Origin of the sequence: Lelliottia sp. RWM.1 (assembly GCF_016859735.1) — a bacterium.
GTDB lineage: Bacteria > Pseudomonadota > Gammaproteobacteria > Enterobacterales > Enterobacteriaceae > Enterobacter.
Genome location: NZ_WLVC01000003.1, coordinates 172433 through 227880, shown reverse-complemented (window position 1 = coordinate 227880; position 55448 = coordinate 172433). Strand labels below are relative to the sequence as shown.

Annotated in this window: 65 protein-coding genes and 1 pseudogene (2 of these 66 running past the window's edge); 45 read left to right on the top strand and 21 right to left on the bottom strand. The window is 53.0% G+C overall.

Annotated elements, in window-relative coordinates:
- The 6 genes in view from GF617_RS04360 to GF617_RS04335 are tightly spaced (at most 13 nt apart) and all read left to right on the top strand, a layout consistent with a single transcriptional unit that may run on beyond the window.
- A protein-coding gene (locus GF617_RS04360) for a DUF1365 domain-containing protein (protein WP_203451170.1) crosses the window boundary here: on the top strand, window positions 1-423 show its 3' portion. Its footprint begins 294 nt before the window's first position; the window shows 423 of its 717 coding nt (coding positions 295-717); the start codon falls outside the window, past its left edge; the stop codon is at window positions 421-423.
- Between the two features lie 2 nt (window positions 424-425).
- Window positions 426-1646, top strand: coding sequence for a cyclopropane-fatty-acyl-phospholipid synthase family protein (locus GF617_RS04355; protein ID WP_203451169.1), 1221 nt, complete (start codon window positions 426-428; stop codon window positions 1644-1646).
- A complete protein-coding gene (locus GF617_RS04350) occupies window positions 1643-2128 on the top strand; it encodes a DUF2878 domain-containing protein (RefSeq protein ID WP_203451168.1) in 486 nt (161 codons plus the stop codon). The genes GF617_RS04355 and GF617_RS04350 overlap by 4 nt, the downstream gene beginning before the upstream one ends.
- Complete coding sequence (locus GF617_RS04345; RefSeq protein WP_181623597.1) at window positions 2125-2649, top strand: hypothetical protein; 525 nt, start codon at window positions 2125-2127, stop codon at window positions 2647-2649. Before GF617_RS04350 ends, GF617_RS04345 begins: the two co-directional genes overlap by 4 nt.
- Window positions 2646-3176 (top strand): DUF3833 domain-containing protein, encoded by a 531-nt coding sequence (locus GF617_RS04340; protein ID WP_203451167.1) that lies wholly within the window; start codon window positions 2646-2648, stop codon window positions 3174-3176. Before GF617_RS04345 ends, GF617_RS04340 begins: the two co-directional genes overlap by 4 nt.
- A 13-nt stretch (window positions 3177-3189) precedes the next feature.
- Window positions 3190-4149: a DUF523 and DUF1722 domain-containing protein gene (locus GF617_RS04335; protein WP_203451166.1), complete on the top strand. Its 960-nt coding sequence runs from the start codon at window positions 3190-3192 to the stop codon at window positions 4147-4149.
- Window positions 4150-4253: 104 nt separating this feature from the next.
- Here GF617_RS04335 and GF617_RS04330 read toward each other — a convergent pair whose 3' ends face one another.
- A complete protein-coding gene (locus GF617_RS04330; RefSeq protein WP_203451165.1) occupies window positions 4254-5078 on the bottom strand; it encodes an arginase family protein in 825 nt (274 codons plus the stop codon).
- A gap of 101 nt (window positions 5079-5179) precedes the next feature.
- On the opposite strand from GF617_RS04330, the gene GF617_RS04325 reads away from it, so the two are divergent.
- A complete protein-coding gene (locus GF617_RS04325; RefSeq protein ID WP_203451164.1) occupies window positions 5180-6061 on the top strand; it encodes an ArgP/LysG family DNA-binding transcriptional regulator in 882 nt (293 codons plus the stop codon).
- Between the two features lie 51 nt (window positions 6062-6112).
- Complete coding sequence (locus tag GF617_RS04320) at window positions 6113-6517, top strand: SgcJ/EcaC family oxidoreductase (RefSeq protein WP_203451163.1); 405 nt, start codon at window positions 6113-6115, stop codon at window positions 6515-6517.
- A 56-nt stretch (window positions 6518-6573) separates the two neighbouring features.
- On the opposite strand, the gene GF617_RS04315 is transcribed toward GF617_RS04320, so the two are convergent.
- Window positions 6574-6873, bottom strand: a complete 300-nt coding sequence (locus GF617_RS04315) for a helix-turn-helix transcriptional regulator (RefSeq protein ID WP_203451162.1) — start codon at window positions 6871-6873, stop codon at window positions 6574-6576.
- Between the two features lie 160 nt (window positions 6874-7033).
- On the opposite strand from GF617_RS04315, the gene fusA reads away from it, so the two are divergent.
- Entirely contained in the window at window positions 7034-9136 is a 2103-nt protein-coding gene (gene fusA / locus GF617_RS04310) for an elongation factor G (protein ID WP_181623590.1), read from the top strand.
- Window positions 9137-9291: 155 nt separating this feature from the next.
- Here fusA and GF617_RS04305 read toward each other — a convergent pair whose 3' ends face one another.
- A complete protein-coding gene (locus GF617_RS04305; protein WP_181623589.1) occupies window positions 9292-9864 on the bottom strand; it encodes a flavin reductase family protein in 573 nt (190 codons plus the stop codon).
- Between the two features lie 137 nt (window positions 9865-10001).
- Between GF617_RS04305 and GF617_RS04300 the strand changes: the two genes are divergently transcribed.
- From GF617_RS04300 to nhoA, 4 genes are all read left to right on the top strand, one after another.
- Window positions 10002-10694 (top strand): ABC transporter ATP-binding protein, encoded by a 693-nt coding sequence (locus tag GF617_RS04300; protein ID WP_203451161.1) that lies wholly within the window; start codon window positions 10002-10004, stop codon window positions 10692-10694.
- Window positions 10691-11659, top strand: coding sequence for an ABC transporter substrate-binding protein (locus GF617_RS04295; RefSeq protein ID WP_203451160.1), 969 nt, complete (start codon window positions 10691-10693; stop codon window positions 11657-11659). The genes GF617_RS04300 and GF617_RS04295 overlap by 4 nt, the downstream gene beginning before the upstream one ends.
- A 41-nt stretch (window positions 11660-11700) precedes the next feature.
- Entirely contained in the window at window positions 11701-13356 is a 1656-nt protein-coding gene (locus tag GF617_RS04290; RefSeq protein ID WP_181623586.1) for an iron ABC transporter permease, read from the top strand.
- 74 nt (window positions 13357-13430) lie between these two features.
- Window positions 13431-14276 carry an N-hydroxyarylamine O-acetyltransferase gene (gene nhoA / locus GF617_RS04285; RefSeq protein ID WP_203451159.1) on the top strand — a complete coding sequence of 282 codons (846 nt, stop codon included), beginning with the start codon at window positions 13431-13433 and terminating at the stop codon, window positions 14274-14276.
- A 43-nt stretch (window positions 14277-14319) separates the two neighbouring features.
- On the opposite strand, the gene GF617_RS04280 is transcribed toward nhoA, so the two are convergent.
- The 7 genes from GF617_RS04280 to GF617_RS04250 form a co-directional block, all read right to left on the bottom strand.
- Entirely contained in the window at window positions 14320-15288 is a 969-nt protein-coding gene (locus tag GF617_RS04280) for an alpha/beta hydrolase (protein ID WP_181623584.1), read from the bottom strand.
- Window positions 15289-15597: 309 nt separating this feature from the next.
- Window positions 15598-16278: a respiratory nitrate reductase subunit gamma gene (gene narI, locus GF617_RS04275; protein ID WP_181623583.1), complete on the bottom strand. Its 681-nt coding sequence runs from the start codon at window positions 16276-16278 to the stop codon at window positions 15598-15600.
- A complete protein-coding gene (gene narW, locus GF617_RS04270; protein WP_181623582.1) occupies window positions 16275-16970 on the bottom strand; it encodes a nitrate reductase molybdenum cofactor assembly chaperone in 696 nt (231 codons plus the stop codon). Before narW ends, narI begins: the two co-directional genes overlap by 4 nt.
- A complete protein-coding gene (gene narH / locus GF617_RS04265) occupies window positions 16970-18514 on the bottom strand; it encodes a nitrate reductase subunit beta (protein ID WP_181623581.1) in 1545 nt (514 codons plus the stop codon). Before narH ends, narW begins: the two co-directional genes overlap by 1 nt.
- On the bottom strand, window positions 18511-22251 hold the full coding sequence (locus GF617_RS04260; RefSeq protein ID WP_203451158.1) for a nitrate reductase subunit alpha: 3741 nt from the start codon (window positions 22249-22251) through the stop codon (window positions 18511-18513). Before GF617_RS04260 ends, narH begins: the two co-directional genes overlap by 4 nt.
- Before the next feature lie 69 nt (window positions 22252-22320).
- On the bottom strand, window positions 22321-23709 hold the full coding sequence (locus tag GF617_RS04255) for a NarK family nitrate/nitrite MFS transporter (RefSeq protein ID WP_181623579.1): 1389 nt from the start codon (window positions 23707-23709) through the stop codon (window positions 22321-22323).
- A gap of 210 nt (window positions 23710-23919) precedes the next feature.
- Window positions 23920-24495 (bottom strand): TetR family transcriptional regulator, encoded by a 576-nt coding sequence (locus tag GF617_RS04250; RefSeq protein ID WP_203451157.1) that lies wholly within the window; start codon window positions 24493-24495, stop codon window positions 23920-23922.
- Window positions 24496-24613: 118 nt separating this feature from the next.
- On the opposite strand from GF617_RS04250, the gene GF617_RS04245 reads away from it, so the two are divergent.
- From GF617_RS04245 to GF617_RS04225, 5 genes are all read left to right on the top strand, one after another.
- Complete coding sequence (locus GF617_RS04245; protein ID WP_181623577.1) at window positions 24614-26104, top strand: MFS transporter; 1491 nt, start codon at window positions 24614-24616, stop codon at window positions 26102-26104.
- Between the two features lie 194 nt (window positions 26105-26298).
- Window positions 26299-28167 carry a beta-glucoside-specific PTS transporter subunit IIABC gene (locus GF617_RS04240; protein WP_203451156.1) on the top strand — a complete coding sequence of 623 codons (1869 nt, stop codon included), beginning with the start codon at window positions 26299-26301 and terminating at the stop codon, window positions 28165-28167.
- Entirely contained in the window at window positions 28164-29591 is a 1428-nt protein-coding gene (locus GF617_RS04235; RefSeq protein ID WP_203451155.1) for a glycoside hydrolase family 1 protein, read from the top strand. The genes GF617_RS04240 and GF617_RS04235 overlap by 4 nt, the downstream gene beginning before the upstream one ends.
- Window positions 29588-30430, top strand: coding sequence for a PRD domain-containing protein (locus tag GF617_RS04230; protein WP_203451154.1), 843 nt, complete (start codon window positions 29588-29590; stop codon window positions 30428-30430). Before GF617_RS04235 ends, GF617_RS04230 begins: the two co-directional genes overlap by 4 nt.
- Window positions 30431-30514: 84 nt before the next feature.
- Window positions 30515-32398: a potassium transporter Kup gene (locus GF617_RS04225; protein ID WP_203451153.1), complete on the top strand. Its 1884-nt coding sequence runs from the start codon at window positions 30515-30517 to the stop codon at window positions 32396-32398.
- A gap of 51 nt (window positions 32399-32449) precedes the next feature.
- Here GF617_RS04225 and GF617_RS04220 read toward each other — a convergent pair whose 3' ends face one another.
- The 7 genes from GF617_RS04220 to GF617_RS04190 are packed head-to-tail and all read right to left on the bottom strand — an operon-like array spanning window position 32450 to window position 38899.
- Window positions 32450-33676, bottom strand: a complete 1227-nt coding sequence (locus GF617_RS04220; RefSeq protein ID WP_203451152.1) for a Zn-dependent hydrolase — start codon at window positions 33674-33676, stop codon at window positions 32450-32452.
- Complete coding sequence (locus GF617_RS04215) at window positions 33673-34155, bottom strand: L-2-amino-thiazoline-4-carboxylic acid hydrolase (protein ID WP_203451151.1); 483 nt, start codon at window positions 34153-34155, stop codon at window positions 33673-33675. Before GF617_RS04215 ends, GF617_RS04220 begins: the two co-directional genes overlap by 4 nt.
- A gap of 17 nt (window positions 34156-34172) precedes the next feature.
- Window positions 34173-35330 (bottom strand): branched-chain amino acid ABC transporter substrate-binding protein, encoded by a 1158-nt coding sequence (locus GF617_RS04210; protein WP_203451150.1) that lies wholly within the window; start codon window positions 35328-35330, stop codon window positions 34173-34175.
- 27 nt (window positions 35331-35357) lie between these two features.
- The gene (locus GF617_RS04205; protein ID WP_203451149.1) at window positions 35358-36077 is read right to left on the bottom strand and encodes an ABC transporter ATP-binding protein; all 720 of its coding nucleotides are present in this window, start codon (window positions 36075-36077) and stop codon (window positions 35358-35360) included.
- Complete coding sequence (locus GF617_RS04200) at window positions 36070-36837, bottom strand: ABC transporter ATP-binding protein (RefSeq protein ID WP_181623568.1); 768 nt, start codon at window positions 36835-36837, stop codon at window positions 36070-36072. Before GF617_RS04200 ends, GF617_RS04205 begins: the two co-directional genes overlap by 8 nt.
- Entirely contained in the window at window positions 36834-37940 is a 1107-nt protein-coding gene (locus tag GF617_RS04195; protein ID WP_203451195.1) for a branched-chain amino acid ABC transporter permease, read from the bottom strand. Before GF617_RS04195 ends, GF617_RS04200 begins: the two co-directional genes overlap by 4 nt.
- An 8-nt stretch (window positions 37941-37948) precedes the next feature.
- The gene (locus GF617_RS04190) at window positions 37949-38899 is read right to left on the bottom strand and encodes a branched-chain amino acid ABC transporter permease (protein ID WP_203451148.1); all 951 of its coding nucleotides are present in this window, start codon (window positions 38897-38899) and stop codon (window positions 37949-37951) included.
- A 171-nt stretch (window positions 38900-39070) separates the two neighbouring features.
- Here GF617_RS04190 and GF617_RS04185 point away from each other — a divergent pair, with 171 nt between their 5' ends.
- Window positions 39071-40015 (top strand): LysR substrate-binding domain-containing protein, encoded by a 945-nt coding sequence (locus GF617_RS04185; RefSeq protein ID WP_203451147.1) that lies wholly within the window; start codon window positions 39071-39073, stop codon window positions 40013-40015.
- Here the strand turns inward: GF617_RS04185 and GF617_RS04180 are convergent.
- The 3 genes and pseudogenes from GF617_RS04180 to GF617_RS04170 all read right to left on the bottom strand — a co-directional run bounded on the left by GF617_RS04180 (window position 40005) and on the right by GF617_RS04170 (window position 41878).
- Window positions 40005-40445, bottom strand: a complete 441-nt coding sequence (locus tag GF617_RS04180) for a GFA family protein (RefSeq protein ID WP_181623565.1) — start codon at window positions 40443-40445, stop codon at window positions 40005-40007. The two genes, GF617_RS04185 and GF617_RS04180, sit on opposite strands and share 11 nt — an antisense overlap.
- Before the next feature lie 80 nt (window positions 40446-40525).
- A pseudogene (locus tag GF617_RS04175) lies at window positions 40526-40981 on the bottom strand (porin); the annotation flags it as partial.
- Between the two features lie 267 nt (window positions 40982-41248).
- Window positions 41249-41878, bottom strand: a complete 630-nt coding sequence (locus GF617_RS04170) for a helix-turn-helix domain-containing protein (RefSeq protein WP_203451146.1) — start codon at window positions 41876-41878, stop codon at window positions 41249-41251.
- A 180-nt stretch (window positions 41879-42058) separates the two neighbouring features.
- Here GF617_RS04170 and GF617_RS04165 point away from each other — a divergent pair, with 180 nt between their 5' ends.
- The 24 genes from GF617_RS04165 to GF617_RS04050 all read left to right on the top strand — a co-directional run bounded on the left by GF617_RS04165 (window position 42059) and on the right by GF617_RS04050 (window position 53746).
- Window positions 42059-42286: a helix-turn-helix transcriptional regulator gene (locus GF617_RS04165; protein WP_001568891.1), complete on the top strand. Its 228-nt coding sequence runs from the start codon at window positions 42059-42061 to the stop codon at window positions 42284-42286.
- A 1-nt stretch (window position 42287) separates the two neighbouring features.
- Window positions 42288-44345 (top strand): Mu transposase C-terminal domain-containing protein, encoded by a 2058-nt coding sequence (locus GF617_RS04160; protein ID WP_203451145.1) that lies wholly within the window; start codon window positions 42288-42290, stop codon window positions 44343-44345.
- 45 nt (window positions 44346-44390) lie between these two features.
- Window positions 44391-45284 (top strand): AAA family ATPase, encoded by an 894-nt coding sequence (locus GF617_RS04155; RefSeq protein WP_203451144.1) that lies wholly within the window; start codon window positions 44391-44393, stop codon window positions 45282-45284.
- Between the two features lie 10 nt (window positions 45285-45294).
- Entirely contained in the window at window positions 45295-45585 is a 291-nt protein-coding gene (locus GF617_RS04150; protein ID WP_239006316.1) for a hypothetical protein, read from the top strand.
- Window positions 45586-45597: 12 nt separating this feature from the next.
- Window positions 45598-45804, top strand: coding sequence for a hypothetical protein (locus tag GF617_RS04145; protein WP_203451143.1), 207 nt, complete (start codon window positions 45598-45600; stop codon window positions 45802-45804).
- Window positions 45794-46438, top strand: a complete 645-nt coding sequence (locus GF617_RS04140) for a DUF3164 family protein (RefSeq protein ID WP_203451142.1) — start codon at window positions 45794-45796, stop codon at window positions 46436-46438. The genes GF617_RS04145 and GF617_RS04140 overlap by 11 nt, the downstream gene beginning before the upstream one ends.
- 1 nt (window position 46439) lies before the next feature.
- Window positions 46440-46673 (top strand): ANR family transcriptional regulator, encoded by a 234-nt coding sequence (locus tag GF617_RS04135; protein WP_203451141.1) that lies wholly within the window; start codon window positions 46440-46442, stop codon window positions 46671-46673.
- Window positions 46663-46854 carry a hypothetical protein gene (locus GF617_RS04130; protein WP_203451140.1) on the top strand — a complete coding sequence of 64 codons (192 nt, stop codon included), beginning with the start codon at window positions 46663-46665 and terminating at the stop codon, window positions 46852-46854. The genes GF617_RS04135 and GF617_RS04130 overlap by 11 nt, the downstream gene beginning before the upstream one ends.
- A 78-nt stretch (window positions 46855-46932) precedes the next feature.
- The gene (locus GF617_RS04125) at window positions 46933-47148 is read left to right on the top strand and encodes a hypothetical protein (RefSeq protein ID WP_203451139.1); all 216 of its coding nucleotides are present in this window, start codon (window positions 46933-46935) and stop codon (window positions 47146-47148) included.
- A 10-nt stretch (window positions 47149-47158) separates the two neighbouring features.
- Window positions 47159-47878, top strand: a complete 720-nt coding sequence (locus GF617_RS04120; protein WP_203451138.1) for a DUF2786 domain-containing protein — start codon at window positions 47159-47161, stop codon at window positions 47876-47878.
- Window positions 47875-48243 carry a hypothetical protein gene (locus GF617_RS04115; RefSeq protein WP_203451137.1) on the top strand — a complete coding sequence of 123 codons (369 nt, stop codon included), beginning with the start codon at window positions 47875-47877 and terminating at the stop codon, window positions 48241-48243. Before GF617_RS04120 ends, GF617_RS04115 begins: the two co-directional genes overlap by 4 nt.
- 151 nt (window positions 48244-48394) lie before the next feature.
- The gene (locus GF617_RS04110; protein WP_203451136.1) at window positions 48395-48751 is read left to right on the top strand and encodes a hypothetical protein; all 357 of its coding nucleotides are present in this window, start codon (window positions 48395-48397) and stop codon (window positions 48749-48751) included.
- Window positions 48748-49125, top strand: coding sequence for a DUF4406 domain-containing protein (locus GF617_RS04105; RefSeq protein WP_203451135.1), 378 nt, complete (start codon window positions 48748-48750; stop codon window positions 49123-49125). The genes GF617_RS04110 and GF617_RS04105 overlap by 4 nt, the downstream gene beginning before the upstream one ends.
- Entirely contained in the window at window positions 49118-49333 is a 216-nt protein-coding gene (locus GF617_RS04100) for a hypothetical protein (RefSeq protein ID WP_203451134.1), read from the top strand. The genes GF617_RS04105 and GF617_RS04100 overlap by 8 nt, the downstream gene beginning before the upstream one ends.
- A 177-nt stretch (window positions 49334-49510) precedes the next feature.
- Window positions 49511-49726 (top strand): hypothetical protein, encoded by a 216-nt coding sequence (locus tag GF617_RS04095; protein WP_203451133.1) that lies wholly within the window; start codon window positions 49511-49513, stop codon window positions 49724-49726.
- Between the two features lie 61 nt (window positions 49727-49787).
- Window positions 49788-50264 (top strand): gp16 family protein, encoded by a 477-nt coding sequence (locus GF617_RS04090; protein ID WP_203451132.1) that lies wholly within the window; start codon window positions 49788-49790, stop codon window positions 50262-50264.
- Window positions 50209-50643 (top strand): Mor transcription activator family protein, encoded by a 435-nt coding sequence (locus GF617_RS04085; RefSeq protein WP_203451131.1) that lies wholly within the window; start codon window positions 50209-50211, stop codon window positions 50641-50643. The genes GF617_RS04090 and GF617_RS04085 overlap by 56 nt, the downstream gene beginning before the upstream one ends.
- An 8-nt stretch (window positions 50644-50651) precedes the next feature.
- Entirely contained in the window at window positions 50652-51131 is a 480-nt protein-coding gene (locus GF617_RS04080; RefSeq protein WP_203451130.1) for a hypothetical protein, read from the top strand.
- A 78-nt stretch (window positions 51132-51209) separates the two neighbouring features.
- A complete protein-coding gene (locus GF617_RS04075) occupies window positions 51210-51854 on the top strand; it encodes a glycoside hydrolase family 19 protein (protein ID WP_203451129.1) in 645 nt (214 codons plus the stop codon).
- Window positions 51851-52114, top strand: coding sequence for a DUF2644 domain-containing protein (locus GF617_RS04070; RefSeq protein ID WP_203451128.1), 264 nt, complete (start codon window positions 51851-51853; stop codon window positions 52112-52114). The genes GF617_RS04075 and GF617_RS04070 overlap by 4 nt, the downstream gene beginning before the upstream one ends.
- The gene (locus GF617_RS04065) at window positions 52080-52712 is read left to right on the top strand and encodes a hypothetical protein (protein WP_203451127.1); all 633 of its coding nucleotides are present in this window, start codon (window positions 52080-52082) and stop codon (window positions 52710-52712) included. The genes GF617_RS04070 and GF617_RS04065 overlap by 35 nt, the downstream gene beginning before the upstream one ends.
- An 8-nt stretch (window positions 52713-52720) precedes the next feature.
- Window positions 52721-52963, top strand: a complete 243-nt coding sequence (locus tag GF617_RS04060) for a hypothetical protein (protein WP_000171281.1) — start codon at window positions 52721-52723, stop codon at window positions 52961-52963.
- A complete protein-coding gene (locus GF617_RS04055) occupies window positions 52960-53244 on the top strand; it encodes a hypothetical protein (RefSeq protein WP_021567611.1) in 285 nt (94 codons plus the stop codon). The genes GF617_RS04060 and GF617_RS04055 overlap by 4 nt, the downstream gene beginning before the upstream one ends.
- Window position 53245: 1 nt before the next feature.
- Window positions 53246-53746, top strand: coding sequence for a DUF1804 family protein (locus GF617_RS04050; RefSeq protein WP_038637812.1), 501 nt, complete (start codon window positions 53246-53248; stop codon window positions 53744-53746).
- 44 nt (window positions 53747-53790) lie between these two features.
- Here the strand turns inward: GF617_RS04050 and GF617_RS04045 are convergent, their stop codons facing one another.
- Window positions 53791-54282, bottom strand: a complete 492-nt coding sequence (locus GF617_RS04045) for a hypothetical protein (RefSeq protein WP_203451126.1) — start codon at window positions 54280-54282, stop codon at window positions 53791-53793.
- 37 nt (window positions 54283-54319) lie between these two features.
- Here GF617_RS04045 and GF617_RS04040 point away from each other — a divergent pair, with 37 nt between their 5' ends.
- A complete protein-coding gene (locus GF617_RS04040) occupies window positions 54320-54526 on the top strand; it encodes a hypothetical protein (protein WP_203451125.1) in 207 nt (68 codons plus the stop codon).
- A gap of 24 nt (window positions 54527-54550) precedes the next feature.
- A protein-coding gene (terL, locus tag GF617_RS04035; protein ID WP_203451124.1) for a phage terminase large subunit crosses the window boundary here: on the top strand, window positions 54551-55448 show its 5' portion. The gene runs 752 nt beyond the window's last position; 898 of the gene's 1650 nt are visible here — the first part of the coding sequence; its start codon is at window positions 54551-54553; its stop codon lies off the right edge, out of view.

The following is a 55448-nucleotide window of genomic DNA, read 5'->3' as shown; positions in this document are numbered from 1 at the left end:
AATCCGGTCAATTTTTACTACTGCTATGACCGTACCCAGACTCTGCGTTGGGTGCTTGCGGAAGTGAGGAATACGCCGTGGAATGAACGTCATTACTATGCCGTAGACGGCCAGGCCGCGCATCCGCTGGAAAAAGCCTTCCATGTATCCCCCTTTAACCCGATGGACATGGTGTACCACTGGCGTTTTAACAACCCGGATAAAACGCTGCATATGCACATTGAAAACCACCGGACCACAAAAGTTTTCGATGCCACTCTGGCGTTGAAGCGAGAGCCGCTGACACGTAAATCACTGACGTCGCTGTTGTGTCGCCTTCCGTTTATGACACTGAAAACCCTGCTTGCCATTTACTGGCAGGCGCTGCGACTGTGGCTCAAGCGTGTTCCTGTTTACAACCACACCGTTAGCAGGAGTGAATGATCATGACCGATCCTGCCTTTGCGCTTGAACCCGATATTCCGCGTAACGTTCGTATTGCACGCTGGTTGCTTTTTCGTCTGCTGAGCGGCCTTCAGGAAGGCTCACTCACCATTCGTGATGGGGCGCAGGTGTTTCATTTTGGCGATACCTCAGCCGAGCTGCGTGCGGAGGTTCGCATTGTCTCGCCGGGGGTTTACTGGCGTCTGCTCACTGGCGGAAGCCTCGCTGCTGCCGAAGCCTGGATGGACGGCGAGTGGGAGACACATCAACTTACGTCGCTGTTGCAGATGGTGGCGTTAAACTCATCGGTACTGGGACGTCTGGAGTGTGGCTTTCGCTTGCTGGGGAATCCCGCTGAACGTTTACGTCACTGGATGCGGCGAAACCACCGAGTACAGGCGCGGGAAAATATCGCCGCACACTATGACCTGGGCAATGCGTTTTACTCGCACTTTCTGGATGAAGAGTTGCTCTATTCCAGCGCGTTGTTTTCCAACGGTGAACAGGATCTTGGTCTGGCTCAGCAGGCCAAAATGTCTCGCCTGTGCGAACAACTGGAACTGAAACCCAGCGATCATCTGCTGGAAATCGGTACGGGCTGGGGGGCGATGGCGGAGTACGCCGCCCGTCACTATGGCTGTCGTGTTACCACCACCACGTTGTCGCAGGAGCAGTACCAGTGGGCAACCGAGCGGATCGCCCGGTCGGGGTTGCAGGACAGGGTGCAGGTTCTGTTATGTGATTACCGTGATCTGACGGGCGAGTATGACAAGCTGGTTTCGGTTGAGATGATTGAAGCCGTTGGGAAACGTTACTTACCCGCTTTCTTCCGTACCTGTCAGGCTCGTCTTCGCTCAGGTGGAAAAATGACGATCCAGGCCATTACCATCCAGGATCAGCGCTACCGGGATTACAGCAAGAGCGTCGATTTTATCCAGCGCTACATTTTCCCCGGCGGTTTTTTGCCGAGTATTACAGCGATGAACAATCTGATGACCCGTCATACAGATTTTGTCGTTCGCAACGTGTTTGACATGGGACCTGATTATGCCCGCACACTGGCGCACTGGCGGCAGCGTTTTGTTCACGCCTGGCAGGATATTGAAAAACTGGGCTTTGATGACCGCTTCCGCAGAATGTGGCTCTACTACTTTGGTTACTGCGAGGCCGGATTTAACGCACGTACCATCAGCGTGGTACAGCTTACGGCGGAACGTGTATGAAGCGCTATGTACAGGTTTTTCTGATGGCGGTTGCGTTCGATCTCTACTGGACGCTGGTGGTGCTGTTTCGTGAACGTGGCCTGTTTTTATGGCTTGGCCTGGCTATCCTCGCCTGCATCATGCTGTCACCTGCACACCGTCTTTACGCAGTATTGCTGGCCGTTGCTGGCTGCACACTGGATGCATTCTGGGTGCTGACCGGGCTTATCGATTTCAACGGCGACGGGCTGTTGCCATTGTGGATGGTGGCCTTGTGGTTAATGTTTGCCACTGTCTGGGCAGGTCTGACCTGCACGGCGACGATCCCTGGGTGGATACTGGCTCTGCTGGCAACGGTTGGTGGACCGGTGGCGTATGTCATTGGTCACCATCTTGGCGCTATCACCTTTCTGGAACCGAGCGTCATTGTCGTCAGCGTGATGTCCCCTGGCTGGCTGGTTCTGATGCTGTTTTTCCATATGTTGATGAGGAAACGGCAATGAGAACCTCATTACTGCTGATGCTGTGGCTCACAGGCATCGCGACGGTACATGCCGACGATTGGCTAACCTGGCAAAAGGTGGGCGATGCAACGCTGACCTGGGGGCCGTTTACCCTCTACACCTCTGAGCTTTGTACGCCAGATGGCCGATATACCGGTCCCTCGCAGGATCAGGCACTGATCATTCGCTATCAACGCAATATCGACCGTGAGGCACTGGTCGATGCCACCCGTGAACAGTGGCAGGCGCAGGGCATTCTGGCGCGTGAGCCGCAGAGCGAGCAGTGGCTTCGCATGCTGCTGTCACTTTGGCCTGATGTGGCATCAGGCACGCAACTGGCCTTCGTGTTCGAAAATAAGCAAGGCCAGTTCTGGTATCGCGCATCTGCGGCGCAAAAAAACTTTATCCGCCTGGGACCTCGTCAGTCAGAAGCGTTCAGCACGCAATTTCTGGCGATCTGGCTTAGCCCACGCACTACATACCCTGATCTGCGTCAGCAGTTAATGGGAGGCAGGAAATGAAACGCACCCTGATACTCGGTCTGACGCTCATGATGTTGCTGGTGGGCTGTAGCGCGGAAATAAATGATTACCGACCCCAACAGCCCACACTCGATATCTTCCATTTTTTCCAGGGGAAAACGGAAGCGTGGGGCATGGTCCAGGGTCGCAGCGGCAAACAACTGCGTCGCTTCCATGTCGAGATTAATGGCGACGTCGTAGGCGATACGCTGACGTTGAACGAACGCTTCCTCTATGACGATGGCGAGAAACAACAGCGGACGTGGTACATCCGCCGTATCAGCGCCGATCGCTACGAAGGTACGGCGAGTGATATTGAGGGGGTAGCGACAGGTCAGGCCGCGGGCAATGCCTTCAACTGGCGCTACAGCATGAACATTAACACCAGCGGCAGCACCTTGCTTTTGCATTTTGATGACTGGATGTATCTGCAAGACGGCACGCATCTTTTTAATAAAACCGAGATGAAGAAATTTGGGGTTACCGTTGGAACGGTCACGCTTTTCTTCACCCGAAAAGAGCAGTAAAGAGGATAGCGCCATGAACACTCAACCTGTTATTGGGATCAGCGGATGTTTAACTGGTTCGGCTGTGCGGTTTGACGGTGGACATAAACGGATGAGCTTTGTGATGGACCGGCTGGCACAGTGGGTGATGTTCAAACCGGTTTGTCCGGAGATGTCCATTGGTCTGCCTGTTCCCCGGCCCGCACTGCGCCTTGTGCAAACCCCCGAAGGGGAGACCCGGATACGTTTTAGTAAAACGCCCAACGACGATATGACCGAAAAGATGGCTACTTTCATCGACACCTGTCTTCCTCAACTGGGCGGTCTGGCCGGTTTTATCGTCTGCGCCAAATCCCCTAGCTGTGGCATGGAGCGCGTGAGACTGTACGACGAGCAGGGCAATCGTGGGCCAAAAGAGGGCGTGGGTATTTTTACCGCGTCATTACTGGAGAAATACCCGTGGCTGCCTGTTGAAGAGGATGGACGCCTGAACGATCCGGCACTGCGGGAGAACTTTGTCGAACGCGTGTTCGCCCTGCATGAACTCAATTCGCTGCGGGCTAACGGCCTGACTCGTCGTGCGTTGCTGGATTTCCACAGCCGTTACAAGCTTCAGCTTCTGGCGCATCACCAGGCTGGCTACCGTGAAATTGGCCCCTTTGTCGCCTCGTTACATGAATGGGACGATCTGGACGCTTTCTTCGTGGCGTACCGCGAGAAGCTGATGACGATCCTGAAAAAAAATGCCTCACGGAAAAACCACACGAACGTGCTGATGCACATTCAGGGCTACTTTCGTGACCAGCTAAATACCCGTCAGCGCGGCGAACTGCGTGAGGTGATCCTCCACTATCGCGCCGGGGTGTTACCGATACTTGCCCCGTTGACACTGCTGAAACATTATCTGGCGGAATATCCTGATCGGTATTTGCAGACGCAGAACTATTTTTCCCCTTACCCGGAGGATTTAGCCCTGCGCCTGATGGCTTATTAAGTTTTTATAACGAGAAGTCCTGACTAACCCTCAAGGACCTGTGATGTTCAACTTTTAGACGACACCCTCACTGTCGTCTTTTTTTTGCGTTCATTGCAGCGTATTTAATTCGGTTTCACGATTTTATTGATAACAGGCAGCAGTGCGTTAATTAATTCCGAGGGTGAAACAGGGTCTGAATCGGGCGTCCATGCATTCTGGAACTCTGCGATTTCCAGACCAATGATGGTTGATTCCGCCAGCAGGGAACAAGCCTGTTCCAGATCATGAAGCGTCATTCCCTGCGGATGAACGTAGTCTGTGGGGACAATTCCCGGCTCCATGACATCGCAATCAAGATGAATATAGACAGGGCGTCCGTTTATGTTTTGACGTAATTGTTCAAGATAATTGTCACCTAATGGAATATACGCCACGCTGTTTTCAGCAATACATTTTTTCTCGAATGCATCCAGATCCCGTTGCCCCACGAGGATAACGGATGCAAGGGAGAAACCGCTACCGAGCCCTGAATCCCAAAGTCCTGTGGGACCTGAAAGCGCCAGCCCCCCTAAATAACCGCTCTCGGTTGATGACGGCGTATTGAGATCGGCATGCGAATCAAACCAGACAATACAGGCATCAGGACGGTATTTCGCAAGGGCGGGTAGTGTTGCCAGCGAAACAGCGCAGCGACTGGTGGCGGCAAGAGAACGCCCGCCATGCGTAAAAACGCTCTCCATATGCGCCTTCATCTTTTTTAAATCCGGCATCGCAGCGGTTAATTCACTTGACCAGCCTGTATTCAACGCGGGAGCCGGTTCCCCAACGGAAACAGGATTTAACCCGGTGATGTCTGACAGCCATTTTGCCAGCGCCAGGGCTCCGGGAATGGCGAGGTCATTATGATCGCCAGCCCGTCCCTGGAAATACGTGAGTGTTGTTGTCATGAATTTACCCTTTAGCCACGTTTATTGATTGAATACAGGTTGATGAAAATAATGGGTTAAGGCAAATTAATTAAAATTCAGATGCGTAAGAAAAACTTAAGATGAAACTCAATTACTCTTTTTTAGAGACGTTTATGGCGATTATCCGGAATGGGAGTTTTGAACTGGCCTCCCGAAAATTGCATATCACGCCTTCAGCGGTGAGTCAGAGGATCCGGGTGCTGGAAGAAGAGGTTGGGCAGGTATTAATTATCAGGGGCAGTCCCTGTCAACCCAGCCAGGCGGGCATGGAGCTGTATCAATATGCTGAAAAAATAGAATTACTGGAAAAAGATTTTTTCGCCGTTCAGGAGAAAAAATATCAGGGAAAAGCGGTAGTTGCGGTTAATGCGGACTCAGTCGATGGCTGGTTCTTGTCTGCAATAAATACGGCATTCAGGGAGCAAAACATTGTTGTTGATGTGCGAATCGAAGACCAGGATTACAGTGCAACCTTGCTGCAAAAAGGCGAAGTTATGGCTGCCGTAAGTGCCGATCCCACCCTTGTTCAGGGATGCAAAGTTGAGTACCTGGGGACCATGCGATATAAAGCCTACGCTTCTGTTGATTATTATGCGGAATATTTCCGCGACGGTATTTCTGAAAAAACGCTGAAAAATGCACCGGTAATTATGTTTAATCACAAGGATGATCTTCAGAATAAATTCATCCGGAAGGTTATATCGTGTGATATTGAGCCACCGTCACAATATATACCCTCAACATCGGCCTATCTTCACGCAGTTTTGCGCGGACTGGGGTGGGGGATGCTTCCCGAACACCTTTCTGAACCTTTTCGGGATAAGGGAATACTGGTCGAAATAGCAGAGGGTAATCCTGTCGATACCCGGTTATATTGGCATCGATGGAGTTTAAAATTGACCTTGTTAGAACGTCTTAGTGAATGTGTTCACGTTGCTGCACGTGAAGCGCTTCGCGAATGATCTCTCCAGCGGTCTTTGGCGCGGGTTGGGTACTTAACAGGAGAAACGCAGATGCCGTCGCATCCGATACGACACATTATTGAATCATGTGACCGGGCGATCTCAGCAAAAGATTATGATGCGCTGATGGATCACTATGCTGAAGATGCCGCGCTGGTGATTAAGCCCGGCATGATTGCGACCGGAAAAGAGAATATTCGCAACGCTTTTATGGCCATTTCTGATTATTTTCAGGGGCAGTTGGTTGTTGAGCAGGGCGAAATGCAGATTATCGAAGGTGGAGGGAATGCGCTGGTGATTATGGAAACGTTGCTGCGTTTTCCTGATGGTCAGGGTGGGATGGCAGAGACAACGCGCCGGGCAACCTACGTCTTTCGACAAGAACATGACAACCGCTGGCGCTGTACCGTCGACAATTCTTATGGAACGTCGCTTCTGGATCCTGAATCTGCCTGATTTATACCAACAGCATCGACGATTTCGGGTCGATGCTGTTTATCCATCAACCTGGCTTACATCACCTGCAGCAATGTGTCCATCAGGCCCGGAAAGCGGGCGTCAAGATCGTCTCTGCGCAGTGAAATCATATTTTCCCGCCCCTGAGGTCGTTGCCAGATCACGCCGCTGTCACGCAGCACCCGCCAGTGGTGTGTCATCGTGGATTTCACCACATCTTCCGGACGCAAGGCGTTGCAATTCAGTTCACTCCCGTCGGCAAGCTTACGGATAATCGCCAATCGGAGCGGGTTTCCAAGGGCGAAAAGCACGTTTTCAAGCTGTATTTGTTCGGGTTCTGGATGGTTTGGGATCATAGTTTTCCTGCGTCTGATATCAGATTGAGCTATATCAACAATAGGTCAATCAGTAAAAAATAGTTCGATTATACTCGTACAATAGGACTATTATAGCAAACGAACGAACATCAGGCCATCCTGGCCTTTCATTGCATGTCAAACTGACTAAGGATCTATCATGCCCCGACCCATCCCTCTCGAACGTTATCGCAACATCGGTATCTCCGCGCATATCGATGCCGGTAAAACGACCACCACTGAGCGCATCCTGTTTTACACCGGTATGAGCCACAAACTGGGTGAAGTCCACGATGGCGCGGCAACAACGGACTGGATGGCGCAGGAGCAGGAGCGCGGGATCACTATCACGTCTGCTGCCGTGAGCTGTTTCTGGCCGGGTATGGACAGAGGTTTTGAACCGCACCGGATCAATATCATCGACACCCCAGGGCACGTGGATTTCACCATTGAAGTGGAACGTTCCATGCGTGTGCTTGACGGCGCAGTGATGGTGTATGACTCGGTTGGTGGCGTACAGCCGCAATCGGAAACTGTGTGGCGGCAGGCCAACAAATACCATGTGCCACGTCTGGCTTTCGTCAACAAAATGGACCGCCCGGGGGCTGATTTCTTCCGTGTAGTGCAGATGATGCAGGACCGTCTGAAAGCGAACCCGGTTCCGATTGTGATCCCGGTCGGTGCAGAAGAACATTTCACCGGTGTGGTTGATCTCATTAAAATGCGCGCCATTTTGTGGGACGACGCAACCCAGGGGATGACCTTCAGTTACGGTCCCGTTCCGGATGACCTGCTGAGGACGGCGCAAACCTGGCGCGAGAAAATGGTGTCAGCCGCCGCTGAAGCCAGTGACGAGCTAATGGATAAGTATCTGGAAACGGGCGAACTTGATGAAGCTGAAATCATCAAGGGGTTACGTATCCGTACTATTGCGGGGGAGATCCAGCCGATGTTGTGCGGCAGTGCCTTTAAAAACAAAGGGGTACAGCGCATGCTCGATGCTGTTGTCGAGCTGATGCCGTCGCCACTGGACGTGCCTGCGATTGATGGCCTGGATGAAAAAGGTCAGCATGCAGAACGACATCCCTCTGATGACGAGCCGTTCTCCGCGCTGGCGTTCAAACTGATGACTGACCCGTATGTCGGCCAGTTGACCTTTATCCGCGTCTATTCCGGCGTGCTGAAAAAAGGCGATGCGGTTTATAACCCGGTGAAGGGCAAGAAAGAGCGCATTGGCCGTATTGTGCAAATGCACGCGAACGATCGTCATGAAGTGGACGAGTTGCGGGCGGGCGATATCGCGGCCTGTGTAGGATTAAAAGATGTCACCACGGGTGACACGCTCTGCGACCCGGATGCCGTGATTACGCTCGAAAGAATGGAATTCCCGGACCCGGTTATTTCACTGGCGATCGAGCCGAAAACCAAGGCCGATCAGGAAAAAATGGGCATCGCGTTGCAGCGCCTGGCGGCGGAAGATCCGTCATTCCGTCTGCATACTGACGAAGAGTCTGGCCAGACGATTATTTCCGGTATGGGCGAACTGCACCTGGAAATCATTGTTGACCGCATGAAACGTGAGTTTGGCGTTGAGGCGAATATCGGACGTCCGCAGGTGACTTACCGTGAAACCTTGCGCAAAGCCGTGAAAGACATTGAAGGGAAATTTGTTCGTCAGTCCGGCGGGAAAGGGCAATACGGACACGTTGTCCTCAGTCTTGAACCGCTTGCGGCGGGGAGTGGCTTTGTTTTCGAAGATGCCACCAAAGGCGGTGTGGTTCCGCGTGAGTACATTCCATCTGTGGAAAAAGGGCTACGCGAAGCGATGAACACAGGTGTGCTGGCGGGTTATCCGGTTGTTGATGTGAAAGCGACGCTGACATTTGGTTCGTATCATGATGTCGACTCGTCTGAAATGGCCTTCCGCATGGCGGCGATCTTTGGCTTTAAAGAGGGGGCGCGTAAAGCTGACCCGGCGATCCTCGAACCGATCATGCATGTGGAGGTGGAAACACCGGAAGAGTACGCCGGGAATATCATGGGCGATCTCTCTTCCCGTCGCGGTATGGTGCAGGGGATGGAAGAGCGGTATGGCAGCCAAATTATTCGCGCCGATGTCCCGCTGGCCGAGATGTTTGGCTATGCCACCACGCTGCGCTCCATGTCACAAGGGCGTGCGACTTACAGCATGGAGTTCCACCATTACGCGGAAGCACCACGCAATGTGGCGGATGAGATTATAGCGCGGCGAGTGAAGAGTTAATCAGTCTGACACGGTGGCCATAAGGCTGCCGTGTCATTTCTATTAAAGAGAAGTAGCGAATGCAGCTTCGAAAACATCCACCGATTCCTGTCATAACGATAAGCATGAGATGTTATGGAAAACCATTATATTTCAGCTGGATATGATTGACTTAATCAATCCGGTGCTTTCACCATTTTCCCACTGGTTACAAAGGTTCCGGCGCCCAGATGGTGCAGCGTGTTCAGTTTGTCATCATCAAATTGCCAACGACCTGCGACAAATGCACGCTCATCCGCTGCGGCAGACACCACTTCGCCAAACAGGGTGTCATATTTCTCTGCGGCTGAAGTGACTGGCAATAAACGGCACTCCATCCACGCCAGACATTTCTCTTCAATAACCGGCAGACCCAGTTCCGGGCCATTCACCACCGGGATCCCGTAGCAGTTGAATTTATCTTCGTCACGACCACTGACACTGCCCACTGCGTAGGTCCAGTTAGCGGCGGCAACGCCTGGGATCACAATGCCAAACTTGCCACTGCGCTCAATCAGTTCGCGTGACCAGGCGCTTTTGTCGACCACGATTGCGATACGAGGCGGCTCAAATTCGACGGGCATCGACCAGGCTGCCGCCATCACGTTGCGACGGTTAATGGTTTCATCCCGGCTGGTGATCAGCACCGTCGGGCCATGATTAAGCAAGCGGCTGGCATGTTTTAAATCGACAGGGCGGAAGTGGCTCATCGTTATTCCTCTTATATGTGCTTGCTGGCATTAAACGACTGAAGTGCAGAGGAAATCAAGACGCAACATTAGCGTCATGTATTCGTCACACTGGCTGCCTACAGTGGCGGGCAGTAAATCCCAAAGAGGATAACAATATGCTCACGTCAATAACGCTTAAAGGCGTCTCGTACGCTTTTGGTGCGAACACTGTTTTGAATCAGATCGATCTGCACATTGAGGCGGGCAGCGTGGTTGCGCTGCTGGGTCCATCAGGCTGCGGGAAAAGTACGCTCTTACGGCTGCTGGCCGGGCTATCACACCCCGCACAGGGTGAAATCCATTTTGCTGAACGTCAGGTGGCGAAAGCAGGCTGGTCCCTGCCTCCAGAGGCTCGCGATATCGGTATGGTCTTCCAGGACTACGCTCTGTGGCCGCATATGACGGTCGGGCAGAACGTGGCCTTTCCCCTCAGGATGCGTAATATCCCTCGTCAGGAACGCGAAAGCCGCGTCATGCAGGCTTTAGCGCGTGTCGGGCTGGGAGAGTTTGCTGCACGAAAACCTGCTGGCTTATCGGGCGGACAACAACAGCGCGTGGCGCTGGCGAGGGCGATTGTCGCTGAACCCAGGGTGCTGCTGTTTGACGAACCGCTCTCCAACCTTGACAGCGAACTGCGTGAATCGCTGAGCCTGGAGATGTCGTCGTTGTTGCGCCAGCTCGGGACCACTGCCGTGTACGTTACCCATGATCGCCGGGAGGCTGAAATCCTGGCCGACCGCATCGTGCATTTATCTGCTGGCAGCATCGCTGCCGATCGTTTGATTTCAACCTCAGGGGAGTTCGCATGAAAACCACCATGTCCGTGAAAAAAGGAGTTTTGCTCGCAATGGCGTTATCGTCCGTCATGATGTCCAGCGCCCATGCGCTGACGGTATACACAGCAGGGCCAGGGTCACTGGCGAAGAATCTGGCGACCGGGTTTGAAAAGAAAACCGGCGTGAAGGTCGATATCTTCCAGGCGACCACCGGAAAAGTGATGGCCCGTCTTGAAGCCGAGCAGGCTAACCCGCAGGCCGATATTCTGATCTCTGCCTCCTGGGACACGGCGGAAGATTTACATACGCGCGGCTGGTTGTTGCCGTACCAAAGTGCGAATGCAGAGAAGGTTCCGGCTGAGCTTAAAACCGCTGACTATGTAGCTCAGGGGGTATCAGCACTGGGGATCGTCTGGAATACCAAAAGCGGTACGCCGGAGCCAAAAGAGTGGCAGGACCTCACCTCCGGGGCCTTTAAAGACAAAGTGACTACGCCAGATCCGGCGTTATCAGGCGCCTCACTTGATTTGCTGATCGGTCTGCAAAACGGCATGGGGGACAAAGCCTGGGCGCTATTTGATGAGCTGAAGAAAAATGGCATGGTCGTCAGCGGCCCAAATGCCCAGGCGGTCACACCGGTCATGCAGGGGGCGAAAGCCGCTGTATTTGGTGCGGTGGATTATGTCTCGTATGGCAACATTAGCCAGGGCGAATCCCTGAAAGTAATCTTCCCGGCCAGCGGGACAGTGATTGCGCCACGCCCGATGATGATCCTCAAATCCTCGCAACACGCAGATGATGCAAAAGCCTTTGTCGACTATGTTCTGTCGCCGGAAGGTCAGGCCATGGTGGCCGACGCCTGGCTGATGCCTGCGCGTGAAGACGTGAAGGCCAAACGCCCGCTGTTGAATGAGCTGAAAATCCTGCCGACCAGGAGCGATGGTTCAAGCGTGCGCAGCGAGATCCTCAAGCGTTTTAACACCCTTTTCGCCCTCTAAATTACCCGACGGGGGGCAACCCCCGTATTCAGGAACGTCTCGTGAATCAACGAATTTTGTCCATGATGACGCTGGCACTGCTGGTGATCCTGGTCGCGCTTCCGCTCTCATTTATCGTGTTTCAGGCCGTATTTCCCCAGTTCAGTGCAGGCTCACTTCAGGGGGCGTTTAGCGGTGTAACCGTGTTACTGGCGGAGCCGCAATTACCGGCCATGCTGGGCGGTACGTTGCAGATAGCGCTGGGCGTCGCGCTGGTGAGTGCCCTGATAGGTTTCCCGCTAGGTGTGGCTCGTGGATTGTTTGCGCTGCCACTGCCACGCATGTGGGATCTCCTGTTCCTTATTCCTTTTTTAACGCCGCCCTATATTTCTGCGTTGTCGTGGATGCTGGTTCTGCAAACCAACGGCTATCTCCAGCAGTTAACCGGCCTAAACCTGAATGATTTACTGTTCAGCAAAACCGGTATTGTTCTGGTGATGGCGCTGAATATTTTTCCGGTGATCTATTTTGCCGTCTCGCGCAGTTTGCTGGCGAGCGGCCAGCGACTGGCACTGGTCGCCCGCGTGCATGGTGCAAGTGCCGGAAGGGCATTCTGGCATATCACATTGCCGATGCTTTCTCCGTCACTGGCGGCGGGGATGTTACTGGCGTTTACGCTGGCGATTGAGGAGTTCGGCGTACCCGCAGCGTTGGGTACGCGAGCCGGAGTGGTGATGCTCACCACCGATATCGAGAAAAAACTGGCGGACTGGCCGGTTGATCTTTCCGGGGCCTCGATGTTGTCGGTGGTCCTCGTGGTCATTGCGCTTTGTGCATGGGGTGTACAGAAAAAACTGACAGGTCAGCATGATGTTACCAGCATCACCGGTAAGCCGACGGAAAACACGGGGGCACATGCCGGGGTGTATGCGCTGCCGATGGTGATAATCATGGGCAGCGTCGGGATCATCGCGGTGATTTTGCCGGGACTCTCCATGGCACTTTCTGGAGTGCTGGGCACATTATCCGGCGGTGTGACACTGTCAAATGTGACAATGTCACATTACGTGGCGCTCTTTAGCCAGCAAGGGGATGCGCTTGCGGCGTTAGGAACCAGCCTGTCGCTGGCTCTTGGCGCAGCGTGTCTCACGGGAGGGTTAGGGTTATTGGCCTCCTGGCTGGTCGTTGTTCAGAAGATAAAAGGGCGCGGCGCGCTTGATGCGCTATCGCTGATGCCTGCCGCACTCCCCGGAATTGTTGTCGGTGTCGGGTTGATCCTGCTCTGGAACCGCCCCGGCTTGCCCGTGTCGCCTTACAATACCTGGGTCATTCTGTTGCTGTCCTATTGTTGTTTGTTGCTTCCGTGGCCGGTACGTTACGTCAGCAGTGCGTTGCGACAGTTGGGGGGGAATCTGGAGCCTGCCGCCCGCGTTCACGGTGCTTCTGCGTTTCAGGCGTTGCGCTTTATTGTCATGCCGCTGGTTTCGCCTGCACTGCTGGCCGCGATGCTGATGGTGTTTGCCATTGCTTCACGCGAGCTGGTGACATCTCTGTTACTGGCTCCGGCAGGAACGCAGACGGTGTCGGTGTTTATCTGGCGTCAGTTTGAGCAAGGTTCCGTCGGACAAGGTATGGCCATGGCGACGTTGACGCTTTTGACCGGGCTGGTTTTGATGCTGAGTGCACTCGGGATCATGCAGCGTAGCGCGCGCGGATAAAAAAGCACTTTTGCACCAGTGAGCGGATAAAAATAGTTTATAAACAGGGAATATCTAAACAAGGAAGCTCAAATATGTCTCCATTTCTGAACGCGTATTTCGCCCGTACGGGCTGGCAGAAGCCCGTTTCGGTCGATCTTGATACCCTTCGCGCCTTGCATTTGCAGCACAACGGCGCGTTTCCCTTCGAGAATATTGACGTCGTTTTGCCGCGAGAGATTCACCTCGATGACCAAAGTATCGCTGACAAACTGGTTACAGCCCGGCGTGGCGGATACTGCTTTGAGCAAAATGGTCTTTTTGAGCGCGTTTTACGTGAAACCGGTTTTAACGTTCGCAGCGTTCTGGGGCGCGTGGTGCTGTCTGCTCCGCCTCAGATGCCGCCGCGCACCCACCGGTTGCTGCTGGTCGAAGTGAATGGCGAACGCTGGATCGCCGATGTCGGGTTTGGCGGGCAGACGCTGACCGGGCCAATCCGTTTACTCGCCAATGAGGAGCAGGCCACGCCGCACGGTCTGTACCGTCTGCTGAGTGAAGGCAACGACTGGGTTTTACAGTTCCGCCATCATGAACACTGGCAATCGATGTACCATTTTGATCTGACGACGCAATATTTTAGCGATTATGTGATGGGCAATTTCTGGTCGGCCCACTGGCCGCAATCGCATTTCCGCCACCATCTGTTGATGTGCCGTCATCTCCCCGACGGTGGCAAACTGACGCTGACCAACTTCCATTTTACCCACTGGCAGGGTGCGCATGTGGAAGAGCAAATCCACTTACCGGATGCTGAGGCTCTTTACCAGTTGATGCAGGAGCGCTTTGGTTTGGGCGTTGACGATCCTAAACACGGTTTTTCGCTGGCAGAACTGACGGCGGTCATGGCCGGGTTTGATACCCATCCGCAGGCGGGGAAATAGCTGTAATTCCCTCTCCGAAAGGAGAGGGATGTTGGCACAGGGGTTAACGTACCAGTATTGTTTTCCCCTCCCGGTCAATCGATCTCGTTGGAATAGTAAAGCGATCTATACCAATTAATGTACAAAAGAGATCATGCGTAAAAATTTTATTTCCAAAATACCATGAGTGGGTCGGCATTCCTTTTATTCCATTGGGTTCATCCTGTTCGCGAATCGTTGAATCGTCTTCCAGCAGTTTAAAATAGTCAGTGCAATCGACATTAATCGCATTTGCCGGGGCGTCATCCGGAAGACCCACCCGCCCCACACGAGGGGCAACCCCTGCACGTTTCACGTTAGATATATCCAGCGCCTGGTCGCGTCGGCTTGAATAGTTGGTCAGACGAATGCAGTGGCGATAAATGGAGTCACTTCTTGGGTCCGGGGTTGACATTGTTCCGCTGGAAACATCTCCGGCAACAAAAATAATCTGGCTGACTTTCCAGGCACTGTTAGGCAGGTTGGTATCATCCGCATCATCAAAGGCTTCCGTTAAGACATAAGCTCCTGTTGAATGGCCTAAAACATGAATGTTAATTGGACAGTCTGGTTTTTGCCTGGCGGAGACATAGGCAATGCCCTCCGACATAAGCCGCATCGCGGTGAGTTTTGCCTTGTGGCGATCGGGCAAATACGCGAGGGCTTTATCGTCGCAAGGCCAGTCAAATGAGACCACAATGCCCTTGAAACCAAATTCAGATAATCCGTTTGCCAGAAGCCGATGGCGCTCAACCACTTCGCTTTCGCTCATATTGTATCCATGGGCAGAAAACAGCAGGTCACCGCGCTTTTCGCCTTTTTCGTTTTGCCATTGTGCGCCCTGAGTGATCTTGTTAAACCACACTTCTGCCGGGACGGCATGGCCCGGACTTGGGTCCTGTCCATCAGGGACGATCAGATAATGGGTATCGCCGACATCAGCGGTAAATTTTCCTCTGGATACTTTACGAACAGACATGACATAGGATGGCATGATTATCTCCCACGATTAGACAATAATGTATGGTGTCTTATATACAGATTAGGCAGGACTTAAAGTGACAGGCATTTAAAACGCCGTAGCGCTTTAAATAACGTCAGATTTGTTTTTATATTAGCTGGTTGCAGGGTGAGTGATGTTTTTTATTTTTACAGGATGATGGCGATCTCATTTTTTTAATATTTTAAATGAACATATTTGCGGCGTGAATATAAGGAGTGTGGTGTTTGTTATTCGCGGAAAATAAAAGGTCTGCTGCTATTACCCGTAAAAACAGACCTTTTGACCGCTATATGGAAACACTTATCTCCGCGACCGTACCACCTGATACCTGCGGGTTAAATATTCCACTGGCGCACTCCACACATGTACCAGGCGGGTGAACGGAAACAACAGAAAGATAGTCATCCCCAGAACCAGATGCACACGGAAGATAAAGGCCACGCCATCAAGATAGGCCGAGGCTCCGCCGTGAAACGTTACCACCGCCTGCGCCCAGTCCACCAGTTTCAGCATTTCACTGCCGTCGGGGTGTTGCGCAGAAAAGGGGATTGTGGTGAGTCCCAGGATGCACTGCACCAGCAGCACGCAGAGGATCAAAATATCGGCGGTGGAGGAGGTTGCGCGAATACGGGGATTGGTCAGGCGGCGAATCAGTAATCCAGCGCCTCCCACCAGCGTGAGTACGCCGCATATGCCACCCGCGATCATCGCCATCAGCTGTTTCTGCGACATCGGCAGAAACCAGGAGTAGACCCAGTGCGGGGTCAACATTCCGAAGAGATGCCCGAAGAAGATCCCCAGAATTCCGATGTGGAACAGGTTCGACCACAGCACCATCCCGCGTTTGTCCAGCATCTGACTTGATGAAGCCCGCCAGGTGTATTGCCCGTAGTCGTAACGTAGCCAGCTTCCCAGAAAAAACACCGTACCGCACAGGTAAGGGTAGATATCGTAAAAAAAGACGTTGAGGTATTGGATCATTTTGGGCCTCCGGCACTGACGTCCACGTACTGCGGTGCAACGTCCTGGCTAAAGCGTCGTTGATATTGCTGCATCGGTGAACTGTCACACGATGTGGCGTTGTCTTCGATAAACTTCACCTGTTCCTCTTCCCAGACCGCATCCAGCGCCTGTCGTGTATCATCGCGCGCTTCCGTTGCGACCTGTCTGTTGACGCTGTCACTGGTTAACGGGCTTCCCGCAAGAGAAAGAAGCGTATCAAATAGCTGATAATGCGCCACATCACGCTGCTTTAAGCGTCCGCCAATCAGGGCCAGGATCGGCGCGATATTTTGTAGCCCTTCCCGCGCCTCGTTATCGGTGACGATACTCAGGTATTCCAGGTAGAGCGGCAGGTAGTCCGGTAACTCGCGGCAGTCCAGCTGTAACCCGGCTTTCTCGTATTGGCCCATCAGATCCACCATCGCCTGGCCGCGATCGCGGGACTCGGCATGTACATGCTCAAACAGCAGTAATGACGTCGCACGTCCCCGCTCAAAGACTTCGCACCACTGTGCCTGTTTATCCAGCAAGGGGGCGTCCAGGTGTTGCTGTGCAAAGGGCTGTAGCCGGGGGAGGTCTCGCGCTATCAGGGATAGCGCTTCATCACGGCTTTCCCAGAGCACCTCGTCAGGGTATTCAATCAGCAGGGCGATGATTTTGAGGATCTGCATTATTCTCCCTCCCCATGTTCACGCACTTCGGCAATGTTGATGGCATCAATGCGGTGACTGTTGAAGAGGTTGAATTTTGTATCGGACCCGTGGCAACCGTCCCCAAAGGTAAAGCCGCAGCCGTTTTTCTCCGGGAAGGCATCGCGCGCCATTTCGCGGTGGCTGGTCGGGATCACAAACCGGTCCTCGTAGTTGGCAATAGCGAGGTAACGATACATCTCTTCGACCTGCTCCACGCTCAGACCAACCTCTTCGATGGCGCGGGTGTCGGTCACGCCTTCCACGGTTTGCGAGCGTTTATAGTGGCGCATCGCCATCATGCGTTTCAGGGCACGCAGAACCGGACCGGTATCGCCTGCGCTGAGCATATTTGCCAGGTATTGCACCGGAATGCGCAGACTTTCCACCGCAGGCAGAACGCCATCACTCTTAGGCAAGCCACCTGCATCGGCATAAGACTGAATTGGAGACAGCGGCGGTACATACCAGACCATCGGCAAGGTGCGGTACTCCGGGTGCAGCGGCAGGGCGAGTTTCCAGTCCATTGCCATTTTGTAGACCGGCGAACGTTGTGCAGCCTCAATGACGTTTTGCGGAATGCCTTGCTTGAATGCCTCTTCGATGACTGCCGGGTCGTGTGGGTTCAGGAACACATCGCACTGGCGTTCATAGAGGTCAGTTTCGTGTTCGGTGCTGGCGGCCTCCTCAATACGATCTGCGTCGTACAGCAACACACCGAGGTAGCGAATGCGTCCGACACAGGTTTCCGAGCAGACGGTCGGCTGGCCGGATTCAATGCGCGGATAGCAGAAAATGCATTTTTCTGATTTTCCACTTTTCCAGTTGAAGTAGATTTTTTTGTAGGGACAGCCGCTGATGCACATCCTCCAGCCACGGCATTTGTCCTGGTCGATCAACACGATACCGTCTTCTTCACGTTTATAAATGGCGCCACTTGGGCAGGTTGCCACACAGCTTGGGTTCAGACAGTGTTCGCACAGGCGTGGCAGATACATCATGAAGGTGTTTTCAAACTGCCCGTACATCTCCTTCTGGATCGTATTGAAGTTACGGTCACGGGCGCGTTTTTCAAATTCGCCGCCGAGCAACTCTTCCCAGTTAGGGCCGCCGGTGATTTTATCCATGCGTTTACCGCTAATCAGCGAGCGTGGGCGGGCGGTTGGCAGGTGGTCGCCTTCTGGCGCACGGTGCAGGTCCTGATAATCGAAAGTGAAGGGCTCGTAATAGTCGTCAATGCCCGGCAGGGAGGGGTTCGCGAAGATTTTTGACAGCACGCCCACGCGCCCGCCAAGACGCGGCGTGAGTTTGCCTGTAATGCTACGAACCCAGCCGCCTTGCCACTCTTCCTGATCTTCCCAGTTTTTCGGGTAACCGATCCCCGGTTTGGTTTCGACGTTGTTAAACCACGCATATTCCATACCTTCGCGTCCGGTCCAGACGTTTTTGCACGTCACCGAGCAGGTATGGCAGCCAATGCACTTATCGAGATTCAGTACCATTCCAACCTGTGAGCGTATCTTCATTTTTTCGCCTCCTGTACCTGATCCCGACCTTCACCATCCAGCCAGTTAATGTTTTTCATTTTGCGGATCATGATGAACTCGTCGCGGTTCGAGCCGACGGTTCCGTAATAGTTGAAGCTGTAGGCCAGCTGGGCATAGCCGCCAATCATGTGAGTCGGTTTCGGGCAGACGCGCGTGACCGAATTATGGATCCCACCACGGCGTCCTGTGACTTCGGAACCCGGAATATTCAGAATGCGTTCCTGAGCGTGGTACATCATGGTCATCCCTGGCGGGACTCGCTGGCTGACCACCGCCCTGGCGGTGAGTGCGCCGTTGGCATTGAAGGCTTCAATCCAGTCGTTATCTTCAATCCCAAGCGCTTTGGCGTCGGTTTCGCTGATCCAGACAATCGGCCCGCCGCGCGACAAGGTTTGCATCAGCAGGTTTTCACTGTAGGTGGAGTGAATGCCCCATTTCTGGTGAGGCGTCAGGAAGTTCAACGCTTTTTCCGGGAAGCCGTTTGGCGGGATCTCGCGCATGTGGGTGAGACTTCGGGTATCAATCGGTGGACGGTAGGCCACCAGGCTCTCGCCAAAGGCCCGCATCCACTGATGATCCTGGTACAACTGCTGACGACCGGAGAGCGTGCGCCACGGGATCAGCTCATGTACGTTGGTATAACCTGCGTTGTAGGAGACATGTTCGCTTTCAAGACCAGACCAGGTTGGGCTGGAGATGATTTTGCGTGGCTGAGCCTGGATATCGCGAAAGCGGATCTTCTCGTCTTCTTTGTTAAGCGCCAGGTGCGTGTGTTCCCGCCCCGTCAGTTGCCCGAGCGCTTGCCAGGCTCTGACGGCCACCTGGCCGTTGGTTTCCGGAGCAAGGGCGAGGATCACCTCTGAGGCGTCAATCGCGGTGTCGATGCGCGGACGGCCTTTCGCCGGGCCATCGGGCTTGACGTAATTCAGCTTCCCGAGAAAATCGACCTCGTGTTGGGTATTCCATGAAATGCCTTTACCGCCATTACCGAGCTTATCCATCAGCGGGCCAAGGGCGGTAAAGCGTTCGTAAGTGTCCGGGTAATGACGTTCGACTACGGCAATAGAGGGGGCGGTTTTTCCCGGGACTAAATCGCATTCGCCTTTGCGCCAGTCCTGGATATCAAACGGCTGGGAGAGTTCCGCCGGGGAGTCATGCTGTAACGGCTGGAGTACCACATCGGTTTCGGTTCCCAGATGGCCGACGCACACCTCAGAGAAAACCTGAGCCAGGCCTTTGTAAATATCCCAGTCGCTGCGGGATTCCCATGCAGGATCAACGGCGGCTGAAAGAGGGTGAATAAACGGATGCATATCCGAGGTATTCATGTCGTCTTTCTCGTACCAGGTCGCCGTTGGCAGAACGATATCGGAGAACAGGCAGGTGCTCGACATGCGAAAATCAAGGGTCACCAGCAGATCCAGCTTGCCCTCAATGGCGGTGGTCTGCCACTCCACCTCTTCGGGTTTGACGTCGTCAGTGGAACCTAACGCATCACCCTGAATACCACTTTCTGTCCCGAGCAGGTACTTAAGCATGTACTCGTGGCCTTTTCCGGAGGAGCCGAGCAGGTTAGAGCGCCAGACAAACAAATTTCGCGGATGGTTTCTGCCGCTATCTGGCTGCTCGCAGGCAAAGCGAATATCCCCCGACGTTAACGCCTGGACGGTGTATTCCTGGGGCGTCATTCCGGCGGCGTCGGCGCGAGCTTTGATGTGTAACGGGTTGAGGTTAAGCTGTGGGGCCGAGGGCAGCCAGCCCATACGCTCTGCACGAACGTTAAAGTCGATCAGGTGGCCAGTAAATTTCGATGCATCGGCCAGCGGTGAAAGCAGTTCCTGCGCGGTCAGTTTTTCATAACGCCACTGGCTGGCATGGTTGTAAAAATAAGACGTGCTGTTCATCTGACGCGGCGGACGGTTCCAGTCCAGGGCAAAGGCGAGCGGCAGCCAGCCTGTCTGTGGGCGGAGTTTTTCCTGGCCGACATAGTGCGACCATCCGCCTCCGCTTTGCCCGACACAACCGCAGAAGACCAGCATGTTGATCATTCCCCGGTAGTTCATATCCATGTGATACCAGTGGTTCACCCCCGCGCCGAGGATGATCATTGAACGACCGTGGGTTTTATTGGCGGTATCGGCAAATTCACGGGCGATTTGTTCTATCTGATGACGAGGAACGCCCGTGATCTGCTCTGCCCAGGCAGGGGTGTAGGCTGTGATGGCGGCGTAATCTGTTGCCGCGTTGCTATCCTCAAGCCCCCGATCCAGACCATAGTTTGCCAGCACCAGATCGTAGACGCTGACGACGCGTTTTTGGCTGCCGTCTGCCAGCGTCAGCGTCTTGCTGGGCACGCGGCGAATCAACACCGGCTCTTGTTTCACGCTGCGAAAATGCGGGTTTTCATTGCCGCCAAAATAGGGGAAAGCGACGTCGGCGATGCTATCGTGGGTGATCAGCAGTGAGAGTGTTAGCTCGGTTTCCTGGCCCGCTGATACGGATTCGAGATTCCATTTGCCTTTTTCACCCCAGCGAAAACCAATTGAACCATTGGGCACAACCAGGTTGCCGGCAATATTAAAGGCGATTGTTTTCCACTCTGGGTTATTCACCTCGCCAAGCCCGTCTGCCAGATCGGCGGCACGCAGCATTCGCCCCGGTACAACCCGGCCATCGGGCAGTTCATCAAGCAGAACCAGCATCGGCATATCGGTATAACGGCGGCAGTAGTTGAGGAAATACTCGCTCGGATTGTTGAGGTGAAATTCCCTGAGGATCACATGGCCCATCGCCATTGCCAGGGCGCTGTCGGTTCCTTGCTTCGGTGCAAGCCACTGATCGCTGAGTTTGGCCACTTCTGAGAAATCTGGCGTGATGGCAACAGTTTTTGTGCCCTTATAGCGGACTTCAGTAAAAAAGTGGGCATCAGGTGTACGGGTCTGCGGCACGTTTGAGCCCCAGGCAATGATGTAACTGGAGTTATACCAGTCGGCGGATTCAGGAACGTCGGTTTGCTCGCCCCAGGTCATTGGTGAGGCGGGGGGCAAGTCACAATACCAGTCATAAAAACTCAGGCACGTTCCCCCGAGAAGGGACAGGTAACGCGTGCCTGCGGCATAAGAAACCATCGACATTGCTGGAATGGGAGAAAAACCCGCCACACGATCCGGCCCGAACTGTTTGATGGTCCAGACATTCGCTGCCGCAATCAGTTGATTCAGCTCTTTCCAGCTTGAGCGGATAAATCCGCCGTGTCCACGAACTTGCTTGTAGCTCTGGCTTTTTTGCGGATCGCTCTGAATGGCATTCCAGGCCAGCACCGGATCGCTATGCTGAGCCAGCGCCTCTCGCCATAGCTCAATCAACCGGCGGCGTACCAGCGGATATTTGAGCCGGTTTGCACTGTACAGATACCAGGAGTAACTGGCGCCACGCGGGCAGCCGCGAGGTTCATGGTTTGGCAGGTCGGGGCGTGTACGCGGGTAGTCGGTTTGCTGTGTCTCCCACGTCACCAGCCCATTTTTGACATAAATTTTCCAGCTACAGGAGCCTGTACAGTTTACACCGTGAGTGGAACGCACAATTTTGTCGAACTGCCAGCGCTGGCGATAGCTGTCTTCCCAGTCGCGGTTGGTGTGGTACACCTGTCCGTGGCCGTCGGCGAAGGTTTCGCCTTTTTGTTTAAAATAGCGGAAGCGATCCAACAGTTTACTCATGACGTTTCTCCTGACGAGGTGAAAGACTCACCCCGGGGTTACACTGCTCACAAAATGCCGAACGGAAGGTTATTGTTTGATGTGCGATTTGCGGCCATACACCAGCCAGGTCACAAACACGCAGATGACGTAAAACACCAGGAAGACTTTCATGGCGCCCACCGGTGAACCCGTCATCGCCAGTGATGTGCCGAAGGCTTTAGGAATGAAAAACCCACCGACCGCACCAATAGCGGAGATAAAACCAAGCGCGGCGGCGGTTTCGGTGACCGCTTCCTGCTGCGCCTGTTCATCCGTACCGCCTTGTTGCTTCACTCTGGCAAGGGTGATCTGGCGGAAAATAATGGCAATCATCTGGAAGGTAGACCCGCTGCCCAGACCGGCGGTGAGAAACAGCCCCATAAAGACGAGATAGAAAGCGACGAAGTTCCCGGAGCCTGAGCCGGGTAATGTCAGAAAAAGCAGGGCGCTAAACAGAGCCATAAAGATAAAATTGACCAGCGTTACCTGAACACCGCCGAGTTTGTCCGAGATCATGCCACCCGCCGAACGTGCCAGCGCCCCAATCAAAGGGCCAAAAAAGGCAAGGTGCAGAATATTCACTTCAGGAAATTGCGTTTTTGAGAGCATGGCAAAGCCTGCCGAGAAACCGATAAATGAGCCGAAGGTGGCGAGATAGAGCAGGCTCATAAGCCAGAGGTGAAAGCGCTTTAGCACCGGGAGCTGGCTGGCGATGGAGGCTTTAGAACTGGCAATATCGTTCATCCCAAAAAACGCGGCTACGGTTGCCAGGAGCAGGAGTGGGGCCCAGATCCAGGCGGCATTTGCCAGCCACAGGGTTGAACCGTCGTCCTGTGGTACGCCGCGTACGCCCAGGAAGGTAAACATTGGCAGAAAGATAACGAGAGGCGCGACCATCTGCATGACGCTAACGCCGAGATTGCCCAGCCCGCCGTTGATGCCCAGGGCGCTACCTTGCTTTGCTTTTGGAAAGAAAAAGCTGATATTTCCCATGCTTGACGCGAAGTTTGCGCCCGCAAAACCGCACAGCAGGGCAATAACAATAAATATTCCGTAGGGGGTTGCGGTATCCTGCACGGCAATACCGAGCCATACGCAGGGAATAATCAAAATAACTGTGCTTAATACCGTCCAGTAACGCCCGCCGAATATTGGAACCATAAAGGAGTAGGGGACGCGTAATATCGCACCAGAGAGCGAAGGTAATGCGGTTAACATGAAAAGTTGGTCGGTGGTGAAATTAAATCCGACTTTGTTGAGATTAACCGTGACAGCGCTAAATAACATCCATACACAGAAAGCCAATAACAGACAAGCAACAGAAATTAAAAGGTTTCTTCGTGCGATATGTTTGCCTTTATTCTCCCAGAATGCTGCATTCTCAGGTTTCCAGTTACTTAATAGATAATGATTGTTTTTCTCATTTCGTTGTGACATATCGCCCTCTTTCTTGCCCGTAAAAACAGAAAAGTGAAATGAAAACAGATAGATGCCTGGCGTTGCATCGTTAAGGTGATCGGCGTTTTTGGGATGCAATTGAAAGGATAGATAAAAAAGCGAACCCCTGAGTTTAGAAAGGGAATACGGGCTCGCATTATGTGTTACTAATTGTAACTTTTAGCGGTTTTTAATACTCACAAGGGAGTATTAAAACAATTCAAGGCTGATGAGTTTATCAATGTGCTTATTAAATGCTGAGTCATCCATCTCCGGCATATTTAATACATAAATACCGTCGAGTCCGCACACTAAGCCAATAAAACGCCAGGCAATATTTTCTGCTTTGTCGTTGAGGGTAAATTCTTTTGCCTCTGTACCCGCGTGAATAATGTTAACCGTTTCCTGATGCCACATTTCCATTGTCATCACATAGGCACTTTTGATTTCAGGATCGCGGGTGGCCAGAATTTGTGCCTCCCGCCACAGGCGAATGTAGGGTTCAAAGCCGCCGTCATTGCTGCCGAGCATCGCATGCAGGCGTTCACGCCAACTGGCATTTTGTGGGACGATGTCGGCATCCAGCAGTTCGCGGATCAGCCGGACAAACGCCAGCGATTTGAGCTCTCCACCTGAGGCAAAATGGTGGTGGACTTGTCCGGCGGCAACACCTGCCTGTGCAGCGATGCGTCTGACCGTCATAGCGGCCAGTCCTTCGGTTAACGCGACGCACATGGCGGCCTGAAGGATCGCTTCCCGACGCTCTTCCTTGCTCAAATAACTCATTTCATCTCACTCTCAATGGCGGCGAAACGAGTGTAACAAAGAGCTGGACAAGTGTTCAACTTTACGTAGGATCGCGTTTTGGACATGTGTCCAGGTTTTTAGGGTGAAAAGGAAATTTATGTTTCGTCAGTGGTTAGCGTTAGTGATTATCGTGCTGGTCTATATTCCGGTTGCGATTGACGCAACGGTGCTGCATGTGGCCGCGCCGACATTGAGCATGACGTTGGGCGCAAGCGGTAACGAATTACTGTGGATCATCGATATTTATTCGCTGGTGATGGCCGGTATGGTGTTGCCGATGGGAGCGCTTGGCGACCGGATCGGATTTAAACGGCTGTTAATGCTGGGCAGTATCCTGTTTGGCCTGTCATCTCTGGCTGCCGCCTTCGCGCCAACGGCAGGGTGGTTGATTGCCGCTCGCGCCTCACTGGCTATTGGCGCGGCGATGATCATTCCGGCGACGCTGGCCGGGATCCGAACGCTGTTTGTTGAGGCGCGTCATCGCAATATCGCGCTTGGCGTGTGGGCTGCAGTCGGCTCCGGTGGCGCGGCGTTTGGCCCGCTGATTGGCGGCCTGCTGCTGGAGCATTTCTACTGGGGATCGGTGTTTTTGATCAACGTGCCGATCGTGCTGCTGGTGGTGACGCTTGCGGCTCGCTTTGTCCCTGTACAGCAAGGGCGACCAGAGCAACCGCTGAACATCAGCCATGCACTGATGCTGATCGTGGCCATTTTACTGCTGGTCTTCAGTGCTAAAACCGCGCTGAAAGGGACGTTGTCTCCGTGGCTGGTGGCCGTCACGCTACTGACCGGGGCAATACTGCTCTTCACGTTTGTGCGCATTCAGCTTGCCGCGAAAACGCCGATGATCGATATGCGCCTGTTCTGCCACCCGATTATCCTGAGTGGTGTGGTGATGGCGATGACGGCAATGATTGCGCTGGTCGGTTTTGAACTGTTGATGGCGCAGGAACTGCAGTTCGTTCACGGCTTCACTCCCTTTGATGCTGGAATGTTTATGCTGCCGTTGATGGTTGCCAGTGGTTTCAGTGGTCCGATTGCCGGTGTGCTCGTCGGACGCCTGGGATTGCGCATTGTGGCGACGGGGGGTATGGCGCTGAGTGCGTTGAGTTTCCTGGGCCTGTCTCAGCTTGATTTCAGTACTCAGCAATATGCGGCGTGGGCGTTGATGGTCCTCCTCGGCTTTAGCGCAGCAAGTGCCTTACTGGCCTCAACGGCGGCGATCATGGCGGCTGCGCCAAAAGAAAAAGCCGCTGCCGCAGGCGCGATTGAAACCATGTCCTATGAACTTGGCGCGGGGCTGGGGATTGCCATCTTTGGTTTGCTGCTCACGCGTAGCTTCTCGGCAACCATTACGTTACCGTCTGAACTGGATGCAACGCTTGCTGAAAAAGCGGCATCGTCGATTGGAGAAGCCGTGAAGGTGGCGCAAGATCTTGCGCCGTCGCTGGCGGAAGCCACCATTCAGGCGGCAAGAGCGGCATTTACAACCTCCCACAGCGTGGCTCTGGGCAGTGCTGGTGCGATGTTGCTGATTCTGGCTACCGGGATTTGGTTCAGCCTGGCACAGACGGACGATAAGAATTAACTCAATACAGATCACATTTTTAACAAGCGGTGATTGAACAACAGAAATGAAGTCCAGATAATCCGCCGAAATTGCCCATTTTTATTACGGCATGTTACTGCGCAAGCAGGCAAGACCAAAATAGAAATGCTCTCCCGTTAAGGGGAGCGTCTCTGTTTTGGTCTTTTTTTTTGCTTCAACACCAGGGAAACACCATGAACTATAACGAAATAGCAGAAAAAATCCTCCGGCATGTAGGAGGGGCAGAGAACATCCGCACGCTGACGCATTGCGCGACCCGATTGCGCATGGAGTTTAACGATCGTGCAAAAGTGCAGGATGAGGCGGTCAGCGTCATTCCGGGCGTGATCAGCGTGGTGGAGAAAGGCGGCCAGTTCCAGGTGGTGATCGGGAATGAAGTTCAGCAGGTTTTCCGTCTGCTTAACAAAGCGTTGCCTGAGAAAAAAGGGCGCAGCGAAGAGGGTAAAGACGGTAAACGAAATGGGGTGGTAGCGCGTGTTATTAGCGTGATTTCTACCACGTTTACCCCCGTGATCCCGGCGATTACCGGCGCGGGGATGATCAAAGCGCTGCTGGCGATCCTCAAACTGACAGGGTTGATCAGTGCCACCAGTCCAACCTATCAGTTGCTGAACGTGATCGCCGACGCGGCCTTCTTCTTCCTGCCGGTGTTGCTGGCCTACGGCGCATCGATGAAATTTGAGTGTAACCCTATTCTGGCGATGACCATTGCAGGCGTGCTGCTGCATCCTGGCATCGGTCAGATGATGGCAGCCGGGAAACCGGTCGATTTTATGGGCATCACTGTTCTTCTCTCCGACTACGCCGGGTCAGTATTGCCGATTATTCTGACGGTCTGGCTGATGTCGTGGGTTGAGCGCTTTGCGGAAAAAGTCTCACCATCGATCATCAAATTCTTTATCAAGCCGATGCTGATTTTGCTGATCACCGCGCCGCTGGCGCTGGTGGTTGTTGGTCCCGCAGGTATTCTGCTCAACGATCTCGTCGCCGCAGGTGCAGCCTCTATTGACCGCCACGCCAGTTGGTTAATCCCGATGCTGATGGGAACGTTGCAGCCGTTCCTGATCATCACCGGTACGGCCTGGGCTATGACACCGATTGCTACGGGACAGCTCAGCAAAAACGGTTTCGAAATGATTAACGGACCCGGCATGCTGGCGTCAAACATCGCAATGGGGGCTGCAACCCTGTGCGTTGCCATGAAAACCAAAAACAGCAACCTTCGCCAACTGGCGTCATCGTCTGGTTTTACTGCACTGCTGGGGATCACCGAGCCTGCGCTGTACGGGGTACTGCTCAAATTCCGCCGCGTATTGATTGCTGCAATGATCGGCGGGGGCTGCGCCGGAATGTATGCTGGATTAAGCGGGCTGGTTCGTTATGCCTTTGTCTCGCTAGGACTGGCGGCACTTCCAGCGTTTATCGGTGAAGATCCGATGAACATTGTCCATGCCCTGATAACCTGCGCGATCTCTATTGTGGTGACATTCACCCTGACCTGGATGTTTGCTTTTGAAGATGTTGCCGAAGAGAACACGGCATCAGAAATGCCAGCCTTGAAAAATGTCCCGGGCGACAGCGTGATTGTCAGCCCATTGAAAGGTGACGTTGTCACGCTTTCGCAGGTCAATGATGATGTTTTCTCCGGCGGTCTGTTGGGTAAGGGCATTGCCATTCGCCCACAGGAGGGCATCCTGAAAGCGCCGTTTGATGGCAAGGTGATGATGTTCCTGCCGTCATGTCATGCCGTTGGTTTGCAGGATGAAAAAGGGATGGAGCTGCTTATCCATATCGGTATTGATACGGTGAATCTCAACGGGCAGCATTTTACTTCATCCCTGAAGGTGGGTGATGACGTTAAAGCGGGCGATACCCTGATCGAATTTGATATCGCGGCGATTGAACGTGCCGGATACGATCTCATTACGCCGATTGTCGTGGTGAATGGTGAGGATGACGCCACACTGCGCATCACGTCAGCGACATCAGTGACATTCGGTGATGAACTGATGGTACAGACACAAACCGGGAGTGCGTCATGATCTACCAACACCGCACGGCGTTTCCGGAAGGGTTTCTCTGGGGCGCATCCACCTCTGCCTATCAGGTAGAGGGTGCATGGAATGAGGACGGAAAGGGACCTTCCGTGGTCGATATGCTGGCGCATCCTGAGGGGACGGCTGATTTTCATGTCGCCAGCGATCACTATCACCGGTTTGAAGAAGATGTGGCCCTGATGGCCGAAATGGGGCTAAAGGCGTATCGTTTTTCAGTGGCCTGGTCGCGGGTGATCCCGGAGGGGAATGGAGAGGTGAACCCCGCCGGGCTGGATTTTTATCGTCGGCTTATTGCGGCATTGTGCCGCCACGGGATCACTCCGGTAGTTACGCTTTACCATTTCGATTTGCCCTGGGCGCTGGAGCAGAAAGGCGGCTGGCTGAATCGTGATACCGTTGACGCCTTTGTCCGTTACGCCTGTCTGCTGATGAGTGAGTTTGGCAAGAACGTACCTCTGTGGCTAACCATCAATGAGCAGAACACCATGATTTTGCACCCTGGTGCGATTGGTGTTCCGCCAGACCGTGAACTGCCGGATAAGCAAGCGCTGTATCAGCAGAATCACCACATGATGCTGGCGCAGGCGAAGGTATTTGCGCTTTGTCATGAGGCGTTTGAGGGGCTAAAGATCGGCCCGGCGATTAACACCACCTCCATGTATGCCGAAACCTGCAAACCGGAAGATGCCATCGCCGCCCACAACTGGGAAACCCTGCGCTGCTGGAGTTTTCTCGATGTGGCGGTGCACGGGCGTTATCACCCGCTGGCCTGGTCCTATCTACAGGATCGGGAGATTGCACCGGAGATGTTACCAGGCGACGCCGCGATTTTACGCCAGGGCCGACCGGATTTTGTGGCCATCAATTACTACTCAACGGCAACCATAGCTGCCAGCCGTGGAGATGGACATGATGTCTCACCGCGTGCGGGAGACCAGCAAATTATGCTGGGTGAAGCAGGGGTTTACCGCCCGGCGGAAAACCCCTGGGTTGGGAAAACGCCTTACGGCTGGGTTGTTGACCCGGTGGGGCTGCGGTTGACCCTGCGTAAGGTCTGTGAGCGATATGGCCTGCCGATCTTGATCACCGAAAACGGGATGGGCGCGCCGGATAAACTGGAAGAGGATGGAACCGTCAACGATGATTACCGGATCGCGTTCCTGCAGTCACATATTCAGCAGATGCAACTGGCGATTGCTGATGGTGTCGATCTGATGGGGTACTGCCCGTGGGCAGCCATTGACGTGGTCAGCACCCATCAGGGGTATGCCAAACGTTATGGGTTTATTTATGTTGATCGCGGTGAACAAGACCTGAAAGCACTCCGGCGTATCCGTAAACGCAGTTTCTGGTGGTATAAGGATGTTATTGCGAGAAACGGTAATTCTGAGGATGACACTCAGCCATGATTGTGCAGAAGGTGCTTAATAATAGCCTGGTGCTTTCCTGTGATGACGATAATCGGGAAGTGATCGTCATGGGGAAAGGGATAGGCTTCAGCAGCCGACCTGGTGATGACATTGCGCCAGACAAAATCGAAAAACTGTTTGTGGTTCAGGAACACTCAAACCGTAAAGGGTATCTGGAGGCGCTATCCTCCATTCCCGATGATGTGATTGAAATGGCGGCGATGATCATCTCCCGAGCCAACGCTCAACTGAGTAACAAGGTTCGCGAGCAGATCTTCCTGACGCTGGCCGATCATCTGGTGTTTGCTATTGAGCGCTGCAACAAAGGTATTGCCATCCAGAACCGCTTGCTCTCAGAAGTCAGGCGGTTCTACCCGCAGCAGTATCGCGTTGCCAGCGACGCGGTGGTGGCAATCAATCAACAGTATGGTCTGCATCTTCCGGATGAAGAGGCGGGTAACATCGCGTTTCATCTGGTGAACGGCCAGACGCAGGGCGATGATGTGGCACAGACCATGCAGTCGGTAAAAATGCTCAAGGATATTTTTAACCTTGTGCAGTATCACTTCAAACGGGAGATCGATACTGAGTCTATCAACTACTCACGTTTTCTCATTCATATGCAGTTCTTTTTGCAACGTTTGCAGGAAGGTGAACGGGAGACATCCCGCGACAGTTTTCTGCTGGTGCAAATTATTAAAGAGTTTCCCCATGTTTACTGCTGTTCGTTGCTGATACGTGACTATGTTAAGTCGCAACTGGATATCCCCCTCGGCGGGAACGAACTGCTGTGGCTGACGGTACATCTTGTGAGGATCACCGGAGCAGATGAGCAATAACGCTATGTGATCGCACCGTGGATGGCGGGAACCGGGTCTCTGGGCTATGTTTTTAAAAGGATTATCTTACCCACGCTGGAAAATATGAGCCTGCATCAATGCAGTGAAACGCCCGCAAAATCCCCCCGGATAGCCGTACTGGCGGGCAGTGCGTTGGGGGTGGTGTTTGGTGATATCGGAACCAGCCCTCTCTATACCTTTAAAACGGTACTGTCTTTATCAGGGCACGATCCAACCCCTTCAGTGGTTTTGGGGTTGTTGTCCCTGATTATCTGGACCCTGATCCTGGTGACCTCTCTTAAATATGCCGCGTTTGCCATGCGAATCGATAACCATGGCGAAGGCGGCATTATGGCTCTGATGTCGTTGCTGGTGCGCAAGGGAAAAGGGGGGCGATGGGTAATTTTTGCCGCATTGATCGGCGCGGCACTTATTTACGGTGACGGTGCAATCACCCCCGCGATCTCTGTACTCTCCGCACTGGAAGGGCTGACGATTGTCATCCCGGAGTCACATCCCTATATTCTGCCTCTAACGGTCGTCATTTTGTTGGTGCTCTTTTGTATTCAGCCTTTTGGCACAGCGAAAATCGGCAAGGTATTTGGCCCGATAATGGCTCTGTGGTTTTTCGTCATCGCCGCGTTGGGGATATGGGGGATTATCCAGTATCCGGCAGTCTTACTGGCGGTGAATCCCTGGTATGGCATGACTTTTTTGCTCTCAAACGGGTTTGTCAGCTTTATGGTGTTAGGGGGCGTATTTCTCTGTGTGACCGGCGCCGAGGCGCTGTACGCAGACATGGGCCATTTTGGTAAGAAACCTATCTGGTTTGCCTGGTACGGTGTGGTGTTCCCGGCGCTGGTGCTCAATTACGCCGGGCAATCTGCTCTGATACTTGCCGGAGCAGACAGTAAACACAATATCTTCTTTCTGTTATGTCCTCCGGTGTTGCAGGTTCCGCTGATTCTCCTGGCGACGCTGGCGACGATTATCGCCAGTCAGGCCATCATCACCGGCGCTTTCTCGATGACCCGTCAGGCTATTCTGCTGGGCTGGCTGCCACGACTTCGCATTAAACAGACTGCCGCTGAAAGTTACGGGCAGATTTACATAGGAGTCATCAACGGGTTATTGATGGTGGTAACGATCGGGCTGGTTATCTTCTTTAAATCCTCCGATAAACTCGCCGCCGCGTATGGTATCGCCGTGTCGCTGACGATGCTGATGACATCCGGATTATTATTCGTCGCCATGCGCGAGGTATGGCGCTGGAGTCTGCTCAGTAGCGCCTTGATTGCCCTTGTGTTTCTCATCATTGATACCAGCTTCTTAGTGGCCAATATGATCAAGGTTCTGGAAGGGGGATATATTCCGTTGTTGCTGGCTGCTGTTATTTGTACGGTGATGGTGATCTGGAACCGGGGAATAAAAGCGGTATCACGAGCGGTCGGCGAAAAGGGGATCGGCATTGACCAGTTTTTTGCTCAGTTGAAGGCAGATGACATCCCAAGAGTTCCGGGTTCCGCCGTTTTTCTGACCCGAACGCAGCATAATACCCCGCCGGTGATGCACTGGCATGTTGCGCGAAACCGCGCGCTGCAACGCAATGTGTTCTCCCTGACGATAGATATTCTTAATGTGCCTTATGTTGACCCTCGTCAGCGGATGGTGATTACTCCGCGAGCACCGAATTACTGGCACGGTGTCGCGCAGTACGGCTTTATGGAACATCCGAATGTGCCTCATCTGCTGCAAGGGATGGGAGAAATGAAGGATCTGTTTGCCAGTGACGATGTGACTTACTACGTCGGCCATGAGACGATTGTGGCGCGTGAAAGTGCTACCGGAATGGCGTCCTGGCAGCGTAGCGCTTTTGCCTTTATGCAACGTAATTGCACGCATGTGATTAATCATTACCATCTTCCGAGCGACCGGGTGGTGGAAATCAGTCGGCGAGTGGCGATATGAATCAGAGTGAAAGCGAAATATTTCCCGCTTCCACTCTATCTGACGGGAGCCTTATACATCCTGAGCGGCGGCTAACACGCTGTGCAGTAAAACGTTAGCCCCTTTCTCCGACCATTCAGGGTAAATGCATTCGGCTTCGTTATGACTGATGCCTTTCACACACGGAATAAAGATCATGCTGGCCGGGGCGATCTTGCTGATGTAACAGGTGTCATGTCCTGCTCCGGACACCATCGGTTTTGATGAATACCCCAGTGCTGCTACTGCATTTTCGCTGCGAGCCAAACACCCAGCGTCAAATGCGATCGGGGCGTAATCAAAAATACGCTCAACGGTTGCCGTTACACCGCGTGCAGCGAGGTGCTCTGCGGCAGTGTGAAGTGCGGATTCCATTGCTTCCAGGACCGACTGCGCGGGATGGCGGAACTCTACACTGCACACCACCCTGGAAGGGACAACGTTGCGCGAATTGGGCGTGATCTGCGCCATACCGATAGTCGCGCGGCCGTCGGGCTCATGCTGATAGCCGATCTTTTCAACCTTCAGCGCCAGCTCGGCGAATGCGGTTAAAGCATCCCGACGGCTGTGCATCGGGGTCGTTCCGGCATGTGCGGCGAAGCCGTCCAGGGTTATCGTAAACCAGCGTTGTCCCATGGCGGCGCGAACCAGTCCGATATCAATGGCGTCATCTTCGAGAATCGGGCCTTGCTCAATATGCAGTTCGTAACAGGCGTGGAGTGGAAACGCACGGGCAGGGGTTTCACCGCGATAGCCGATATTGCCCAATGCTTCACTGACGGTGATCCCCTGTTTATCTGCGCGGCTCCAGGCGAAATCCTGAGTGAACTGACCGCTCCATACGCCCGACGACAGCATGGCAGGCGCAAAGCGTGCGCCTTCTTCGTTGGTCCAGTTCACCAGTACGATATCGCGTTCGGTTTCAACGTCGTTATCGTTCAGGGTGCGTAGCAGTTCCAGGCCAGCCATCACACCGTAGATCCCGTCATAGTTTCCACCGAGCGGTTGCGAATCCACATGCGACCCCGTCATTACCGGAGCAAGCGCCGGGTTTTTGCCCGCGCGGCGAATAAACATGTTGCCCATGCTGTCGACCTCACAGCTCAGGCCTGCTTCCAGCGCCCAGTCCCGAAGCAGGTTTCGGGCGATCCTGTCCTCTTCACTCAGCGCCAGACGGGTCACGCCACCGGCAGGCGTTCCACCAATTTGCGCCATCATTTCAAGCGTTGACCACAGGCGCTCTGCATTCACGCGGATCATGCTTTGTCCTTTTTACTGCGGTAACGGAAATCGCAACACGAACCACCCTGCATAATGGTGCTGGTGCGGGTCAGTTCGACATCTGGCGCGTAACCGACAATGAACTTCTCATCGCGGGCGCAGGAGAGCAGATGCCCAATCTCGCCCAGCCCCATTTCATGATACATCTCGGCATAACGGCAGCGCGTAACGTTGTAGTTGTACTGCTGTTCGTCGGCGTCAATGACCTTAACGTCGAGGGCGTTATCCTTCTCCCACAGATACTGGAGCGCGATAAAACTCTTCACATCCGTACCCTTGGGTTCCTGTCGGGCAAAGTGCTGCCCGGCGTCGATTGCGGCCTGCTCAATGGCCTCGCCAATCACGGCCTGAGCGCGTGTTTTTCCTATCTCGCGCACCAGGATTTCGTAAATTGGCTTAATAATTTCTGCTTCAATTTTGCGGCGGGCAAGAATACCCAGCTCATTATTATCACTCATCACATTGCCTCACTGCGTTACTTCGCTTTTGCGCCACCCAGAACGGTTTGTGGCTGCCATTTACCATCCACCACTTTGTAAACGGTAAATGATGGGGCTTTCAGGTTGCCTTCGTTATCAAACGCAATCTGCCCGGTAACGCCGGAATAACTGATTGCACGCAGGGCAGGCAAATACTCAGCCGGATCGACAGAGTTTGCTTTTTCCATTGCGGCAACCAGAACGCGTGTGGCGTCATAGGCGAACGGCGCATGCAGTTCGATGTGGGTGTGATAACGCGACTGGTACGCCTGTTCAAAGGCTTTACCGCCTGGCATTTGCTCAACTGGCAGACCTGGCTCTAGCGCCACCACTCCATTACCTTCTTGTTGCGCCAGTTGCAGGAACGTCTGGCTCACGAAGCCGCCTGCGCCCATCAGCGTGGCGTTCATACCCAGTTGTTTGATTCGACGGGCCAGCGGGGCAGCCTGGCTGTCCACGCCACCGAAGAAGATCAGGTCGGCGTTTTTACTGCGAATGGCGGTCAGCACTGCGCTGAAATCGACGGTTTTGTCGTCAACATATTGACGGTCAACAATGTTTACGCCTTGTGCTTTCAGCGATTTAATAAACTCGTCGGCCAGCCCCTGACCAAATGCAGTACGATCGTCGATTACCGCAATACGTTTTGCCTTGAGCGTATTCACGGCGTATTGACCGGCGAACTGACCGCCGTCATCGTCGTGGCCCATCACACGGAAACTGGTGTCAAAACCCTGTTTGGTATAGGCGTGACCCGTGGCAACCGGAGCGACCTGAGCGATACCGGCATCGTGATAGACACGTGCTGCGGGAATGCTGGTCCCGGTATTCCAGTGGCCCACAACACCTGCCACACCGTTGTCCACCAGACGTTGTGCCACAGCAACCGCCGTACGCGGGTCAGACTGATCGTCTTCGGATTGCAGCTTAAAGGTTACGGCTTTGCCGCCGATGGTCGGGTGCTGTTTGTTGATATCGTCGATCGCCAGTTGCGCACCGTTTTCCAGGTCTTTACCGATACGGGCAGATGGACCGGTTAACGGGCCTGCAAGGCCGATAAGCACCGTTTCACTGTCTGCTGACCATGCGCCCGTTGAGGCAAAACCACTGAGCAGAAGCGCGGCGCTAAGCGCACTGATTTTTACTGTTTTCATTGTTTTTCCCTGATGTTGGCTGGTGTGTTAAACGGGCATTTCGCCCAAATAAATGTGTGCTATCTGGTCGTCATCAAGCATCGCTTTTGACTGACCGTGATGCACAATACTGCCGCTGTCCATCACCCATGCGGTATCGGTGACGTTCAGCGCCAGACGCGCATTTTGTTCAATGAGCAGCAGGGCAACGCCGCGTTCACGAAGCCCGGCAATCACGGTGAAAATATTCTCCACCATCTTCGGGGCAAGCCCCATTGACGGTTCATCCAGAATCAGCAGGCGGGGGCGGCTGAGCAGCGCGCGGTTGAGCGCCAGTAACTGTTGCTCACCGCCGGAAAGCAATCCGGCAAGCTGATGCTGTCGCTCACCCAGACGCGGAAAACGCGCAAAAATCTCTGCCATTTCATGTTTTACGGTGACAGTGTCACGCCGGAGCCATGCGCCCATTTGCAGGTTTTCCAGGACCGTCATGCGTGCGAAGATCCCGCGTCCTTCCGGGACCATAACCAGCCCGTCGCGCAGTAACGCCTCGGCCTTATGCTTACGCACATTTTTACCGTTGTAGATAATGTTGCCGCTAAAGCTTTCCAGCCCGGTGATAGCCCTGACGGTGGAGCTTTTTCCTGCACCGTTTGCGCCAATCAGCGTAGCCTGCTCACCTTCCTGCAACGAGAAGGAGACATCCCGTACCGCCTGAATACCGCCGTAATGTACGTCCAGACGCTCAACCTTTAGTAATTCAGTCATGTGCATTGCCTCCCAGCCACGCGGCAATGACCGCCGGGTCGCGTCGCACATTGTCCGGCGTGCCACTGGCGAGTGTTTTGCCATAATCGAGCACGGTCAGGCGGTCACAAATCCCCATCACCAGCTTCACGTCGTGTTCAATTATTAACAGGGTTTTCCCGTCATCCCGAATGCGAACCAGTAGTTCACCCAGCGCCACTTTTTCAGCGGCATTCATCCCGGCGGCTGGTTCATCGAGCGCCAGCAGCAGCGGGTCGGTTGCCAGTGCGCGGGCAATTTCAAGGCGACGCTGATGCCCGTAGGCCAGGTCGCAGGCGCGGTAATGGGCGAATTTCGCAATGCCGGTGTAGTCCAGCCAGTGCCAGGCCTGTTCACAGGTGTTCGCCTCTTCGGCTCTGGCGCGTTTATGGCGAGTGAGCGCCGCCCACAGTCCGTTTCGGGTGCGCACATGGCGGCCCACCATCACGTTTTCCAGTACCGACATCTCATTGAACAGGCGCACATTCTGGAAGGTACGGGCGATCCCGGCCGCCGTGACTTTCTCGATCTGCTTTGGGAAATAGGGGGTATCTGCAATCGAAAATTCGCCGCTGTCAGCAGGATAAAGCCCGGTTATCAGGTTAAAACAGGTGGTTTTACCCGCGCCGTTAGGGCCAATCAGACCGTAGATTTCCCCTTTGTTAATGGACAGGGAGACGTTATCCACAGCGGTCAGGCCGCCAAAGCGTTTGGTCATATTACGAACGGTTAACAGGCTCATACGCTAATCTCCTTGTGACGCACTGGCCATATCCCGGAAGGGCGAACCAGCATGACCAACACCAGTGCCAGGCCGTAAAACAGCTGACGGAGGATTTCCGGGTCAATCAGGACTGTGCCGAACAGTGCCTGCTGAACCGGGGCCGCCTGGCTGCGGAGCAACTCCGGCAGGGCGGTCAACAGTACCGCACCGAGGATCACCCCGGGAATGTGTCCCATTCCCCCCAGCACCACCATCGCCAGCACTGCGATGGATTCCTGCAAAGTGAAGGATTCCGGTGAAACAAAACCCTGGAACGCGCCAAACAGTGCTCCCGCCACGCCGCCAAAGGATGCGCCCATTGCAAAGGCCAGCAGCTTATAGTTCCGCACGTTGATCCCCATCGCGCGGGCCACGTCTTCATCTTCACGAATGGCGTGCCAGGCGCGACCGATACGCGAGTGTTGCAGGCGCAGGCAGACAAAAATGATCGCCACAATCACCAGCATCAGCAGGTAGTACCAAAGCCACAGGGCGGGAACCTTGAAGCCAAACCAGTGATAAACGCCACTAAACTTGAGGCCAAAGAGGTTCAGCGTATCAACACCGGTAATGCCTTTCGCCCCGTTGGTGATATTGACCGGACGATCGAGATTTCGCATGAGGATGCGGATGATTTCGCCAAAGCCGAGTGTCACTATCGCCAGGTAATCACCCCGCAGCTTCAGTGTGGGGGCACCAAGCAAAATACCGCATACTGCGGCAACCAGGGCCGCGACGGGAATGATCACCAGATATGAGGTGTGAAGCCCATTCGGGAACCAGACACTGAGGCTCGGGAAGACCTCAGGCAGATGCGGAGAGGCCAGCAGTGCCGCCAGATACGCGCCGACGGCGTAAAATGCGATGAAACCCATATCCAGCAAGCCGGTATAGCCGACGACGATGTTAAGCCCCAGTGCCAGCATGATGTAAAGCAGGGCGAAGTCGATCACCCGCACCCAGTAGTTTCCGCCGAGCTGGCTGGCCACGACGGGCGCAATCAGCAGCGCGAGACAGAATAAGGTCATGCCGGGCCAGAATTTACGCGTTGTAGCAGGAGTCTGTAATTGTACGGTTGTCATCATTTCCCTTAGGCTCTGTTTGCCACGCGCTCGCCCAGCAAACCTGCCGGACGGAAGACCAGAACCAGAATCAGCACGATGAATGCGAAGACGTCCTGATAGTTGCTGCCAAATACGCCGTTGGTCAGTTCGCCAAGATAACCCGCGCCCAGTGCTTCAATGATGCCAAGCAAAATACCGCCGACCATCGCGCCACGAATATTACCGATGCCACCCAGAACGGCGGCAGTGAAGGCCTTGATACCGGGCAAAAAGCCCATTGAGAAGCTGGCGTTACCGTAATTGCTTGCCATCATGACGCCCGCGAGTGCGGCAAACACACCACCGATGGCAAATGTCAGGGTAATGATGGCGTTAGGGTTCACGCCCATCAGGGTTGCGACACGCGGATTTTCTGCCACCGCGCGCATGGCGCGACCCAGACGGGTGTATTCAACCAGCAGCCATAACCCGGTCATGACCACTAGCGCCAGCACAACGGTGACGATGCCAGTCACGGTGATAATTGCGGGCGGATGCATCTCGCTGCCGGCTGTCACGGCGATTGGGTCCATCGGCAGGATCTGCGGGAACATCAGTGGATTGCGGGTCCAGATGATCATCGCAACGGTTTGCAACAATACGGAAACGCCAATCCCCGAGATCAGCGGCGCCAGACGTGGGGCATTACGCAGGCGGCGGTAGGCAAAGCGTTCAACGGCCATCGCAAGCAGAGCACAGACGACCATCGCGATCGCCAGCGCAAAACCCAACTGCAACAGCAGCGGCATGTGCGGGAAGGTGTTGTTCAGGGCGTTAATGGCCGACAGCGTCGTGAGTGCGCCAACCATCAGAATATCGCCGTGGGCAAAGTTAATAATGCGCAAAATGCCATACACCATGGTATAGCCCAGCGCGATCAACGCGTAGATGCTTCCCAGCATCACCCCATTGATCAGTTGTTGTATGAGTGTATCCAACGTTCGTACCCGACAAATTGCTCTTTCAGCGGCTACCATCCAATAATTGAATTAAATTGTAAAATACACATATATTATTTCTTATGATAAACCGGTATTGTTTTATCTTAATGATTTATATGAAGATAATGAAATGACTCATACGACCAAATGACCTAAAGAAATCAATATATGAATAAAACAGAACAGTTGCAGGGCGTGCCTGCTTTCGCAGAAAGCCGTCTGGCCAACGATCCGCCACTGAGGGCGGTCCGCGCGTTTGAAGCGATTGCGCGGCTCGGCAGTGTGACGCTTGCTGCACAAGAACTGGCTATTTCACCTTCAGCGGTGAGCCATCAACTCAAAGTGCTCGAAGGGTATTTGCAAATGCCGCTGACGGAGCGCCAGGGGCGCAGGCTTGCGTTGAGCCAGCAGGGGCGTGATTACTACCGCTCGATCCGTGCGGCATTTAACGTGCTGCGCCAGGCGACGGAGCATCTGGTGGAGCAGGCGCAAACCCGTCAGGTGACCATCAGCTTGATCCCGCTGTTTGGCATGGGCTGGTTTATCCCTCGTCTGCCTGCGTTTATGCGTGCCAACCCGAAAACGGAAATCAATGTGGTGTATGCCAACCACCGTAACTACCTGAGCGATGCGTCGGATATGTCTATCCGTTTTGGCAACGGACAGTGGGCAGGATATCAAAGCGAAAAGTTGATCTCGGGGCAGATGGTTCCGGTATGCAGTCGCGCATTTTTGCGTATTCACGGGCATATCGACACGCCTGAACAACTTCTTCAAATGCCACTGTTGCATGATGAAGAACGGACTACATGGCAACAGTGGTTTATGTTGCAGGGGGTAAAACGTCCGCCGCGTCGAAGCGGGCCGATGTTTGAAGATGGTCTGCTGACGCTGGCGGGTGTTCAGGCTGGCCTGGGCTGCGCGCTGATGCGCGAACCGCTTATTGCATCTTATCTGGAGAGCGGTGAGCTGGTGAAAATCTTCGACTCCCCCATAGAAGATGGGCGCGATTACTACCTGTGCGTACGCTCAGATACGGAAATGACCGAAGACGGTAAACTTCTGCAACACTGGCTACGTCGAGTGGCAGGCCATGAACAGTCTACGGGGTAAGCACGCAACTCTTATCCATCGCCTCAATCTCGGTTCCACTCAGCCGCGCGTATTGTCCTGTGAGCCGCCAGAACGCTGGCTGCGTCTCGGTGTAGATTTCTGCAGCCAGTACCAGGCGACGCCGTTCATCCTCACTCATCTCAAGCAAGGTCCAGGGGATAAAATAACGTTCGGATGTCGTCAACTCAAACCACAGGGGGCAGCCACAGCCAGGGCAAAACCAGCGCTCACCGCGCGTGGAGGAGGAAAAATGGGAAGGGGCGATGGAGTCTTGCTCAACGAGCGGTTGTCCTTCAGCTTCCAGGTACATGGCAATACCACCTGACCATTTCTGGCACAGTGTGCAATGGCAGGCGTAGACATCGAAGTTGTTGAGACTGACGCTGAAATGGCTCATCCCACACAGACAGCGTCCTTTGAATATGTGCATGGCGTACTCCTTTATCACGCCAGGTCATCCGGATAAAAAAAGCCAGCCACGAGGGCTGGCTTTTTTACACTAACAAAATCTTAGAACTGGTAGGTCAGACCTACAGCTACGATGTTGTCGGTAGACACTTTCGCGTCTTTAGCGAACTGGCTGTCGTCAACCAGGTTGATTTTGTAATCAACATAGGTGGACATGTTTTTGTTGAAGTAGTAGCTCGCGCCGACATCGATGTACTCAACCAGATCCTGGTCGCCGTAAGAACCAATGTCTTTACCTTTGGATTTCAGGTAAGCGATGGATGGACGCAGACCGAAATCAAACTGGTACTGAGCAACAGCTTCGAAGTTCTGAGCTTTGTTCGCAATATAACCGCTACCGAAGTTGGTCATGTTGCGGGTTTCAGAATAGGTGGTTGCCAGGTAGATGTTGTTCGCATCGTACTTCAGACCAGCAGCCCATACTTCTGCGTTCTCGCCACCTGCATTCAGGTTGCTTGCAGAACGAACCTGCAGATCGGTACGGTCAGATTTCGCATAGGTATGTGGGGAGGTGATCGTTTCTGCACTGTGAAGAATCTAGGGGAGAATGCCGGGAAGGCCGATGAATAGAGGGATTGCGTGGATTCTGTGATTTTGCACTGCAAAAAATAAAATGAAAAAAAATAGCTATTTTTGCGTTTAATTCTGCACTCGAATGAAAGGCTTTAGATCCTTTTTAAAGACCGTTTAAGCATTTTTCGATGCCAAGCACTATACCGTATAGTAGGTTGGTATGTAAGAAGTTGGCTTCAAAATCCATTTCGCTTAACCGGCCTTCTTGTCGTGACTTGTTAGGCCCGTCTCGGCTGTCTGTTGATCAGCTTCAGATGACCCTTTTTTCAGTTGCTCGTTAAGGCGTAATAATCTTTCTTTATCTTCTGTTGTGAGCATCTCCCAACTCGTCTCCCGCTCACTTTCATCAGTGAGTTTTTCTATTACTCCGTTTGCTCCCATTCTCATAAACAGACTAACCAGAGTCGCTCTTTGTTGGTGTGTTAAGGCCTGATAAATCATGGACCAAGCCAAGGATAAGTGCTCATCATTCTGAGTCCCAGACTGCGCTGGTGTGCCTGTAAATCCGATATAATGTGATGCGTTCTCTTCTAACTTCAGACCTTTAGCATCATCTATGTTGCCCTTGTGGGCCTCGTCAACCAATATTCCAGTAGCAAGCCATTCAAGAGGCACCCCTTCCACATGTGATATCTTTATTGCCACATTGAGTGATGGTTCTGTACCGCGCGTAAGATAGTTATTCAAGGTTGAGAATGCCAACCCCCAGTCAGCCGCAGCAGCTCGCACTGTACGGTGGCCAATTAGCTTCCGAATGCGTGAAGCAATGCTTTCTTTGTCTTCATCACTAATAGCAAAATCACTTTCTCTTTCCTGTTTCATTTTCCTTTCCTGTAACTAGTTGATTTTTCTGCTGTACTCATAAAAACAAACCGCTCAACTCAAAAAGACAAAAGAAAGCGGTTTTTTTGCTTTACACGCTCCACAAGTGGATCAATACTTATGCCAACGGATAACCACAGCGGATTATCCGCCCGGTTAACTTTTTAGGGTAATCGAAGTATGGAAAGAAATGAAGTACAGCGTGACTGGCATCGCATTGATATCGTCGCCGAGCTGCACAAGCGTGGCGTCACTATGCGCGGCCTTTCCGCCAGCGCGGGACTAAAACCCGACACGCTGAAAAATGCGCTGGCACGCTCTTATCCAAAAGGAGAGCGCATTATTGCAAATGCTCTCAATTTAGAACCCGCCAGTATCTGGCCAAGCCGTTACAACAAGGACCTGTGACATGTTCGTGACTGTTAACGAATTAGTTGGCGTCCCTGGATTGCCAACAACACAACAAGGACTGCGATACAGTCTTAAAAAAAGTGCAGGCAACTCCCCTGAACTGGTTCGCAAACGTGCTGGCAGCAAAGCATTCGAGTACCACATCGACTGCCTGCCTGTACAGGCACGTGAAATAGTCAAAGCCCGGCATTATCGCGAGGTGCTGAAACAGTCGGATTGTTCATCCGTGCCGACGACACCAAAGCGGGAAGTCACTACGACCCGCGATGAGCTGGCGTTATTGCGACAGTGCCCGGTATTGCTGGAACGTGAAGTCTCCGACCTTACCGAACGCCAGAAACAGATCGCTGACGCCCGCGCATTATTAGCCGCAGAGGTTGAGCGTCTTCGGGATATTGGTATGTCACGCGCATCGGCGGTTGAGTTCATCGCCAATGAGTCACGCAAGGGTACGTTGCCGGAGAACATCCAGGCTGCGGCTGATATTGCGAATGCCCGTAAAGGCTCCAGCCGTCGTGGCGTGGGTGAAAGAACACTTCAGGAATGGTTGTCGATTTACCTTTCAACCCGCCCTGGTATCGAACGCCTTGCTTTACTGGCTCCAGGCCATCTTAAAGCGCGTAAGCCTGAACAGATTAAGTGGCTCCCTGATTTTCTTGCCCACTGGCGGAAACTCTCAGGCCCTTCCCTGGTGGATGCGTGGCGTTCATTCAAGACTGAATGGCAGGCCATTTATGCGGGACAGCCTGCGATGCTCGCCGTCTGCCCGTCTTATGATGCCGTTCGCCGTGCGATGGAAAAGCTACCAAAACGTGAACGCGCTCGCGGTCGTATCAGCGGTTCAGCGGCTCTGGCCTATGAGGTTTATCAGAAGCGTGACTGGTCACAGATGCCAGTAAATGGTTGCTGGATTGCGGATGGTAAATCGCTGGATATGAAAGTTGCTCATCCGGTCCATGGTCGTCCATTCACACCTGAACTGACGCTGGTTATCGATGGCCGCACTCGCTTCCTGGTGGGCTGGAGCCTGGCACTCTCAGAGAACGTCATAGCCGTAGCGGATGCCTATCGCTACGCCATGAAATTCCACGGGAAACCTATTTTCGTCTATTCGGATAACGGCGGCGGTGAAACGAACAAAACGCTGGATGCTGATATCACCGGTATTTTCACCCGAATGGGTATTGATCACCCGACCAGTATTCCAGGCCGACCTCAGTCTCGCGGGATTATCGAACGTCTGAACGCGGTTATACCGAGAGCAATCGCCAACAAATTTGACACTTACAATGGGTTCGGGGCTGACCGTGAGCATGTCCGGATGACCGGTCGCGCCATCCAGTCAGCGATTAAGGCTCAGGAGAATGGCCGCGAGCTCACAAGCGTACAGCGTAACGCACTGCGTAAACTGCCGTCATGGCAGATGCTGCTGGATACCATTGCTGAGGAAGTCGACAAATACAACAACCTGCATGAGCACAGCGAGTTGCCGAAGCGTAATGGTGTGCATATGACGCCAGCACAGTACCGTCGCGAGGTTCTGGCCACTGAGGGTGACGAGATTGAATATCTGACGGATATCGAGCTTCGGGAAGCCTTCATGCCGGAAATGTGCCGTACCGCCCAGCGGGGCTGGATTGACCTGATGAATAACCAGTATTTCAGCGCTGACCTGATACAGGTCGACGGCGAGGAAGTCCGGGTTGCCTATGACATTCACGACCCTGCTGCGGTCATCGTTCGTCGCATGGACGGTACTTATGTCTGCACCGCCATCTGGAACGGTAACAAGCGTGCCGCGCTGCCAACCAGCATGATGGATATCGCTGTTGAGAAACGCCGCCAGCGTCGTCTGAAGCGCATCGACGAACAGCGAGAAGAGATTGAAGCGGAGGCTAGAGGTCTGCTTCCTGAAAGCGATATGTATCCTGATTTTGGCGCATTAATACCATCGGATGCCGAGCGTATTAATGATGACCGGGAACATGTGTTCCTGTTCGAGTCAGAGCGAGAAGAATGGCTGAAAAGTCATGGCAATAAAAAAGCGGCCTTCTGACTGGACATCACAGGCCGCTGATTTACTAAAACGGAGAAACTAATTATGTCAGCTAAAAATGAACTTGTCGAATTGATGAAAGCAAAAGGTCTTAACCAGACGCAGGTCGCCCGCGCCATTGGTAAGAGCTCTGCCGTAATCAGCCAGTACCTGAATAATAAATACGACGGCGATATTGCATCGCTGGAAAACGATATTCGTAGCTTTATCGATCGCCAGCATGAAAAAGAGCGCTCAGCGCGTATCAGCGTCAAATTTGTTGATACCCCAACAACACGCAAAGCGGTTGATGTTATACGCATGGCGCACGTCGAAGGTGATATCAACGTGCTCTACGGTGAAGCCGGTCTGGGCAAGACAATGATTTGCAAAGCCTACGTTTCTAAATACCGGGATGCGCTGCTGATTGAGGCAGACCCTGGCTACACCGCACGGGTAGTTCTGGAAGAACTCTGCAACCTGCTGGGGCTCAGTACGCGCGGCAATATGCACGAACTCAGCGAGGCCTGCATCAGCAAGCTGCGCGAATCCGGGCGCGTGCTGATTATTGATGAAGCAGAAAATCTACCTCTGCGTGCGCTGGAGTCTATCCGCCGCATCCATGACAAAACGGGGATCGGCATCGTCCTGGTTGGTATGCCTCGCCTTATTCTGAACCTTAAGGGCAAACGCGGTGAGCTCGTACAGCTCTATAGCCGTGTCGGTTTCGCTCTCAATCTCGGACATAGTCTGCCTGGTACTGATATTGACGTTATCGCCAGCAGCGTTCTCCCGGATGGCCTGAACGAAGATTTGAGTAAAGCGCTGTTCAGCGCGTCAAAAGGTAACGCCCGCCGACTGTTCAAATTGCTGCGTGGTGCGGTTCGTACCAGCGCGATGAATGATGTTCCGGTCAGCGGTCATATCGTCAATCAGATAGCTGAAATGTTGATTCACTGAGGATTTAACCATGGCCAGAATGTCAGGAAATACCGACAACGCAGGTGTCATCTCAGCATTGATACGGGCAGAAACGCTGATTTTATTTCTGTCTGCTCAGGGAGTTCAGGTCAAAAGCGTATCCCTGCGTAACTCGCAACCAGTCATTCGTATCGTTCGCCACCCATGGTGTGAGCGAATGAAGAAAGAGGGGCTGACGCGGTTTGATATTACTGGCAATGACCGCCACAGGCGCTTTCGCCAGGGGGTTTATCAGGACGAAAGCGGGTGTCGGGTGGTCTGGTCTGAATCACTTCATTAAGCAGAGGGATGTATGGCAAAGATTGTTATTGAAATAAAGGACAAATCTCGCGGTTTTGAAGTCGGTTGCAGGGTTATCCCTGATGACGGCGACAGCGAGATCGTCAGCAAGGTGGCTGACAAAGTCGGTAAAGGTCTGGCTGGTCATGTGCTGGCAAAGGTTAATGAAGCAGTTCAAAAAGTTAAACGTCAATTTAAGGAGAGTACAAATGTCCACTGAAAACAAACAATTCACTGAAAAAACAGCGCCAGAGGGTTACTGGATTGACGCCAAGGGTGTATTGACCCCTGTCGGTCTGATTAAAGATACCGACCAGATGCGTGACGATCTGGTACGTAGCATCGTCGAAAAAGCGACGGCCCTGAATGCCGCGCTGGCAGAGTTCAAGCTCAGCGGTTTTTCAGATATAGGAGCCTTCGTTGATATCTCCGCTAGTCAGTACGGCGTCAGCCTGGGCGGTAAAAAAGGTAACGTCACACTTTACAGCTATGATGGCCGCTATAAGGTTCAGCGAGCCATGCAGGACCGTATCGCTTTTGACGAGCGCCTGCAGGCTGCTAAATCTCTGATTGATGAATGTCTGGCAGACTGGACTGAGAATGCCCGCCCGGAAATTCGCGCCATCATAACCCGTGCATTCCAGACTGAAAAAGAAGGTGAAGTGAACACCGGCGCGGTTCTGGCATTACGTCGCCTCGATATTACAGATGTTCGCTGGGTTAAGGCGATGGAGGCAATCGGCGAGGCTGTCCAGGTTGTCGGCAGCCGGTCTTATATCCGTGTTTACGAGCGCGTGGGCGAAAGTGATCAGTATCGCGCCATCCCTCTCGATATCGCTGGCGTGGGGGTGTGAGATGGTCATCCTGTTTGATCGTGCTAAAGCGGGCAAACCATGCAGCCCTTTCATGTCGTATGCAACCAGCGCTGTCATCGCCGAACAGAACGGCGAGTTCCAGCGGGCGGCTGATTCATGGAAGCAGGCATTCAGCCTGGCAAAAATGGAGGTGAACTCTGTTTATGCGGCTTCGCGTATGGAGTTCTGCCGCCACGCTGCGCATCGCGGCTGGGGAGTGCCGTATGAAAGCTAAAGAATTCAATGCCCTTTACCCGAAAGGCAGTTCATTCATCTATCAGCCCGCGACAGGTTTCCGTGGTGGCCGGGTAGTCAGAACGATAGATATGGCGCATGACCTTAATAAGGTTACGGTCGTGGAAATAAATCAGGAGCCTTATTTCGAGAATATTAAATCGCTGAAACCCGTTAACTGATAATAACCGTAATTTAAATCCCTTTTAAAAATGGCGTAAACCCGCAGGGGCTGGCTTACGCCAAATTCAGGAGATTCTATGTCCGGATTTATTAAGAAGATGACAGCAGAACAGTTTAATGCCGCGTTTTCGACTGGTTCTGCCTTTGTGTACCACTCCCGTAAAGATGGCGCTGGAGTACCCATCACGACACGTTCAGATGCATGGGCGCTGGGGCATGGCGCGGTTGTGGTCTCTGTTACAGGTGTTTCTGGTGGCGTTGATATTACTCATCTGAAACCAGCAAATAATTAAGAGGCAGGACATGGAAAATAAAGAGAAATATATCCAGAGAATTAAAAAGCTGCTCGCGATGGCGCGTAATAACTCCAGCGCCGAAGAAGCCGCACTTGCCCTTAGCCGCGCTCAGCGCCTGATGGAAACCCACAAACTGACTGAAGCTGATGCCGACCTGATGGATATCAATGAGGCATCGACTCAGAAAGCGCCATCTCACGCAAAGAAAATGCCTGAATACATGGCGTTCCTTGCTGAGATGGTATCGCGAGTGTTTGGCGTGAAGTTTTACAGCAGTTATGGCCGCGAGAACTGGGACACACCAGCCAGAATGACCATCACGTTCTACGGACCGGACGAACGGCCACAAATTGCCGCATATTCATTCGAAGTTCTGGGTAAACAACTGATGAAGGCCCGTCGCGAATACGTTGCCACTTTGCGCAAAAACATCAAACAGGCCACTAAAGTTGCCCGCGCCGATACCTTCTGCTCAGCCTGGGTCAACGGTGCTTATGCCGTTGTCAGTGATTTCGCCGTTACGGATGCGGAGACAACGCTGATGGAATGTTACCGCAGCCGGAAATTAAGCGAAGGCATGAAAAAGCTGGAACCGCGTAAACCCGGCAAAGCCAGGGGAACGGATAAGGCGGAAAACGAGGGATATCTGGCTGGCCGCAATGCGCAGCTGCATCACGCTGTAAGCAGTGCAGCAAATCAATGCGAACAGATCGGAGTGAGAAAATGAAAACCTCTCCTCAACCGGAAGCATCACCAGTCAAAGAACTCGTGCGGACTGCTCATGAACTTGCTGAGACCATGAGTGCTGGAACTCCCTTTATTGAGATCGCTGGGATGGTCACTCGACTGGCTACAGAGCTTGATGTCCAGCTCGCACGGGCAAAAGCGCTGACAGCGCGGGAAGCTGAGCTCACTGAGGCACTCAGGCAAATGGTGAACGCCCATAAAACCACATTACACCTTGGCTACCACCGCATTATCGAACTTGGAGGAAGCTGCGATTCTCCAGAAGTGATGATTTCCGGGAACTATGAAATCCAAGCGGCTGAGCGTGTTCTCTCATCAACTTCCTCATCGGAGAATGCCAAATGACTAACCGCAAAGCACGAAGGCTGCTGCGCATGCCCTTCAAATTCAGTAACCGTAAAGCAATGACAGGCTGGCCAGAAACGATACCTCGCCCTGGAAATGAATGGTGTGACAAGAAGAAACGCAGCGCTGCACAAAACCGCTGGAGGTTCCAATGAGCAACATCGACAAACAGGCGCTTGAAGATGCGCTGGATTTTGATCTCTTCGCTGGTGATTTTGGTGATTCCGATGATGTTGAGCTTTCAAACAAAATTGTCACTGGGCGCGGGGAATATGCCTGCTTCATTTGCTACGGGGCCATTGTAAAAGGGGAAATCCATCGCTCCGCAGTACACAAATTTGACGGCGAGTTAATGACCTATCGTGTCTGCAATGAGTGCTGTAAGGCGATGGTAAGTAGCGTTAATTACGATTTCGCTGATGACAACGATGATGGTCAGGATCCTATTGATTCGCGTTACGCATTGGGTGAACAGCGCCGGAAATCGACGAAAGGAGCCGCCCAATGAGCAACATCGACAAACAATCTGAGCGTAAGCCGGTGGTTTTCATCGCAGGCCCGATGACCGGTTACCACAACTTTAACCGCGATGAATTCGATGCTGAGGCCCGCACCCTTGAAGAGCGCGGTTTCACCGTTCTCAACCCGGCTATTCTCCCTGATGGCCTGCGGCATGAGCAGTACCTGCAAATTACATTGTCCATGCTTGAGCAGGCTGATGCTGTTTTCCTCCTGAATGGGTGGGAAAAGAGCACCGGCGCAACCAGGGAGTTTGATCGCGCCTGTGAGCTAGGCCTGCTGTTCCTTTACCAGGACTGGGAAAGCGTGTCTATTGCGGCCTATCGTAAACGCGGCGCGTCAATGGAGGTGGGTCATGCATAGCGTATCCGGTTGTAAGTTCCTGGATAACGGAAACCGCCGAGTCTGGTTCTTCCGCGATAACAGCCAGGTTGTCGAGTTGCTGGCGGTGCCTCTTAAGCTGCGGTTCAACTATTACGATGCTAGTAACCGCAGTGTTCGTAATAAGGGGACTCAGGCTGATATGAGAAAGGCGATTGAGTCTTTCAAGAAACTTCGGGGAATGCAGTGATGGATATAGCTTTCATTATCATATTGCTGGCGATGTATTTAACGCTTGGCTGGTGTTGGGTATGCATACTTGTCCGATTAGTGGGATTAGCTAATTTATCCCGCCAGAATTGCTGGTTCGCATTTCTCTTATGGCCATTAAGCATTATTGCAACTGATGCACATATGGAGGAGAACGATGAAAAGTCTGCTCAGAAACATGACGGCGAAGGCATTTAACCAGCGCTTTCCTGTCGGCTCCCGCTTTCTGTATCACCTGATACCTGGCATATCCGAACGGGAAACGGTAATAACCCGCTCAGCAGCCTGGCATATGCGCAATGGTCGTCTGGTTGTCAGGGTTGAAGGGAAAATCGGTGGTATATCAGTCAGCAAAATGGAACCTTTAAAGTAAGTCATTACAGCAGGCACTTAATAAAGTGCCTGCGATAATGGCAACCAACAGGAGAAATATTATGTCCACGCCAGCAAAACGAGGCCTTATAGGGGCAATTAAAGCCGGTCAGGCATATCTGGGGTGGGATGATGTAACCTACCGTAGTGTTCTGTCTCGCTTATGCAACGGTAAAACATCATCCACTAAATGCACCCTCGACGAGCTGCAGGTTGTCAGGGAATATATGCATGACAAGGGCTTTCCTCGCTACTCAGCAACACACGGTCGACGTCCAAAGGTTGCCAATACACGCGAGTCAATTCTTGCTAAAATTCACGCATTACTTGCAGATGCAAAACGTCCGTGGAATTATGCCGAGAAAATGTGCGATCATATGTTCCACGTCAAATACATCGAGTGGTTGACGACAGAACAGTTAACCAAACTCATGCAGGCTCTCAGCATTGATGCGAGTCGGCGGAAAAAACGGGAGCGTAATAATGAATCTGGAACAGGTAACAGAGCTGCTGCCATCAGCAGTAATACAAATAGCTGACCTGATAGGCTTCCCGGCGACCGAGCAGCTTCTGTCTGCTTTTGGTGGTACCACGTTCCCGATAGGTAAAGGCCTCCGCGCTATGGGGGCCAGCCGCGCAGCCCTCCTGCGAGATACTATCGGCGATGATAAAACCCAATTACTCATCAAGAATTTCGGCGGCGAAGTTCTCTATTTACCCCGCTGTGATCGTGCCCTTCGTGAATTACGTAACCGTCGCTTTCTCGCCGAGTTCGCCGAAGTGCGTGAACAAGGTTCATCCTCCCTTATGGCCATGACCTTTCTTTGCCCTAAGTATGGTTTTAGTGATCGCTTCGGGTGGCAGCTTCTTGCTGCGCAAAAGAATAATGGAACCTCAACACAAAACTCACTTTTTTAGGAATGGTTATGAAATATTTGATTGCTGCCGGTTTTATTTTAATTAGCTTTAACAGCATGGCTAATAACGGCCAATTAAAAAAACTAAATATTCCTGAGCAAGCACAGGAATCGATTAAGACTGAGAATGATTTCATTAACGCGGCGATTAAAGACGGCTATCAGACACAAAGGAATTTGGCTTTTGCATATCAGACAGGCAGTTCTAAAACTGGCGGATTTGATTTCATAAAGAAAAACGAAACAAAATCTTGCGCGTGGAGAAAAATTTTGTTGGTTTCCAATCCTGATAAAATGAACTCAACAGACCCTATGAATGAGAGGCAATCATGCCGTAATCTTGACTTTAAACAAGATGAAGAGGTATGGAAAATTGTTTATAGATATCTTCCATTGATTGATGAAGCCAAAGCAAAGGGTGAATACATGGTGAAAAAAGATGTTGAACCAGAATCGAATGAACCCATAATAATAGATGTGACGGAATAAACCACTGAACCCCTTCACCTGATTATTCACCTAACCTGATGAAATACTGACGCCATCCATTTTTAACCGGATGGCGTTATGCTTTTAACACTCCCACAATTTCAGCGAGCAGCAGCTCTTTCGCCAGTGATGGCGCAACGATGGTTTGAACCATTCAGTAAAGCTACCGCTGAATTCGAAATTAATACACCCGCCCGACTTGCCGCCTTTATTGCTCAAACCGGCCATGAGAGCGCGGGTTTCAGTCGGCTCAGTGAAAATCTCTATTACTCAGATGCTGAGCGCGTGGCGCGTATTTTCCGCAGCGACTTCGATCTCAATAAGAATCGTATTATCGAGCCGAGCGAGGTTGAATTTGCCCGCCACTATACCCGTAACCCTGAAAAAATGGCCAATTATGTTTACGCAAATCAGGGTGGTAACGGCGATGAAGCCTCAGGTGATGGCTGGCGCTTTCGCGGACGCGGCCTGATTCAGATTACCCTGCGCAATAATTACCGCCTTTGCGGTAAGGCGCTGGGCCTCGATCTCATCGCGAATCCCGATTTGTTACTGGAGTATCTCAATGCAGCCCGCAGCGCTGCCTGGTACTGGAAGGCAAATGGCTGCAACGAGCTGGCGGACAAAGGCGATTTTCTGGCTATCACTCGCCGTATCAACCCTCCGGCTGAAGGTCAGGCTGACCGCGTGGCGCGGCTGAATGTCGCTAAGGCGGCGCTATGACGATCTCTCTGCGCGATCTGGTGACGAACCCGGCCACTGGTCGTCTCTCAACGTCAGACACCATTGTTTTTCTGGCCTTCCTAGTCAGTTCCTTCGTGCTGGTCTGGCTCACCGTTACCCGTCCCGAAACACCTGGTGAGCTGTATTTAACCTATCTGGGGGCATGGGTGGCACAGAGCCAGGCATCAAAGCATATGTCCATCAAACGAGCCAGAGAGGTGCGCGATGTGGCAAGCAGCCCTGAAAATCCTGAGGGTTAGCTGGAAACCGCTGCTCGTCGTCGTGGTTCTGACCGGCAGCGGGATATGGTTCGGCACCTTCATCACAGACAACAAGCTGGACACTCAGGCGCTGGCCTTCAGCCAGGAGAAGCAAAGCCTGACTGATGGTTTCAGTAAAAAAGAACGGCAGTGGGATCAGGAGCGGCTCAGTGCTGCGAATCAGTATGCAGCTGACCTGAAGGCTGCTCTTGATAAGCAGAACGCCTGGCAGCAGAAAGCGGATGCGCTGACTCGCGAGCTGTCTGAAAAGCAAAAGAAACATGACGAGACTGTTCGCGACCTTAAAAGGAGGCTCGACGATGCACTTGATAAAGATGGTCCTGGTTATACCGGCATTGGTCCTGGTGGCCTGCAGCTCTTCCGTGAAGCCTTCGGCTACCCCGGAGCAGAAGGCCTCCCCGCTGGTCAGCATCTGCCAGCCGCCGCCAGAGGCACTTCTGGTCATACCGGCCAGGCCACAGGCACCGGAGGCGGACTCTCCCCCACTGGAATAGTGTCGTTTTCAGCGGAATATGGCGCATGGTGCCAGCTCCTTGAGGGCAGGCTGCAGGCAATAAATGAGTATTACAGGAAGTGAAGAACATTATGACTCTTGATATGGCCTTTCAGATTGCGCTGGCGCTGGCTGCAACCTTTGGCACCATCTGGATACGTCGTCTGCAAAAAGACATCACCGACCTGGAAAAGGCGGTTGATCGCATCCGGGATGAATACCAGCGACGTGAGGATGCCAAAAGTAATTACACCGCAATGATGGATGCGATGAGGGAGCTGCGAGCGGCTATCGAGCGCATTGATAACAAACTGGACAGGAAACAGGACAAATGAAAGCCAGACATAAGCGCCGTACCCGCCGCGCGACAATCAGCCAGAGCGAGCAGGAAACGTTGAGCCGGATTTCCGCTCAACTCGACCGCCTGCAGGCCCCCGTCAGCCCGGACATTCTGGGCGGGATTAATGACAAGCTGAGCCGGATTGATGTTCGCCTCACTACTATCAGCGACGATGCGGCCCGCCGTGGTGCGTCTGCCGGTGCGATTACGGGTGGAATTGCTGGCGGTGTCATCACGGTGGCGATTCTGCTCATCCGCGCAAAACTGGAGCTGTGATATGGCGCATCCGCAGGAAACACGGGAAAAACTGCGACGATCTTATATCTTTGGCCAGATGTCGCTTGAAATCGCCTCCGCTCAGGCTGGCGTGGCATTTGCGACAGCTCGCCGCTGGAAGAAGGAAGCACAGGACGCAGGCGATGACTGGGATAAGTTACGCGCCGCTCACCTGATGGCCGGGAATGGCCTTGAGGAGATTGGCCGCGCCATTCTCACCGGGTTAATGACCCAGTATCAGACCACGCTGGAACTGCTTACAACCGAGTCTCAGCTCCCTCCGGGAGAGCGCGTCGAGCTTCTGGCAAGCCTTGCCGATGCATTTAACAAAGCCGTCGCTGCGAACAAGAAAATACTGCCGGAGGTGAGCCAGCTGGCGGTAGCGCTGGATGTTATCCAGAAGCTCAGCGCGTTTGTCGCAGAGCACTATCCAAAGCACCTGGCGGCATTCGTTGAGATCCTTGAACCCTTCGGCAAAGAGATGGAGAAACATTATGGGTAATGATAACTGGCAGGCGCTGTTGAGCTGCGCCCGCGAACGTGCTTTCAGTGTGGCTTCAATGACAGATTTTCAAATGATGTCTCAATGTCGAGCTGTGATTCATCGCGCACTGGATAAGGGAGCTTCATTGCATGACACAACCAGACAACTGCAAATTTTGTTCTCGCGGTATCAGTCAACCCGGAAGGGACATGCATAAAAACGGCGTTTCTGGCGTTCATCTTGTTTGCCACACAGACAGCTATAGCCTGCTGATGACGCTCCAGCAATACGCGCCAGACGACCAACGGAACACTCTCCCAGCGAGAATCACGGAGAGCAAATTCACGGATAGCCTTGTCAGCATCGCGTTCATATTGTTTGCGATATTTGACGGTCCTTATCTGGTGAATTAACGGGCGAAAACGCTCATTCAGTGGCCACAAAAAAGACATGGTTTCGTCTGCTGTCAGCGTTTCTGGTGGGCATGACTCAAGCGTTTTGCTGAGTTCAAGCTGACAAAATAGGTCCAGTAATTCAAATGTTTTCTTTTGCACAGGCAATAACCTCTCAGGTTAAGAAACAGGGTTCATTATGGCTGACAAATTAATCAGGGTGAACAGCAGCGTTTTTGTGATGACCAGCGACGTTCTTAGTGTCCGTTACATTGATTACTGCCGGGTCCAGGTATCAACGATTGGAGACAGCTACTTGCTCGAAATACCGCATGGCAGGACTGCCTGGCAGTCAATGGACAGCTTTATTAGCGAAGTCAATAAAGCCCTCAGTAATCATCATTAACAGGCTGTTAAGGGCAAATTAATCATGGCCAGAACTAAGTTATCCAGCAAAGACTTCCTTGCCGAACTGGCGGAACTCTCCGCCAGTCTTCGTCGCACCATTGAAGCCGAAGATGTGGGCTTTGACCCCTCTGCCGCTGCAATTGCTGAACGTCGCGGTCTCGTTGCTGACCCTGTAACGGGATTTGAATACTTTGTGCAGCATTATTTCCCGCACTATGTTCGCCATTCCGCCCGCAGTGAGCTGCATAACTATCTTTATAAGCGCCTGCCTGAAATCATCCAGGCCACGGGGAGCCAGAACGATGCAATAGCGGCTCCCCGTGGTGAAGCCAAATCCACTATCGTGAGTCAGCTTTTTGTCATCTGGTGCATTGTGCTGGCGCTCAAGTATTACCCGGTCATCATTATGGACTCCATCGACCAGGCCTATCCGATGCTGGAGGCGATAAAGGCGGAACTGCAGTTTAACCCCCGCCTGCTGATGGACTTCCCTGAAGCGACGGGCGGTGGCCGCGTCTGGCAGGCCGGGACAATTCTCACCCGCAACGACATTAAGGTGCAGGTCGCCGGTAGTGGTAAAAAGCTGCGTGGCCTGCGCCATGGCCCGTATCGTCCTGACCTGGCTGTGCTCGATGATATCGAGAACGATGAGCTGGTGCGTAACCCTGAGCAGCGTGACAAGCTCGATAACTGGCTCAAAAAAACCGTCCTGCCGCTCGGCGGCGCGGGAGCCAAGTTCGATGTGGTATATATCGGGACAATCCTGCACTACGATTCCGTGCTTTCCCGCACCCTTAAAAATCCGCTATGGACGCGGGCCCGGTTCAGGGCGCTTATCAGCTGGCCGCACAATATGTCGCTGTGGGATAAATGGGAAGAGATCCTGCGTAACAACGACGAAGATGGTCAGATACTGGCGC

Bases quoted from the DNA above. Each gene is read 5' to 3' on its own strand.
- GF617_RS04355 (WP_203451169.1), top strand. From the start codon at position 426: ATGACCGATCCTGCCTTTGCGCTTGAACCCGATATTCCGCGTAACGTT.
- GF617_RS04350 (WP_203451168.1), top strand. From the start codon at position 1,643: ATGAAGCGCTATGTACAGGTTTTTCTGATGGCGGTTGCGTTCGATCTC.
- GF617_RS04345 (WP_181623597.1), top strand. From the start codon at position 2,125: ATGAGAACCTCATTACTGCTGATGCTGTGGCTCACAGGCATCGCGACG.
- GF617_RS04340 (WP_203451167.1), top strand. From the start codon at position 2,646: ATGAAACGCACCCTGATACTCGGTCTGACGCTCATGATGTTGCTGGTG.
- GF617_RS04335 (WP_203451166.1), top strand. From the start codon at position 3,190: ATGAACACTCAACCTGTTATTGGGATCAGCGGATGTTTAACTGGTTCG.
- GF617_RS04330 (WP_203451165.1), bottom strand. From the start codon at position 5,078: ATGACAACAACACTCACGTATTTCCAGGGACGGGCTGGCGATCATAAT.
- GF617_RS04325 (WP_203451164.1), top strand. From the start codon at position 5,180: ATGAAACTCAATTACTCTTTTTTAGAGACGTTTATGGCGATTATCCGG.
- GF617_RS04320 (WP_203451163.1), top strand. From the start codon at position 6,113: ATGCCGTCGCATCCGATACGACACATTATTGAATCATGTGACCGGGCG.
- GF617_RS04315 (WP_203451162.1), bottom strand. From the start codon at position 6,873: ATGATCCCAAACCATCCAGAACCCGAACAAATACAGCTTGAAAACGTG.
- fusA (WP_181623590.1), top strand. From the start codon at position 7,034: ATGCCCCGACCCATCCCTCTCGAACGTTATCGCAACATCGGTATCTCC.
- GF617_RS04305 (WP_181623589.1), bottom strand. From the start codon at position 9,864: ATGAGCCACTTCCGCCCTGTCGATTTAAAACATGCCAGCCGCTTGCTT.
- GF617_RS04300 (WP_203451161.1), top strand. From the start codon at position 10,002: ATGCTCACGTCAATAACGCTTAAAGGCGTCTCGTACGCTTTTGGTGCG.
- GF617_RS04295 (WP_203451160.1), top strand. From the start codon at position 10,691: ATGAAAACCACCATGTCCGTGAAAAAAGGAGTTTTGCTCGCAATGGCG.
- nhoA (WP_203451159.1), top strand. From the start codon at position 13,431: ATGTCTCCATTTCTGAACGCGTATTTCGCCCGTACGGGCTGGCAGAAG.
- GF617_RS04280 (WP_181623584.1), bottom strand. From the start codon at position 15,288: ATGCCATCCTATGTCATGTCTGTTCGTAAAGTATCCAGAGGAAAATTT.
- narI (WP_181623583.1), bottom strand. From the start codon at position 16,278: ATGATCCAATACCTCAACGTCTTTTTTTACGATATCTACCCTTACCTG.
- narW (WP_181623582.1), bottom strand. From the start codon at position 16,970: ATGCAGATCCTCAAAATCATCGCCCTGCTGATTGAATACCCTGACGAG.
- narH (WP_181623581.1), bottom strand. From the start codon at position 18,514: ATGAAGATACGCTCACAGGTTGGAATGGTACTGAATCTCGATAAGTGC.
- GF617_RS04260 (WP_203451158.1), bottom strand. From the start codon at position 22,251: ATGAGTAAACTGTTGGATCGCTTCCGCTATTTTAAACAAAAAGGCGAA.
- GF617_RS04255 (WP_181623579.1), bottom strand. From the start codon at position 23,709: ATGTCACAACGAAATGAGAAAAACAATCATTATCTATTAAGTAACTGG.
- GF617_RS04250 (WP_203451157.1), bottom strand. From the start codon at position 24,495: ATGAGTTATTTGAGCAAGGAAGAGCGTCGGGAAGCGATCCTTCAGGCC.
- GF617_RS04245 (WP_181623577.1), top strand. From the start codon at position 24,614: ATGTTTCGTCAGTGGTTAGCGTTAGTGATTATCGTGCTGGTCTATATT.
- GF617_RS04240 (WP_203451156.1), top strand. From the start codon at position 26,299: ATGAACTATAACGAAATAGCAGAAAAAATCCTCCGGCATGTAGGAGGG.
- GF617_RS04235 (WP_203451155.1), top strand. From the start codon at position 28,164: ATGATCTACCAACACCGCACGGCGTTTCCGGAAGGGTTTCTCTGGGGC.
- GF617_RS04230 (WP_203451154.1), top strand. From the start codon at position 29,588: ATGATTGTGCAGAAGGTGCTTAATAATAGCCTGGTGCTTTCCTGTGAT.
- GF617_RS04225 (WP_203451153.1), top strand. From the start codon at position 30,515: ATGAGCCTGCATCAATGCAGTGAAACGCCCGCAAAATCCCCCCGGATA.
- GF617_RS04220 (WP_203451152.1), bottom strand. From the start codon at position 33,676: ATGATCCGCGTGAATGCAGAGCGCCTGTGGTCAACGCTTGAAATGATG.
- GF617_RS04215 (WP_203451151.1), bottom strand. From the start codon at position 34,155: ATGAGTGATAATAATGAGCTGGGTATTCTTGCCCGCCGCAAAATTGAA.
- GF617_RS04210 (WP_203451150.1), bottom strand. From the start codon at position 35,330: ATGAAAACAGTAAAAATCAGTGCGCTTAGCGCCGCGCTTCTGCTCAGT.
- GF617_RS04205 (WP_203451149.1), bottom strand. From the start codon at position 36,077: ATGACTGAATTACTAAAGGTTGAGCGTCTGGACGTACATTACGGCGGT.
- GF617_RS04200 (WP_181623568.1), bottom strand. From the start codon at position 36,837: ATGAGCCTGTTAACCGTTCGTAATATGACCAAACGCTTTGGCGGCCTG.
- GF617_RS04195 (WP_203451195.1), bottom strand. From the start codon at position 37,940: ATGACAACCGTACAATTACAGACTCCTGCTACAACGCGTAAATTCTGG.
- GF617_RS04185 (WP_203451147.1), top strand. From the start codon at position 39,071: ATGAATAAAACAGAACAGTTGCAGGGCGTGCCTGCTTTCGCAGAAAGC.
- GF617_RS04180 (WP_181623565.1), bottom strand. From the start codon at position 40,445: ATGCACATATTCAAAGGACGCTGTCTGTGTGGGATGAGCCATTTCAGC.
- GF617_RS04170 (WP_203451146.1), bottom strand. From the start codon at position 41,878: ATGAAACAGGAAAGAGAAAGTGATTTTGCTATTAGTGATGAAGACAAA.
- GF617_RS04165 (WP_001568891.1), top strand. From the start codon at position 42,059: ATGGAAAGAAATGAAGTACAGCGTGACTGGCATCGCATTGATATCGTC.
- GF617_RS04160 (WP_203451145.1), top strand. From the start codon at position 42,288: ATGTTCGTGACTGTTAACGAATTAGTTGGCGTCCCTGGATTGCCAACA.
- GF617_RS04155 (WP_203451144.1), top strand. From the start codon at position 44,391: ATGTCAGCTAAAAATGAACTTGTCGAATTGATGAAAGCAAAAGGTCTT.
- GF617_RS04150 (WP_239006316.1), top strand. From the start codon at position 45,295: ATGGCCAGAATGTCAGGAAATACCGACAACGCAGGTGTCATCTCAGCA.
- GF617_RS04145 (WP_203451143.1), top strand. From the start codon at position 45,598: ATGGCAAAGATTGTTATTGAAATAAAGGACAAATCTCGCGGTTTTGAA.
- GF617_RS04140 (WP_203451142.1), top strand. From the start codon at position 45,794: ATGTCCACTGAAAACAAACAATTCACTGAAAAAACAGCGCCAGAGGGT.
- GF617_RS04135 (WP_203451141.1), top strand. From the start codon at position 46,440: ATGGTCATCCTGTTTGATCGTGCTAAAGCGGGCAAACCATGCAGCCCT.
- GF617_RS04130 (WP_203451140.1), top strand. From the start codon at position 46,663: ATGAAAGCTAAAGAATTCAATGCCCTTTACCCGAAAGGCAGTTCATTC.
- GF617_RS04125 (WP_203451139.1), top strand. From the start codon at position 46,933: ATGTCCGGATTTATTAAGAAGATGACAGCAGAACAGTTTAATGCCGCG.
- GF617_RS04120 (WP_203451138.1), top strand. From the start codon at position 47,159: ATGGAAAATAAAGAGAAATATATCCAGAGAATTAAAAAGCTGCTCGCG.
- GF617_RS04115 (WP_203451137.1), top strand. From the start codon at position 47,875: ATGAAAACCTCTCCTCAACCGGAAGCATCACCAGTCAAAGAACTCGTG.
- GF617_RS04110 (WP_203451136.1), top strand. From the start codon at position 48,395: ATGAGCAACATCGACAAACAGGCGCTTGAAGATGCGCTGGATTTTGAT.
- GF617_RS04105 (WP_203451135.1), top strand. From the start codon at position 48,748: ATGAGCAACATCGACAAACAATCTGAGCGTAAGCCGGTGGTTTTCATC.
- GF617_RS04100 (WP_203451134.1), top strand. From the start codon at position 49,118: ATGCATAGCGTATCCGGTTGTAAGTTCCTGGATAACGGAAACCGCCGA.
- GF617_RS04095 (WP_203451133.1), top strand. From the start codon at position 49,511: ATGAAAAGTCTGCTCAGAAACATGACGGCGAAGGCATTTAACCAGCGC.
- GF617_RS04090 (WP_203451132.1), top strand. From the start codon at position 49,788: ATGTCCACGCCAGCAAAACGAGGCCTTATAGGGGCAATTAAAGCCGGT.
- GF617_RS04085 (WP_203451131.1), top strand. From the start codon at position 50,209: ATGAATCTGGAACAGGTAACAGAGCTGCTGCCATCAGCAGTAATACAA.
- GF617_RS04080 (WP_203451130.1), top strand. From the start codon at position 50,652: ATGAAATATTTGATTGCTGCCGGTTTTATTTTAATTAGCTTTAACAGC.
- GF617_RS04075 (WP_203451129.1), top strand. From the start codon at position 51,210: ATGCTTTTAACACTCCCACAATTTCAGCGAGCAGCAGCTCTTTCGCCA.
- GF617_RS04070 (WP_203451128.1), top strand. From the start codon at position 51,851: ATGACGATCTCTCTGCGCGATCTGGTGACGAACCCGGCCACTGGTCGT.
- GF617_RS04065 (WP_203451127.1), top strand. From the start codon at position 52,080: ATGTGGCAAGCAGCCCTGAAAATCCTGAGGGTTAGCTGGAAACCGCTG.
- GF617_RS04060 (WP_000171281.1), top strand. From the start codon at position 52,721: ATGACTCTTGATATGGCCTTTCAGATTGCGCTGGCGCTGGCTGCAACC.
- GF617_RS04055 (WP_021567611.1), top strand. From the start codon at position 52,960: ATGAAAGCCAGACATAAGCGCCGTACCCGCCGCGCGACAATCAGCCAG.
- GF617_RS04050 (WP_038637812.1), top strand. From the start codon at position 53,246: ATGGCGCATCCGCAGGAAACACGGGAAAAACTGCGACGATCTTATATC.
- GF617_RS04040 (WP_203451125.1), top strand. From the start codon at position 54,320: ATGGCTGACAAATTAATCAGGGTGAACAGCAGCGTTTTTGTGATGACC.